General features: G+C 53.4%; 52 protein-coding genes and 2 pseudogenes (1 of these 54 running past the window's edge). 31 read left to right on the top strand and 23 right to left on the bottom strand.

The features are described from left to right. The 4 genes from AAIG39_RS10630 to AAIG39_RS10615 all read left to right on the top strand — a co-directional run. Positions 1 to 246, top strand: partial view of a helix-turn-helix domain-containing protein gene (locus tag AAIG39_RS10630; RefSeq protein WP_249572331.1) — the 3' portion only. 330 nt of this gene lie to the left of the window's left edge; only the last 246 of its 576 coding nucleotides appear in the window; its start codon lies beyond the left edge, outside the window; its stop codon occupies positions 244 to 246. A gap of 67 nt (positions 247 to 313) precedes the next feature. Then, positions 314 to 1,351, top strand: a complete 1,038-nt coding sequence (locus tag AAIG39_RS10625) for an NADP-dependent oxidoreductase (RefSeq protein WP_090084291.1) — start codon at positions 314 to 316, stop codon at positions 1,349 to 1,351. 259 nt (positions 1,352 to 1,610) lie between these two features. Further along, positions 1,611 to 2,267, top strand: coding sequence for a GntR family transcriptional regulator (locus AAIG39_RS10620; protein ID WP_343193811.1), 657 nt, complete (start codon positions 1,611 to 1,613; stop codon positions 2,265 to 2,267). Between the two features lie 201 nt (positions 2,268 to 2,468). Beyond that, complete coding sequence (locus AAIG39_RS10615; RefSeq protein WP_343193810.1) at positions 2,469 to 4,400, top strand: methyl-accepting chemotaxis protein; 1,932 nt, start codon at positions 2,469 to 2,471, stop codon at positions 4,398 to 4,400. A gap of 53 nt (positions 4,401 to 4,453) precedes the next feature. Here the strand turns inward: AAIG39_RS10615 and pqqU are convergent, their stop codons facing one another. Beyond that, positions 4,454 to 6,568 carry a TonB-dependent receptor PqqU gene (gene pqqU, locus AAIG39_RS10610; RefSeq protein ID WP_343193809.1) on the bottom strand — a complete coding sequence of 705 codons (2,115 nt, stop codon included), beginning with the start codon at positions 6,566 to 6,568 and terminating at the stop codon, positions 4,454 to 4,456. 258 nt (positions 6,569 to 6,826) lie between these two features. On the opposite strand from pqqU, the gene yncE reads away from it, so the two are divergent. Then, positions 6,827 to 7,888: a 7-bladed beta-propeller protein YncE gene (gene yncE, locus AAIG39_RS10605; RefSeq protein WP_343193808.1), complete on the top strand. Its 1,062-nt coding sequence runs from the start codon at positions 6,827 to 6,829 to the stop codon at positions 7,886 to 7,888. A gap of 63 nt (positions 7,889 to 7,951) precedes the next feature. Here yncE and ansP read toward each other — a convergent pair whose 3' ends face one another. Continuing rightward, positions 7,952 to 9,448, bottom strand: coding sequence for an L-asparagine permease (gene ansP / locus AAIG39_RS10600; protein ID WP_090084298.1), 1,497 nt, complete (start codon positions 9,446 to 9,448; stop codon positions 7,952 to 7,954). A 477-nt stretch (positions 9,449 to 9,925) separates the two neighbouring features. Between ansP and AAIG39_RS10595 the strand changes: the two genes are divergently transcribed. From AAIG39_RS10595 to AAIG39_RS10570, 6 genes and pseudogenes are all read left to right on the top strand, one after another. Beyond that, positions 9,926 to 10,942: an MsnO8 family LLM class oxidoreductase gene (locus AAIG39_RS10595; RefSeq protein ID WP_343193807.1), complete on the top strand. Its 1,017-nt coding sequence runs from the start codon at positions 9,926 to 9,928 to the stop codon at positions 10,940 to 10,942. Beyond that, positions 10,939 to 12,060: an amidohydrolase gene (locus tag AAIG39_RS10590; RefSeq protein WP_343193806.1), complete on the top strand. Its 1,122-nt coding sequence runs from the start codon at positions 10,939 to 10,941 to the stop codon at positions 12,058 to 12,060. The genes AAIG39_RS10595 and AAIG39_RS10590 overlap by 4 nt, the downstream gene beginning before the upstream one ends. Positions 12,061 to 12,124: 64 nt before the next feature. Then, positions 12,125 to 14,386 (top strand): annotated as a pseudogene (locus tag AAIG39_RS10585) (NtaA/DmoA family FMN-dependent monooxygenase). A gap of 10 nt (positions 14,387 to 14,396) precedes the next feature. Beyond that, the gene (locus AAIG39_RS10580) at positions 14,397 to 14,906 is read left to right on the top strand and encodes a GNAT family N-acetyltransferase (RefSeq protein ID WP_249572325.1); all 510 of its coding nucleotides are present in this window, start codon (positions 14,397 to 14,399) and stop codon (positions 14,904 to 14,906) included. Positions 14,907 to 14,915: 9 nt separating this feature from the next. Continuing rightward, the gene (locus AAIG39_RS10575) at positions 14,916 to 15,839 is read left to right on the top strand and encodes an amino acid ABC transporter permease (protein WP_343193805.1); all 924 of its coding nucleotides are present in this window, start codon (positions 14,916 to 14,918) and stop codon (positions 15,837 to 15,839) included. Further along, complete coding sequence (locus AAIG39_RS10570; RefSeq protein ID WP_090084311.1) at positions 15,823 to 16,596, top strand: amino acid ABC transporter ATP-binding protein; 774 nt, start codon at positions 15,823 to 15,825, stop codon at positions 16,594 to 16,596. Before AAIG39_RS10575 ends, AAIG39_RS10570 begins: the two co-directional genes overlap by 17 nt. A 102-nt stretch (positions 16,597 to 16,698) precedes the next feature. Here the strand turns inward: AAIG39_RS10570 and AAIG39_RS10565 are convergent, their stop codons facing one another. Beyond that, complete coding sequence (locus AAIG39_RS10565; RefSeq protein ID WP_090084313.1) at positions 16,699 to 17,895, bottom strand: L-talarate/galactarate dehydratase; 1,197 nt, start codon at positions 17,893 to 17,895, stop codon at positions 16,699 to 16,701. Between the two features lie 307 nt (positions 17,896 to 18,202). On the opposite strand from AAIG39_RS10565, the gene AAIG39_RS10560 reads away from it, so the two are divergent. From AAIG39_RS10560 to pptA, 4 genes are read left to right on the top strand one after another with little or no spacing between them, the layout of a single operon-like run. Then, a complete protein-coding gene (locus AAIG39_RS10560) occupies positions 18,203 to 19,216 on the top strand; it encodes a LacI family DNA-binding transcriptional regulator (RefSeq protein WP_090084314.1) in 1,014 nt (337 codons plus the stop codon). A 4-nt stretch (positions 19,217 to 19,220) separates the two neighbouring features. Beyond that, entirely contained in the window at positions 19,221 to 19,751 is a 531-nt protein-coding gene (locus tag AAIG39_RS10555) for an AAA family ATPase (protein WP_090084316.1), read from the top strand. 32 nt (positions 19,752 to 19,783) lie between these two features. After that, the gene (locus AAIG39_RS10550) at positions 19,784 to 20,401 is read left to right on the top strand and encodes a glutathione S-transferase family protein (protein WP_090084317.1); all 618 of its coding nucleotides are present in this window, start codon (positions 19,784 to 19,786) and stop codon (positions 20,399 to 20,401) included. A 55-nt stretch (positions 20,402 to 20,456) separates the two neighbouring features. Further along, positions 20,457 to 20,687 (top strand): tautomerase PptA, encoded by a 231-nt coding sequence (gene pptA, locus AAIG39_RS10545; protein ID WP_249572321.1) that lies wholly within the window; start codon positions 20,457 to 20,459, stop codon positions 20,685 to 20,687. A 115-nt stretch (positions 20,688 to 20,802) separates the two neighbouring features. Here pptA and AAIG39_RS10540 read toward each other — a convergent pair whose 3' ends face one another. Next, entirely contained in the window at positions 20,803 to 21,375 is a 573-nt protein-coding gene (locus AAIG39_RS10540; protein WP_343193804.1) for a flavin reductase family protein, read from the bottom strand. Positions 21,376 to 21,569: 194 nt separating this feature from the next. On the opposite strand from AAIG39_RS10540, the gene AAIG39_RS10535 reads away from it, so the two are divergent. Beyond that, a complete protein-coding gene (locus AAIG39_RS10535; protein WP_343193803.1) occupies positions 21,570 to 22,664 on the top strand; it encodes a malate/lactate/ureidoglycolate dehydrogenase in 1,095 nt (364 codons plus the stop codon). Between the two features lie 31 nt (positions 22,665 to 22,695). Here the strand turns inward: AAIG39_RS10535 and AAIG39_RS10530 are convergent, their stop codons facing one another. Beyond that, a complete protein-coding gene (locus AAIG39_RS10530; RefSeq protein WP_090084322.1) occupies positions 22,696 to 24,495 on the bottom strand; it encodes a sensor domain-containing diguanylate cyclase in 1,800 nt (599 codons plus the stop codon). Between the two features lie 244 nt (positions 24,496 to 24,739). Between AAIG39_RS10530 and AAIG39_RS10525 the strand changes: the two genes are divergently transcribed. From AAIG39_RS10525 to AAIG39_RS10510, 4 genes are all read left to right on the top strand, one after another. Next, complete coding sequence (locus AAIG39_RS10525; RefSeq protein ID WP_343193802.1) at positions 24,740 to 25,441, top strand: ABC transporter ATP-binding protein; 702 nt, start codon at positions 24,740 to 24,742, stop codon at positions 25,439 to 25,441. Then, on the top strand, positions 25,438 to 26,400 hold the full coding sequence (locus tag AAIG39_RS10520) for an ABC transporter substrate-binding protein (protein ID WP_343193801.1): 963 nt from the start codon (positions 25,438 to 25,440) through the stop codon (positions 26,398 to 26,400). Before AAIG39_RS10525 ends, AAIG39_RS10520 begins: the two co-directional genes overlap by 4 nt. A gap of 42 nt (positions 26,401 to 26,442) precedes the next feature. After that, on the top strand, positions 26,443 to 28,098 hold the full coding sequence (locus AAIG39_RS10515; RefSeq protein WP_343193800.1) for an ABC transporter permease: 1,656 nt from the start codon (positions 26,443 to 26,445) through the stop codon (positions 28,096 to 28,098). Between the two features lie 75 nt (positions 28,099 to 28,173). Next, complete coding sequence (locus tag AAIG39_RS10510; RefSeq protein WP_343193799.1) at positions 28,174 to 29,016, top strand: arylamine N-acetyltransferase; 843 nt, start codon at positions 28,174 to 28,176, stop codon at positions 29,014 to 29,016. Between the two features lie 134 nt (positions 29,017 to 29,150). Here AAIG39_RS10510 and AAIG39_RS10505 read toward each other — a convergent pair whose 3' ends face one another. The 4 genes from AAIG39_RS10505 to ppk2 form a co-directional block, all read right to left on the bottom strand. Then, positions 29,151 to 29,627, bottom strand: a complete 477-nt coding sequence (locus AAIG39_RS10505) for an RES family NAD+ phosphorylase (RefSeq protein WP_090084330.1) — start codon at positions 29,625 to 29,627, stop codon at positions 29,151 to 29,153. Continuing rightward, entirely contained in the window at positions 29,627 to 30,073 is a 447-nt protein-coding gene (parS, locus tag AAIG39_RS10500) for a type II RES/Xre toxin-antitoxin system antitoxin (protein WP_249572313.1), read from the bottom strand. Before parS ends, AAIG39_RS10505 begins: the two co-directional genes overlap by 1 nt. Positions 30,074 to 30,138: 65 nt before the next feature. Continuing rightward, positions 30,139 to 31,020, bottom strand: coding sequence for an aromatic amino acid DMT transporter YddG (gene yddG, locus AAIG39_RS10495; protein ID WP_343193798.1), 882 nt, complete (start codon positions 31,018 to 31,020; stop codon positions 30,139 to 30,141). A gap of 289 nt (positions 31,021 to 31,309) precedes the next feature. Then, on the bottom strand, positions 31,310 to 32,128 hold the full coding sequence (gene ppk2, locus AAIG39_RS10490) for a polyphosphate kinase 2 (protein ID WP_249572311.1): 819 nt from the start codon (positions 32,126 to 32,128) through the stop codon (positions 31,310 to 31,312). A 241-nt stretch (positions 32,129 to 32,369) separates the two neighbouring features. On the opposite strand from ppk2, the gene araJ reads away from it, so the two are divergent. Beyond that, entirely contained in the window at positions 32,370 to 33,545 is a 1,176-nt protein-coding gene (araJ, locus tag AAIG39_RS10485) for an MFS transporter AraJ (RefSeq protein ID WP_249572310.1), read from the top strand. A gap of 235 nt (positions 33,546 to 33,780) precedes the next feature. Here the strand turns inward: araJ and AAIG39_RS10480 are convergent, their stop codons facing one another. The 4 genes from AAIG39_RS10480 to AAIG39_RS10465 all read right to left on the bottom strand — a co-directional run bounded on the left by AAIG39_RS10480 (position 33,781) and on the right by AAIG39_RS10465 (position 37,222). Further along, the gene (locus AAIG39_RS10480) at positions 33,781 to 34,044 is read right to left on the bottom strand and encodes a hypothetical protein (protein WP_343193797.1); all 264 of its coding nucleotides are present in this window, start codon (positions 34,042 to 34,044) and stop codon (positions 33,781 to 33,783) included. 159 nt (positions 34,045 to 34,203) lie between these two features. Continuing rightward, a complete protein-coding gene (locus tag AAIG39_RS10475) occupies positions 34,204 to 34,572 on the bottom strand; it encodes an STY0301 family protein (RefSeq protein WP_090084339.1) in 369 nt (122 codons plus the stop codon). A 318-nt stretch (positions 34,573 to 34,890) separates the two neighbouring features. Continuing rightward, a complete protein-coding gene (locus tag AAIG39_RS10470; protein WP_343193796.1) occupies positions 34,891 to 35,328 on the bottom strand; it encodes a VOC family protein in 438 nt (145 codons plus the stop codon). A gap of 178 nt (positions 35,329 to 35,506) precedes the next feature. Beyond that, the gene (locus AAIG39_RS10465; protein ID WP_343193795.1) at positions 35,507 to 37,222 is read right to left on the bottom strand and encodes an ABC-F family ATP-binding cassette domain-containing protein; all 1,716 of its coding nucleotides are present in this window, start codon (positions 37,220 to 37,222) and stop codon (positions 35,507 to 35,509) included. A 376-nt stretch (positions 37,223 to 37,598) separates the two neighbouring features. Between AAIG39_RS10465 and AAIG39_RS10460 the strand changes: the two genes are divergently transcribed. Next, positions 37,599 to 39,014, top strand: coding sequence for a glutamine synthetase family protein (locus AAIG39_RS10460; RefSeq protein WP_343193794.1), 1,416 nt, complete (start codon positions 37,599 to 37,601; stop codon positions 39,012 to 39,014). A 98-nt stretch (positions 39,015 to 39,112) separates the two neighbouring features. On the opposite strand, the gene AAIG39_RS10455 is transcribed toward AAIG39_RS10460, so the two are convergent. The 4 genes from AAIG39_RS10455 to AAIG39_RS10440 form a co-directional block, all read right to left on the bottom strand. Beyond that, complete coding sequence (locus AAIG39_RS10455; RefSeq protein ID WP_090084345.1) at positions 39,113 to 40,810, bottom strand: NAD-dependent malic enzyme; 1,698 nt, start codon at positions 40,808 to 40,810, stop codon at positions 39,113 to 39,115. A gap of 175 nt (positions 40,811 to 40,985) precedes the next feature. Further along, the gene (gene sra, locus AAIG39_RS10450) at positions 40,986 to 41,120 is read right to left on the bottom strand and encodes a stationary-phase-induced ribosome-associated protein (RefSeq protein ID WP_047370343.1); all 135 of its coding nucleotides are present in this window, start codon (positions 41,118 to 41,120) and stop codon (positions 40,986 to 40,988) included. A 167-nt stretch (positions 41,121 to 41,287) separates the two neighbouring features. Continuing rightward, positions 41,288 to 42,337, bottom strand: coding sequence for a mannuronate-specific alginate lyase (locus AAIG39_RS10445; RefSeq protein WP_343193793.1), 1,050 nt, complete (start codon positions 42,335 to 42,337; stop codon positions 41,288 to 41,290). Positions 42,338 to 42,421: 84 nt separating this feature from the next. Then, positions 42,422 to 43,966 carry a methyl-accepting chemotaxis protein gene (locus tag AAIG39_RS10440; protein ID WP_343193792.1) on the bottom strand — a complete coding sequence of 515 codons (1,545 nt, stop codon included), beginning with the start codon at positions 43,964 to 43,966 and terminating at the stop codon, positions 42,422 to 42,424. A 603-nt stretch (positions 43,967 to 44,569) separates the two neighbouring features. Between AAIG39_RS10440 and AAIG39_RS10435 the strand changes: the two genes are divergently transcribed. Both AAIG39_RS10435 and AAIG39_RS10430 read left to right on the top strand, forming a co-directional pair. Continuing rightward, complete coding sequence (locus tag AAIG39_RS10435) at positions 44,570 to 45,787, top strand: diguanylate phosphodiesterase (RefSeq protein ID WP_090084348.1); 1,218 nt, start codon at positions 44,570 to 44,572, stop codon at positions 45,785 to 45,787. Positions 45,788 to 46,067: 280 nt separating this feature from the next. Continuing rightward, the gene (locus AAIG39_RS10430; protein WP_343193791.1) at positions 46,068 to 47,627 is read left to right on the top strand and encodes a sensor domain-containing diguanylate cyclase; all 1,560 of its coding nucleotides are present in this window, start codon (positions 46,068 to 46,070) and stop codon (positions 47,625 to 47,627) included. Between the two features lie 3 nt (positions 47,628 to 47,630). Here the strand turns inward: AAIG39_RS10430 and AAIG39_RS10425 are convergent. Both AAIG39_RS10425 and AAIG39_RS10420 read right to left on the bottom strand, forming a co-directional pair. Continuing rightward, positions 47,631 to 48,055 (bottom strand): annotated as a pseudogene (locus tag AAIG39_RS10425) (GNAT family N-acetyltransferase). 84 nt (positions 48,056 to 48,139) lie between these two features. Then, a complete protein-coding gene (locus AAIG39_RS10420; protein ID WP_343193790.1) occupies positions 48,140 to 49,387 on the bottom strand; it encodes an alpha/beta hydrolase in 1,248 nt (415 codons plus the stop codon). A gap of 154 nt (positions 49,388 to 49,541) precedes the next feature. On the opposite strand from AAIG39_RS10420, the gene AAIG39_RS10415 reads away from it, so the two are divergent. Together AAIG39_RS10415 and AAIG39_RS10410 are read left to right on the top strand one after the other, a co-directional pair. Continuing rightward, positions 49,542 to 50,252 (top strand): GNAT family N-acetyltransferase, encoded by a 711-nt coding sequence (locus AAIG39_RS10415; protein WP_343193789.1) that lies wholly within the window; start codon positions 49,542 to 49,544, stop codon positions 50,250 to 50,252. A gap of 98 nt (positions 50,253 to 50,350) precedes the next feature. Then, a complete protein-coding gene (locus AAIG39_RS10410) occupies positions 50,351 to 50,743 on the top strand; it encodes a cell envelope integrity TolA C-terminal domain-containing protein (protein ID WP_343193788.1) in 393 nt (130 codons plus the stop codon). 53 nt (positions 50,744 to 50,796) lie between these two features. Here AAIG39_RS10410 and AAIG39_RS10405 read toward each other — a convergent pair whose 3' ends face one another. After that, entirely contained in the window at positions 50,797 to 52,215 is a 1,419-nt protein-coding gene (locus AAIG39_RS10405; protein WP_343193787.1) for an MFS transporter, read from the bottom strand. A gap of 120 nt (positions 52,216 to 52,335) precedes the next feature. On the opposite strand from AAIG39_RS10405, the gene AAIG39_RS10400 reads away from it, so the two are divergent. Both AAIG39_RS10400 and AAIG39_RS10395 read left to right on the top strand, forming a co-directional pair. After that, positions 52,336 to 53,250 (top strand): LysR family transcriptional regulator, encoded by a 915-nt coding sequence (locus tag AAIG39_RS10400; protein ID WP_343193786.1) that lies wholly within the window; start codon positions 52,336 to 52,338, stop codon positions 53,248 to 53,250. Between the two features lie 64 nt (positions 53,251 to 53,314). After that, entirely contained in the window at positions 53,315 to 53,755 is a 441-nt protein-coding gene (locus AAIG39_RS10395; protein ID WP_090084362.1) for a GNAT family N-acetyltransferase, read from the top strand. Here the strand turns inward: AAIG39_RS10395 and AAIG39_RS10390 are convergent, their stop codons facing one another. Together AAIG39_RS10390 and AAIG39_RS10385 are read right to left on the bottom strand one after the other, a co-directional pair. Further along, a complete protein-coding gene (locus AAIG39_RS10390; RefSeq protein WP_343193785.1) occupies positions 53,756 to 54,079 on the bottom strand; it encodes an AzlD domain-containing protein in 324 nt (107 codons plus the stop codon). 1 nt (position 54,080) lies between these two features. After that, positions 54,081 to 54,824, bottom strand: a complete 744-nt coding sequence (locus AAIG39_RS10385; RefSeq protein ID WP_343193784.1) for an AzlC family ABC transporter permease — start codon at positions 54,822 to 54,824, stop codon at positions 54,081 to 54,083. Positions 54,825 to 54,940: 116 nt separating this feature from the next. Here AAIG39_RS10385 and AAIG39_RS10380 point away from each other — a divergent pair, with 116 nt between their 5' ends. Further along, positions 54,941 to 55,777, top strand: coding sequence for an AraC family transcriptional regulator (locus AAIG39_RS10380; protein ID WP_343193783.1), 837 nt, complete (start codon positions 54,941 to 54,943; stop codon positions 55,775 to 55,777). Between the two features lie 26 nt (positions 55,778 to 55,803). After that, complete coding sequence (locus tag AAIG39_RS10375) at positions 55,804 to 56,511, top strand: alpha/beta fold hydrolase (protein ID WP_343193782.1); 708 nt, start codon at positions 55,804 to 55,806, stop codon at positions 56,509 to 56,511. A 4-nt stretch (positions 56,512 to 56,515) separates the two neighbouring features. Here the strand turns inward: AAIG39_RS10375 and AAIG39_RS10370 are convergent, their stop codons facing one another. After that, positions 56,516 to 57,409 (bottom strand): DMT family transporter, encoded by an 894-nt coding sequence (locus tag AAIG39_RS10370; RefSeq protein WP_090084368.1) that lies wholly within the window; start codon positions 57,407 to 57,409, stop codon positions 56,516 to 56,518. A 118-nt stretch (positions 57,410 to 57,527) separates the two neighbouring features. Here AAIG39_RS10370 and AAIG39_RS10365 point away from each other — a divergent pair. Beyond that, on the top strand, positions 57,528 to 57,671 hold a 144-nt coding region (locus tag AAIG39_RS10365), incomplete at its 3' end, for a LysR family transcriptional regulator (protein ID WP_343193893.1).

Here is a 57,671-nt window from a genome sequence, read left to right as displayed (position 1 = left end):
GACCTGGTACAAATCGATTTACCCGCCGGCAGCAATATCCCGATGCCAGCTTCCTCTTACGCGCTTGCCCGGCAATTAATCTGGTTACAGGAAGGCGAACTGGTGTTTATGGAGGGTGACACGCGCCATGAAATGAAAGCAGGAGACTGCCTTGAACTCGGACCGCCGAACGACTGCCGCTTCATTAACGAAACCAATGCATCCTGTCGCTATCTGGTGGTTCGCCTCAATCCGGGCAGCTCATAATGGATGTGCATCTCCTGTTTTCCACGACTAGTATCAATAGAACATTTCATGGGAACAGGAGAGCAACATGAAACAACAACATGATCGCAACCGCCGTTGGGTCCTGGCCTCCAGGCCAAAAGGGGCGCCGACAGTCGACAATTTTCGACTAGAAGAAGACAGTATTGCTACCCCAGGCGAAGGCCAGGTTCTGCTCCGCACGGTTTACCTTTCGCTTGATCCCTATATGCGCGGCAGGATGAGCGATGCGCCATCCTACAGTCCTCCCGTGCCGATCGATGGCGTCATGTGCGGCGCTACCGTCAGCCGTGTCGTTCGTTCACAGCATAACGATTTCCACGAAGGTGAGTGGGTGCTGGGCTATAGCGGCTGGCAGGATTACGAGATTTCCGGCGGAGAAGGGCTCATAAAACTTGGCGAAAATCCGGAGCATCCGTCGTGGTCGCTGGGAGTACTCGGCATGCCGGGTTTTACTGCGTATATGGGGTTACTGGATATCGGGCAACCGAAAGCGGGAGAGACACTTGTCGTGGCTGCGGCTACGGGACCGGTTGGGGCGACAGTCGGTCAGACAGGCAAGCTCAAAGGCTGCCGGGTTGTGGGTGTTGCCGGGGGCAGTGAAAAATGTCGCCATGCGGTGGATACCCTCGGTTTTGATGCCTGTATTGATCATCATGCCAGTGATTTTGCCGAACAACTGGCGAAAGCGTGTCCGCAAGGCATCGATATTTATTTTGAAAATGTCGGCGGCAAAGTATTTGATGCAGTGTTGCCATTATTGAATACCTCTGCACGAATTCCGTTGTGCGGGCTGGTTAGTGGTTATAATGCGACCTCTTTGCCGGATGGTCCGGACCGTGTACCGTTATTAATGGGGACGCTCCTGAAAAAAAGAATTCGCTTGCAAGGGTTTATTATTAGCCAGGATTATGGTCACCGCATAAATGAATTTCAGCGTGATATGTCGCAGTGGGTTAAAGAGGGAAAAATCCATTATCGTGAGCAAATCACTGATGAACTTGAAAGTGCACCAGAGGCCTTTATCGGCTTACTTGCCGGAAAAAACTTTGGTAAAGTTGTGATTCGCGTAGGCGCGGATGACTAAAAATGGTGGTGACGGTGAAAACCGTCATCATAATACGTGCAAAATTTTTAAAAACGTCTTTAATTATACAAGCATAAGGAATCGACGACCTTATCGGTAACGGTTCCTGGTAGTTGTGCATAAATAATAACATTTTGTTCTAATTTTACGCGTTAATCCAATACCAGGCATGATTATACATAATATATTCTCTGAAATTATGTTCACCGACACGCTACCAGGCTGAAAATAAATAAGAATTTGGACGGGACACAATCACATGCTTGATTTGGAAAAAGCGCAGCGGACTAGCCTTACTATGCAGGTAGAAGCAAGTCTGAAAAGTGCGCTTATTCTTGGTGCGCTTAAACCTGGCGCCCGGCTCATCACGAAAGAAATTGCTGATCAATTAGGAACCAGTATTACGCCTGTAAGGGAAGCATTACTGCGACTTGTTTCCGCAGGTGCCCTTCATGCGACTCCTGCGCAAGCATTCCTTGTTCCGGACGTGGGAAAGGCACGATTCATAGAAATTAGTGATATTCGCAAAAAGCTGGAAGGTATGGCCGTTCGTGCCGCCTGTAAAAATATGACGGCAGGCAAAGTTCATGAATTGCGTATTCTTGCTGAGGCTTTTAGTGAGGCGGCGAAAACGGGTAATACTGAATTGACATTGCAGTCGAATCGCGTATTTCGTTTTGCGGTTTATCATTATGCGGAAATGCCAACGCTCGCCGCAATTATTGAACAATTATGGGTTCGTATTGGCCCATGCTTTAATTATCTTTATCCTTCATCGCCAGAGTTATCGCTTGGATATGATTATGGCGATTTATTATCCGCTTTCGAAAATGGGGACGAAAACGGTTGCGAAAAAGCCATATGCCGGACCATTGATGATGGCGCTGGCATACTGTTAAAACAGTTCATTAGCTGAATTTATAGTTTAGCATTGAAATCATTCAGTGCCGTTTGATGATTTTTTAAATGCTCCTCACCAAAAATTTGGCAAAGAGGAGCATCATCATCACGTTTTTCATCTCCGGCAATGTTTCCCCCTTAACTCCCTGTACAGCCTGCCGATAATCGATGAGTGCCAGGTTGGGCGCTAACATTGACGTGACGCAAGGAGTCCGGGATGTCTTTTAGCCAGGGGTTGAGAAATATTACTATCAGTAAAAAGCTGTCAGTCGGCTTTGGCATTGTCCTTTTTCTGGTTGCCATCGCTACCGTCTTGAGCGTATTGCGGTTCAAAGAGATCCGTGATGTCTACGCAAAAACCAATCTGATTTATAGCGTTAACATTGAGGTCTTCCAGGCGAAAATTAACCGTCTGAAGTATCTCTATGGCGATGACAAAGCCGGTCCGATCATGGCTGACTACGTAAAACACGCCTCGCAGCTCACCGCAAGCGCGAGTGAGTTGTCATGGAATGATGAAGAGAACGCGCTTTTACATGCGCTGACAGGCCATCTGGCGAACTTCGAGGCGGGGTCTGCTGAAATGCAGCAGGCTACAAATGCCATGAAATCAGTACGTGATTCACTGGACCAGATGGGGTCAGACGATCAGCGCGCACGCTTTACCACACTCATCTCCACGCCTGTGGCAGATAACGCTTTAACAGCCCAAATTTTTGATCAACTTATTGCCATAAGTGGTGTGCGCGATGCGGCGTTAATGGTGCGATTTAGCCCGACGAAAGCCACACGCGATATTCTCGACGATCGCTTCAACAAAGCGCAGACTGCGGTACAAGCGCTTTCAGGTCAGCTTCCGGCGGAGCTGGTTTCTCCGTTGCAGGCATTGTGGAGTGAAACCACCCGTTATCGCGACCTGAGCAGCAGCTACTTTACTGCGGTTCAGGCAATTAAAGCGGCTGAGGATAAAGTCAAAATTGCTGGCGATGACAGCAGCGCCGACATCAAGAAATTGATTGCGCGCGTCAAAACCTATAACGACGCACTGGCCGACAACTCCAGCACCACGGCGTCCATCATTGGTATTATCGCGATTCTGATTGGCGTTATTGTCTCGTGGTGGATTATTCGCCAGATTACCCGTCCTGTTGTCCATAACCTGGCGCTGGCTGAACGTATCGCCAGCGGCGATCTCAGCTCACAGATCACGGCGCAAAGCGACGACGAACTGGGCAAACTCACCGCCGCCATGGGACGGATGAACAACCATCTTCGCGAGATGATTTTTGATGTTCGTAACAGTGTGGCGCAGGTTTCCCGCGCGGCAACGGAGATTGCCGAAGGCAATACCGATCTCTCTTCCCGTACAGAGCAACAGGCCGCCGCAGTAGTGCAAACGGCAGCAAGTATGGAAGAGTTAACCGCGACGGTGAAAAACAATGCGGATAACGCGCGTAACGCCAGCAGACTTGCTGCTCAGGCATCGAATACGGCCAGCGAAGGTGGCAATGTGATGCGTGATGTGGTGAAAACGATGAATGATATCCACAACAGCTCCAATAAAATTGCGGACATTACCGCGGTTATTAACAGCATTGCCTTCCAGACCAATATCCTTGCACTCAACGCTGCGGTAGAGGCCGCCCGCGCGGGAGAGCAGGGGCGCGGTTTTGCGGTAGTCGCCAGTGAAGTGCGGAGCCTCTCCCAGCGCAGCTCTCAGGCGGCGAAAGATATCGAGCAACTGATTACAGAGTCGGTATCGCGGATTAATACCGGCAGTGAACTGGTGGCAAAAGCCGGGGAAACGATGGGGCAGGTCGTACAGTCAGTAACCCGGGTAAATGACATTATGGGTGAAATTTCGTCGGCATCTGAGGAGCAAAGTCGCGGGATCGAGCAAATTGCCCGCGCAGTGGGCGAACTGGACAGTACGACACAGCAAAATGCCGCACTGGTGAGCGAGTCGTCAACCGCAGCAGGTTCCCTTGAAGAGCAGGCATTGCGTCTTGAACAACTGGTCGCGACGTTCCGTCTCGGGTCGGGCGCTGTACCAGTAAAATCATCGGCACCTGCCAGACCGCAGTCTCCGGTCACTGCGCCGCGAAAACCGGCTGAGGAGACCAGCGACGACGGCTGGACGACGTTCTGATACTACAGACGCCCTCTGTCTACAGAAGAGGGCGTCTGGTTATTCAACCGCAATCACTCAAAACGATACGCAACCGACAAGCCGACGCCATAATTGCGCCCCGGTGCCGGTTCGTAATAACGGTCATTGGATTCGTTAACAATCACTGACCCTGCGTATTCGCGATCAAACAGATTATCCACGCGCCCGAACACATCCATCATCCAGTTACCGTAGTTAAATTTGTAGCCGGTGTTAAGACCAACCACCGTCCACGAGGGGGCGGATGCCGTGTTTTCGTCATTGGCGGCGATATCGCTCATGTAACGCACATCTGCGCCCGCGTACCAGCCCTGTTCAGGGACATAGCCCAGTGATGCAAACCCCATATTGCGCGCGATACCAGGAATACGGTTGCCGTTACACTGGCTGTCGCCGCAGACTTCACTGCGGTAGGTCGCATCCAGATATGTCCACGCCAGTTTTGCCCGCCAGTTTCCGGCAAATTGTTCATCAAATGCCAGCTCTGCGCCCTGACGCCGCGTTTTGCCCGCGTTTTTATAGGTGGTGCGCCCACCGCTGCTGGTATCAGTGACAATTTCGTTATCCGTATCGGTGCGAAACAGCGCGGCGCTGAGCAACCCATAGCCCACGCGTGCTTTACTGCCGATTTCCACGGTATCGTTTGTCGACGGCTTAAGGGCGAAATTAAGCCCGCTTTGTCCGTCAGAACGATAAGAGAGCTCGTTAATTGTCGGCGTTTCAAAACCACGGCCCGCCGCCGCATAGAGATTCCAGCTATCGGTAACCGCGTACCTCAGCGATCCGGCAGGCAACCATTTGTGATAGCTGGCCTCTCCGCTGTCATCACCGTTTCCTGCCGTTACGTAGTGGTCGTTTGAATCAAACCAGACCGAGCTATAACGCAGGCCCGCATCCAGTGACAGCTTATCAGTAAGCTTCCAGCTGGTTTGAACATAAGGGTCGACGTTCCACATCAGATTACGTTCGTTACGGCGCAAATCACCCTCGCGGCCATAATCCGGCGCGCCATTGACCATCACAAAGTTTTCATAACCTTTGCGCTGTTCGCTCATGGTTTCGTAATTCAGCCCACCGGTTACCGTCACCGGGATCAACAGTTCACCGCGATGAGTCCAGCGGGTATCGATCCCTTGATAATGGCGGGTCAGGTCAATCACCCCCCCGGCATGCTGCGGGTTCAACTGAGGGCCGCGGGGAATCGACTGGAACTGGGTGGTTTCACGTTCACCGGCGTACATCATGACACTCAAATCATCCTGCGTGCTGAGCTGGCGCTCATAGCGCAATCCGGCCTGCGTCTGTTTGACCGTTTTGCGCGTGTCATACTGTACAGCGCGCGGCGACTGGCGTGGGTTATCGTGCCATTCATCTTTCGTCAGGCCGCCTGGGTCGTTTGCTTTAATGTCCACACTATTGAAAATCAGCGTCAGCTTGCTGGCCTCGTCAATACGCACACCCAGCCTGGCGTTGGCCAGATTTTTACGCGCGCCGCTGCGGTCGCGATAACCATGGGTAACGAAGCGGGTCGAGGAGACCGTATAATCCACATCCCCTGGCTGTGTACCATCGCCCACCGCGCCGCTGGCTCTGGTGCCATAGCGCCAGCTTCCGTAACTGCCGTAATAACTACTGGCTTCAAGTTCCGTTGGCTGGCGGCCCTTCTGCGTGGTCACATTCACCACACCGCCCGAGGCATTGCCATAGAGAGCAGAGAAGGGGCCGCGCAGCACGTCGATACTCTCAACGCTGGTGAGATCGATATTAGAGGTTTGCCCCTGTCCGTCCGGCATGGTGGCGGGAATGCCGTCGACATACATGCGGATCCCTCGCACGCCGTAGGTAGAGCGGGAACCAAAACCGCGAATGGAGAGCTGTAAATCCTGCGCGTAGTTTTGCCGATTTTGTACCTGCAAGCCAGGCACGCCGCCAAGCGATTCTGAAAGATTGATTTGTGGGGTGGCCTGACGAATATCATCGCCGTTCACGACACTGATAGCCGCCGGGGTGTCGAGTTCAGAAACCGTGCGGGGCGCCGCGCTGACGATCATCGTTTGTTCATTATCCGCCGCCTGCACGGCAGGCGCATAGATGACCGGAAGTAACAGCGCGGGAAACGCCGTCCTTGTAAGGGCAAAAATATTCATAAATTGACCAGAATAAGAAACGAACCAAATGGGAACATGGCGTAATGTTAATATCTTTAACAATTCATGAAAACTTTAAGGGCACATTACGTTAACAAAAAGTGTAGTCGTAACCGCCAGTGAGCGTAAAAACAGTTTTAATGCTCCACATTGCGCATAATAATGATTACTATTCTCAATAAACAGATCGGGGCTACGACCCTGCCGTCATGGAAGTGTGTGAAGCAAAACTATTTTTGTTTATCAAAGGGAGTCGTCATGTCTTTACGTTATTTATCCGCGCCACGTCTGCGTCGTTCACTGTTGTTAGGTTCACTACTGCTTGCCGGGACATTTCATGTTCAGGCTGGCGAAGAGATGCTGCGTAAACCGGTTGGTAAAGGTGCCTATGAAATGGCCTGGAGCCAGCAGGAAAACGCGCTGTGGGTAGCGACCTCACAGAGCCGTAAAGCCGATAAAGGTGGGGTAGTCTACCGTCTGGATCCGGTCTCACTGGATGTGACGCTGGCTATTCATAATGATCTGAAGCCGTTTGGCGCGGCGATCAATACCAAAACGCAAACCCTGTGGTTTGGTAACACAACCAGCAGCGCGGTAACGGCAATTGACGCGAAAACGGGCGATGTGAAGGGGCGTCTGGTGCTTGATGACCGTCAGCGTAGCGAAACCGTACGTCCACTGCAGCCGCGTGAACTGGTGGTTGATGAAACGACCAATACCGTTTACATCAGCGGTATTGGCAAAGAGAGCGTGATTTGGGCGGTTGATGGCGACACGCTGAAACTGAAATCCACCCTTGCCGACACCGGTAAATTCAGCACTGGCCTTGCCATCGATGCAGCCGCGAAGCGTCTTTACGCCACCAATGGTGACGGCGAATTGCTGACTATCGACACCACGAGCAATAAAATTCTGTCGCGTAAAAAATTGCAGGATGACGGCAAAGAACACTTCTATCTGAACCTGAGCCTGGATACCGCAGGTCACCGCGCTTTTGTTACCGACTCTAAAGAGCCTGAGGTTCTGGTCGTTGATCTTCGTAATGGCAACGTACTGCAAAAAATCGCCGCGCCGGAATCCCTGGCCGTACTGTTTAACCCGACCCGTAACGAAGCCTATGTAACCCATCGTGAGGCCGGCAAAGTCAGCGTGATCGATGGCAAAAGCTACAAGGTGGTCAAAACCTTCGATACGCCAACGCACCCGAACAGCCTGGCGCTCTCCGCCGATGGCAAGACGCTGTACGTCAGCGTGAAACAGGCGTCAAGCAAAGAGAAAGAGGCCACAGAGCCGGACGACATCATCCGTATCGCGCTCTAATCGCCCATAAAAAAAGCCAGCCGGTGTAGTGCCTGGCTGGCTTTTTATTTTTCGGATGTCAGATTATTTTGCGGTTTCTTCTACAAACTCGGGGCTGTCAGCCGTATTGTCAGCTGCGACGGGCGCACCGCTGTGAATTTCCGCGACGCGTTTACGCACACCGAACCAGCCGATAATCAGCAGCACAATCAGCAGCGGGAGACAACCAATGGTCAGGGTGCCATTCGGGTAGTCAAACGCCATCAGAACCAGGACAGAGAAGAGGAACAGCAGTGTCAGCCAGGAGGTGACAGGCGCCCCCGGCATTTTAAAGCTCACTTCCGCCGCTTTGCCTTCTTTGATCGCTTTGCGAAGACGCATCTGGCAGAGCACGATAAAGCCCCAGGAAGCAATAATACCCACAGAGGCCTGGTTGAGGACGATTTCAAAAACCTGTGCCGGAACCAGATAGTTCAGGAACACGCCCACAACATATACGGCCAGCGTCGCAAGGATGCCTGCATAGGGTACGTGCTGTTTGCTCATTTTGGACATGAACTTAGGCGCGGAGCCGCCCATCGACATGGAGCGCAGGATACGGCCCGTGCAGTACAAGCCGGAGTTCAGGCTCGACAGTGCCGCAGTCAGAACCACGATATTCATCACGTCGCCCATGTACGGTACGCCCAGCTTAGAGAAGAAGGTCACAAACGGACTCTGACCAGGCTGGTATGCCATCCACGGCAGTAACAGAACCAGCAGCACCACGGAACCGACATAGAAAAGGCCGATACGCCAGACAACGCTGTTGATCGCTTTCGGTACAGTTTTTTCCGGGTCTTTACATTCACCGGCGGCAGTACCAACAAACTCGATAGACGCGAAGGCGAAAACCACGCCCTGGATCAGGACCAGAGCAGGAAGCAAACCGTGAGGGAAGAAGCCGCCGTTATCGGTAATCAGATGGAAACCCGTCTCGTTGCCGTCCAGCGGTTTGCCGGACCCCAGAACGATGGTCCCGACAACCAGGAAAGCAACAATAGCCAGCACTTTAACCAGCGCGAACCAGAATTCCATTTCGGCGAACCACTTCACGCCGATCATATTCATGGTCCCGACGATGGCGAGCGCGCCGAGAGCGAAGACCCACTGTGGTACATCACCAAAGGCACCCCAGTAATGCATATATAACGCAACGGCGGTGATATCCACGATACCGGTCATCGCCCAGTTCACGAAATACATCCAGCCGGCAACGTAGGCCGCTTTTTCACCCATAAACTCACGGGCATAGGAGACGAAACTGCCGCTGGACGGGCGGTGCAGTACCAGCTCACCCAGAGCACGTAAAATGAAGAAAGAGAAAAGACCACAAACCAGATAAACGATCGCCAGTGACGGCCCCGCCATCTGCAGACGCGCTCCCGCGCCCAGGAATAGCCCCGTACCGATTGCTCCGCCGATGGCGATCATCTGCACATGACGGTTGCCCATCGCTTTGTTATAACCCTCCTCGTGAGAGTTTAACCAGCGTCGTTTCGCGGCCTGATGCTCCGCCGCGTTGTTGTTGGTTGTTTTCATTGCGTTACCCGTTGACCTGTCTGAACCTTTTTAAACTTCCTCGACCCCGCAGAGCAGCGAGACAATCGTTTGCTCTTGCGGGAAAGCGTTCTGTCTTTTCAGTCTTTCTACGTATGAATAAGACATAACATGGCGCAGCATCCTACCTGCATTTTTTTGGCGACGCAAAACATACCAGATGAAAAAACGATGGGGATGAGTCGAATTTGTGACGCAAGTGTTGCCTTACAGTTGAACTGATTCAATATGGCGAAAAAGACAACAGAAATGACTAAACATGCAATAAGGAAAGATGATGTCAGCGAACTGACGTTGCACAGGGACATGCGGACATATTTATAAGTGTAAATAATGACCTTTGACCGTTAGCAGACCTACTTTGCAAATTTTTTGCTTATTTAATGTAAATTAATTGTTTCACAAGGTCGTAAAGCCATCCCAATAATGCAGACATGTTCCTCAATAAGAGCGTGCTGCATGTCTTATCGTCTGAGTTTGCTGGATAAAAGCCCGATTGCGGAAAACGAAACCGCAGAGAATGCACTGAACCGTACATTACAGCTGGCGCAGCTGGCTGAAAGAGGGGGTTTTCACCGCTTCTGGATTGCGGAACACCACAATAGTGCCCAACTGGCCAGCCCATCCCCCGAACTGCTTATCGCCTGGATTGCCGGGCAAACGCAGCGCATCCGCGTCGGGTCTGGTGGGGTCATGCTGCAACATTACAGCCCCTATAAGGTGGCGGAAAACTTCAACGTACTGGCCGCTCTGGCCCCCGGCCGCATCGATATCGGTATCGGCAAAGCCCCCGGCGGGCTGCCGCTCTCCACACGGGCGCTGCAGCGCGGGCTGAACCCACAAGAGAAGGGGGATTTTGCTGACCAGCTCACTGAACTGGATAGCTGGCTTAAGCCAGGAGAGGTTACCGCCGATGCGGAATCCCTGGCAGCTACGCCGCTTCCCGGTGTCCGTGCTGAGGGGTTTTTGCTCGGAACGAGCCTTGAAAGCGCACGGCTGGCAGCAAAACTCGACTGGAATTTCGTTTTTGCCGCCCATCTCAATGGTGATAAAGCCTTACTGCGTGACGTTGTCACTGAATGGCGAAGGGTGACGCAGCGCGATCTTATTGTCGCGGTACAGGTGATCATCGCCGCCACGCAAAGCGAAGCCGAACGGCTGGCGCAGCAGGTGGAGATTTGGGGTGTTGAACTGGAAAACGGGCAACGGGTTAGCGTTGCCAGCGAAGCTCAGGCGCAGGCTTTCGCTCGTCAGGCGGGAAGCCCCGCAGTGCGTATTTTCCGTCGGGAACCATCGCTTATTAAAGGCAGCGCAGAAAGCGTACTGGCCGGGCTGGATGCGCTGGCAGCGGAGTATGGTGTGGATGAGTTCATTCTTGATAACCCGCTGGCCGAGGCCAATGCACGTATTGCCTCATTGCATCTGCTCAGCGAAGCCTGGCAGCAGGCTACGCTTCTCCAGGAGGTGGCACAATGAGTTTCGCCCAACAGCTGATTGACTGGCGGCGTGAGTTGCATCAGTACCCGGAACTGTCATTACAGGAGTTTGAAACCAGCCGCCGGGTCAGTCACTGGCTCGAAAATGCGGGTCTGCGTCTGGTGCCGACCACACTGCCTACGGGCGTGGTCGCGGAGGTGGGCAGTGGCGACAAAGTGATTGCCCTGCGTGCGGACATCGATGCCTTGCCGATTGACGAAGCGGTCGACGTACCTTACGCCTCGCGCAATAAAGGGGTGATGCATGCCTGTGGTCACGACATTCATACCAGCGTCATGCTCGGCGCAGCGCTGCTGCTAAAAGAGAGAGAATCTGCCTTACCGGGACGCGTGCGCCTCATCTTCCAGCCTGCTGAGGAAAACTTTGGCGGAGCAAAGCGGCTCATTCAGGCAGGGGTGCTAAACGGTGTCAGCGCCATTTTTGGGATGCATAATGAGCCGGGCCTGCCGGTGGGGACTTTCGCCACGCGCGGCGGCCCGTTTTATGCCAATGTTGACCGCTTTGTATTACAGGTCGACGGTAAAGGGGCTCACGCCGCGCGCCCTCATGAAGGCAGTGACGCCATCCTGCTTGCCAGCCAGCTTGTGGTTGCGCTGCAAACCATCGCCAGCCGTAATGTAAATACGCTGGACTCGGTAGTGCTGAGTGTTACGCGTATACAGGGTGGGAATACCTGGAATGTGCTGCCGGAACAGGTTGAACTGGAAGGCACGCTGCGCACACACCGTACTGAGGTCCGTGAGCAGGTAAAAGCCCGCGTCAATGATATTGCCGCCGGACTGGCCCGCGCCTTTGATGCGCAAATTACCGTTCACTGGTACGAAGGCCCCTCGGCGCTGGTCAACGATGAACGCTGGGCAGCTTTTACCCGCGACGTTGCAGACTGGCATGGCTATGACACGCAAGTGGCACAGTTGCATATGGGTGGGGAAGATTTTGCGGTCTATCTCGAACATATTCCTGGCGCATTCGTGAGTATCGGCAGCGCCAGTGAATATGGCTTGCACCATCCGTCGTTTAATCCCGACGAAGCATTAATCGAAGACGCCGCTCGCTATTTCGCGTTGCTGGCGGAAAAAGCCTTACTCCAGCCATAACGGAAAAAAAAGAACCTGGGGCGAAAGCTCCGGGGAATCTGTTGCCTGAAAATGAGGATGGATTATGTCACAAGCTCGTCAATTGCGCCTGGGTACGATATTGCATGGCGCATCCGGAAATATGTCTGCCTGGCGACACCCGGCGGCTAAAGCTGATGCCAGTATTAATTTTAACTTTGTCCGGGAAACGGCGTTAAAAGCAGAAGAGGGGAAGCTTGATTTTTTATTTGTCGCCGACGGTTTATATATTAATGAAAAATCCATACCCCATTTTCTCAACCGTTTTGAACCCATCACCGTTTTATCGGCACTGGCGAGTGTCACCCGCCATTTAGGGTTGGTTGGCACGCTTTCCACGTCTTATAGCGAACCTTTCACCGTAGCCCGTCAGTTCGCCAGCCTCGACCATTTAAGCAATGGGCGCGCAGGCTGGAACGTCGTCACCTCGCCGCTGGAGGGCTCGGCAAAGAACTTCTCCCGCCAGCAGCATCCGGAACACGCATTGCGTTACCGTATTGCCGACGAGTACCTTGAGGTAGTGAAAGGGCTGTGGGACTCCTGGGAAGAGGATGCCTTTATTCGCGACAAAACCACCGGACAATTCTTTGATCCGAATAAACTGCATACGCTTAATCATCACGGTGATTTTTTCCAGGTCGCCGGGCCGTTGAATATTGGCCGCACGCCGCAGGGACGGCCCATTATATTTCAGGCGGGTGCGTCTGACGATGGGAAAAAATTAGCAGCCCGACACGCCGATGCTATTTTTACCCACCATGATACGCTTGATGAGGCCAAACATTTTTATCGCGATGTTAAAGCACAACTGATTAAAAATGGCCGTCGGGAAGATGAATTACATATTTTCCAGGGCGTCAGCGTGATTGTCGGTGATGACGCGCAGGACGCAGAGCAGCAATACCAGACCACGGCGGCGCTGGTCTCCATTCAGGATGCACTCAATTACCTCGGACGCTATTTCGAACATCACGATTTTAGCCAGTACCCGCTGGACGAACCTTTCCCGGATATTGGCACCCTGGGGCAAAACAGCTTTCGCAGTACCACCGATGAAATCAAACGCCATGCCCGCGAGCGCCACCTGACGCTGCGTCAGGTGGCGCTGGAAGCGGCCTCGCCGCGCCCGCGTTTTTCCGGTACGCCGCAACAGGTGGCAGATGGCCTGCAACAGTGGTTCGAAGAGCAGGCAGCCGACGGTTTTATTATCCAGGGCGGCACGCCGGACACCTTCCCGCGCTTTGTCGACACCGTGGTGCCGATTCTGCAGGCTCGTGGCCTGTTCCGTAAGGAATATCCCGGCACGACCCTGCGCGAAAGTCTTGGCTTGCAACAACCTGCGAATCAATTCACAAAACGATAAAGAGAATACGCTATGCAGAAATCATCGCTCCTCCTCGCTGTGACGCTGGCGTTCGCGCCGCTGGTTCAGGCCGGTGATGTCACGATTAATGGCACCGGCGTTAGCCTTGAAGCCAACAAAACACCTATTAATACGCCGCGCAATGCAGACGCAGTGGCGCAGTTGCCAAAAGATTATCATTTTGCGGTGCCAGGAAAATTTACGGTGGCGGTGGCCGCGCTTAATTCACCGCCGCTGACCGTATTTTCTGATGACAACAAAACCCTGCTCGGCAGCGAGGTGGATATCGCCCGTCTGGTTGCCGACAGCCTCGGTCTGGAACTGAACGTGGTGCCGACCTCCTGGGAGGACTGGCCGCTGGGGGTGACCTCCGGCAAATATGATGCAGCGATCAGCAATATTACCGTCACCAAAGCGCGCAAAGAGAAGTTTGATTTCGCCACATACCGCAAGGATTCCCTCGGCTTTTATGTGAAATCCAGTAGCCCAATCAAAGCCATTGAGAAGGCAGAGGACATCGCGGGGCTGCGTATCATCGTTGGCTCCGGTACCAATCAGGAGTCAATCCTGCTGGCATGGAATGCGGAAAACGAAAAGAAAGGGCTCAAACCGTTCACGCCGGTTTACACCAAAGATGATGCCGCACAGACGCTGGCACTCCAGTCCGGGCGCGCGGATGCTTTTTTTGGTCCGAATGTGATCGGCGCCTGGAAAGCCGCGCTGACCAACAAAACTCGCCTCGTGGGCAATGTGGATGGCGGCTGGCCGAAAGCTGCGCATATCGCAGTCACACTCAGGAAAGGCAGCGGCCTGGCGGAGCCAGTACAGATTGCGCTTAATGGCGTCATTAAAAATGGCGATTATGAAAAAGTACTCAACCGCTGGGGTGAGGGGGTGGAGAAAATCCCGGCTTCTGAAATCAACCCTGCAGGCCTCGGCGACTAAGGAGGCGCAAATGAACGAACGTTTCCGTGATATCTCCCCCGACGCACCGGAGTTACAGCCTGTGATTAACGGTCTGTTTGGCGAATATGCCGCCCGTTATGGCGACTACTTTTCCAAAGACGCCGAGGTGGAATTAACCGAGTGGTATCTGCCGCCGCAGGGGCTCTTTATTGTGCTGGAGCGTGACGGAGAAATTATCGCCACCGGCGCGTACAAACCGAAAGACGCCCACACTGCGGAAATCAAACGGATCTGGACGCAGCGCGCCCTGCGCAAGCAGGGGCTTGCCAGGAGAGTGTTAACCGAGCTGGAGCGTCGCGCGGTCCTTGCGGGATACAGCCGCATTTTTTTGACCACCGGATTTCGCCAGCCGGAAGCCGTGCAGCTCTATCTCCGTCAGGGGTATGAAGCGCAGTTCGATCTCACGCGGGATCCGGAGGAATACAGCCAGCCGCCGTTCGATGGCCGCCTGCGGTTTACCAGGACCTTAGCGGTCGACACACTCAGTAAAACTGCCTGAGGGATAATCATGAAAACGACAGAGTCTGTCAAAGTCGTCCCGGCACGCTACCCAATGCGTATCGTCGGGGCCGTTATCGCGTTGCTGGTTCTGGCGATAGTGGTTCAGTCCGTCGCCTTTAACCCACGCTGGGAGTGGCGCGTCTTTGCCCGCTGGTTCTTCGATCCCGTTATCCTGGAGGGGCTTGGCCAGACGCTGTTACTCACACTACTCGGTACGACATTAAGTATTGTCTTTGGCGGCGTACTGGCGCTGGCGCGGTTGTCAGGCTCCTGGCTATTGAGCAGCCTGGCGTGGAGCTATATCTGGCTGTTTCGCTCGTTGCCGCTGATAGTGGTGCTTATTATTCTCTACAACTTCTCTTATCTCTACGACACGCTGACGATTGGCATTCCGTTTACGCATCTGAGCTGGGCGCATTACGAAACGGTCAATGTTCTGGGGCAATTTTCCACAGCGGTGGTTGGTCTGACGCTGGTGCAGAGCGCTTATACAGCGGAAATTATTCGCGGCGGCTTTTTAGGGGTCGACCACGGACAGTATGAGGCCGCTGCCGCATTAGGGTTATCGGCCTGGCGACGCACCCTGCGCATTATTCTGCCGCAGGCGCTGCGGACCATTTTGCCGTCCGGATTTAATGAAATTATCAGTCTCGCCAAGGGAACGGCGATGGTTTATGTGCTGGCGATGCCGGAACTGTTTTATACCATTCAGATGATCTACAACCGCACCCAGGAGGTAATCCCGCTACTGATGGTAGGCGCCGTGTGGTATCTGGTGATTACCAGTGTTCTGTCGGTTATTCAATACATGGTGGAGCGCTGGCTTGCCCGAAGCGAACGTCGATCCGCCGTCAATTCTGCCCGGGGGCGAGTCACAACACCTGCCCGTGTAGTGCAACCACAGGAGCCTGTTCATGCCAGCCTCTCTTAATGGTCATATTTCGATTACCGGCGTCAGTAAATACTTTGGTCGCCATAAGGCGCTGGACAATGTGTCGCTTGAGATCCCTCCAGGCAGCGTTACCGTGATTCTCGGCCCTTCCGGTTCCGGGAAGTCGACACTTCTGCGCGCAATCAATCATCTCGAGCGCGTCGATGAGGGGTTTATCCAGATTGATGGCGACTACATCGGCTATCGCCGCAAAGGGGATAAGCTTTATGAGCTCAAAGAGCGGGAGATCCTGCGCCAGCGGGTGAACGTGGGCTATGTATTCCAGAACTTCAATCTCTTCCCGCACCTCACGGTACTGGAAAATCTGACAGAAGCACCTGTGGCGCATCGACAGCTCAGCCGTAAGGAGGCCATCGCGCAGGCGTATCAGTTGCTGGATGTGGTGGGACTTCGCAATAAAGCGGATGCCTGGTCGCGCCATCTTTCCGGCGGGCAGCAGCAGCGTATTGCCATTGCCCGCGCGCTGGCGCTGCGCCCGCGGGTAATGTTATTCGATGAACCCACCTCTGCACTCGACCCGGAACTGGTTGGCGAAGTGCTGGATGTCATCAAAAAACTGGCCCGTTCCGGTACAACCCTGGTGGTGGTTACGCACGAGATCGGTTTTGCCCGGGAAGTGGCAGATCAGGTGGTGTTTATGGTGGAGGGTAAAATTGTGGAGCAGGGCGACAGCGACAGCGTGCTCAATCATCCGCAGCACCCAAGAACGAGACAGTTTTTAGCGAAAGTTTTGTAAGATAAAACGCTGCTTCGAAACTGGCGAAACGGCGTGGTGTTAAGAGCGCCGTCTTCGTACTGCTTTACAAAAAGGCGGGAAGATCCCCGCCTTTATTATCTGTTAAGGGCGTTTGCCAAATTCACAGCTTAGCTGAGTCCAGGCGCGCGCCTGTTCGCTCAGGGTGAAGCCCAGACCATGGCGGTCGGAGACGTACATGCGGCCATCGCGCAGTTCAAGCTGTTCGTTAAACAGCGGGTTTAACCATTCGAAGTGCTCCAGCCATGGTTCAAGCGGGTAAGCGGCAGAGAGATGCAGGTGCACTTCCATGGCAAAATGCGGTGCCAGTTTGCGTCCATGCTTCGCCGCCAGATCCATGATTTTCAGAAACGGAGAGATACCGCCAACGCGCGGCGCATCCGGCTGAACGAAGTCGCTGGCGTTACCCAGAATGAGCTGTTCGTGTTCGCGGAAACTGGTCAGCATTTCACCGGTCGCGATGGGGGTGTCCAGCGCGGCCGCCAGTTGGGCGTGACCTTCCACATCGTAGGCGTCCAGCGGCTCTTCAATCCAGATCAGATTGAACTGCTCCATTTTACGGCCCATGCGAATGGCGGTTTCGCGATCCCATTGCTGGTTCGCGTCAACCATCAGCGGGAAATCATCCCCCAGCGCTTCACGCACGGCGGTCAAACGACGGATATCTTCTCTGGTGTCCGGCTGACCGACTTTCAGTTTGATACCCCCGATACCGTTTTCACGGGAGATCACCACGTTTTTCAGGACCTGATCCAGCGGGGTGTGCAGGAAACCGCCGGAAGTGTTATAGCACTGCACGGAGTCACGGTGCGCGCCGAGCAGTTTTGCCAGCGGCAGGCCTGCACGTTTTGCTTTCATATCCCAAAGCGCGATATCGATAGGGGAGATGGCCTGTACGGCCATGCCGCTGCGGCCTACGGATGCGCCTGCCCACAGCAGTTTGCTGTAAATTTTGTCGATATCGTTCGGGTCTTCGCCCAGCAGGTTGTCGGCAATTTCTTTAGCGTGAGCATAAATGCCCTGGCCGCCTGCGCGTTTGGAGTAACTGAAACCGACACCTTCGAAACCGTCACGGCTACGAATTTCCGCAATGATAATGGCAACTTCGGTCAGCGGCTTCTGACGACCGGTCAGCACTTTCGCATCACTTACGGGGGTTGCCAGCGGCAGGATCGCCAGGGAGAGTTTTACCCACTCGATACGGTCGCCGGTTTCGGCAGCAGTTTTTACACCCTGCGCTTTGGCATAAGTTACAGCAGCAGAATTGGCACTTACGGTCATGATTGACTCCTGTGAACAGTATAAATGTTTGCGCTAACATTATTGGTTTATTCAGGGCGAGACTGCCAGTGATTTACTGTCAATATGTAAAATTGATCACAATAATAGACTCAGAAGGTGGCTTTACCGGCCCCGGACTCACGCTTTCTGACACTGTCGAGTTTAATATGATATCGCTAACACCGTGTCCGGATTCTATTTTTAACTTGCTGATTTTAAAGCTTCTGTAAAATTACGACAGAGATGCAAATTCAGCTAACAAATCGCTTATAATCTCTGACACAAAAATAAGCCGTTGTGAGTTCACATGTCGAAAACCTCTCGTCCAGCGCCGCCTCGCGCACCCACATTAGAAGATGTCGCCCGCGCGGCAGGATTGTCATCCATGACCGTCAGCCGGGCGCTGAACACGCCGCAACTGGTGCGCCCTAAAACCGTGGAAAAAGTACTGGCGGCGGTCAAGGCCACCGGGTATATCCCCAATGCGCTGGCCGGTGGCCTGGCGTCCCGGCGCAGCAAGCTGATTGCTGTGGTGGTACCGCAAATCAATAACAGTATGTTCGTCGATACCATTCAGTCGATAAGCGATGAGCTGGCGGTACGCGGTTATCAGATGCTGCTGTGTGTGGCGGGTTATGCCCAGCAAACTGAGGCGGAGCTGGTCGCCACAGTTTTGTCGCGTCGTCCGGACGGCATTGTCCTGACGGGGATTCACCACTCGACGGAATTAAAGCGTGTGATCCTCAATGCCAGCGTACCGGTGGTGGAAATCTGGGATCTCACCCCCACGCCGCTGGATATGCTGGTGGGCTTTTCCCATGAAAAAGTGGGGGAGGCGACGGCAGATTATTTGCTGCGTAAAGGTTATAAACGGCCTGGCTTGCTCTGGACGGTGGATAATCGCGCAGCGCTGCGTAAAAACGGCCTGTGCGAGGCGCTGGCGCGTAATGACATTCACAAGCCTGCCCATGTGGATGTCTCACTTCCGGCGCGTTTCGCCTCGGGACGGCAGGGGCTGCGCGACCTGCTGAAAAAGGGCAGTTTCGATGTGATTGTCTGCAGTTCGGATACTCTTGCGCAAGGGGCGATTGTCGAAGCACAGGCCAGCGGGTTGCGGGTACCGCAGGATCTGGCGGTAATCGGTTTTGGCGATCTGGATTTTGCCGCCGATACCTGTCCCTCCATCACGACGGTCAGCGTCGATCGGCAGATCATCGGTCAGCGTGCCGCCACGCTGCTGGCGGACCGCATTGAAGGGCTGCCCCAGGAAGAAACTATTGTGGATATTGGTTTTCATTTTGTAGAAAGGGAATCGGCGTAATCATATGAAAATTAATGTGATCGGCACAAGCGGCAGCGGTAAAAGCACGCTTTCGCGGCGGCTGGCCGCGCAGCTTAATGTGCCCTATATCGAAATGGACAGGCTTTACTGGCTGCCCGAGTGGCAAGGGCGCAGTGATGAGGATTTCTACGCATTGCTGGAAGAGGCGCTGAATGCCACCCCCGGCTGGGTACTGGATGGCAATTACAACCGATCCCGCCCAATCAAATGGCGGGATGTTGATCTGGTTGTCTGGGTGGATTACGGCTTCTGGCGCACCCTGCGCCAGGCGGTTATTCGGGTTGTTCGCCGGGCCTGGCAGGGAAAAGAGCTTTGGCCGGGCACAGGTAATAGGGAAAGCTTCCGCCGCGCATTCTTTAGCCGCGAGTCAATCCTCATCTGGACATTAAAAACCTGGCGCAATAACCGGGTGCGTTACGCTGCCGATATGGCGAATCCGCAGTATCAGCACATCCGCTTTGTCCGTCTTACCCATCCGGATCAGGTCGATACCTTTCTTGCCAGTTTGACGTAGACTTACTGTTCACTCGCAAGAAAGGAGGTCGTATGATCACCGTTTATGGCGCACCCGGCTGGGGTTCAGCCATCAGTGAGCTGATGTTGACGCTGGCGGATATTCCTTATCAGTTTGAGAATGTTGAGGGATTCGATTCGCCGGGGCACAGTCAGGAAAAATTACTGAAACTCAACCCGCTTTGCCAGGTGCCTACATTGCAACTTGACGATGGCAGCATCATGACGGAATCGGCTGCCATTGCGCTAATGATCCTTGATGAACGCCCGGATCTGGCACCGCCCTCCGGCACACCTGAACGTAATCAGTTCTGGCGGCTGTTGGTCTGGCTGGTGGCAAATGTTTACCCGACATTCACCTATGCCGACTATCCCGAACGGTTTGTTCCCGATGCAGCGGATCAACTGCGCGAGCGCTGTATAACGTATCGTAAATCACTCTATCTCTGGCTTGAACAGCAGTTACAAGCTACGCCGTACGCGTTTGGCGAACAGCTGACTTTGTTAGATATCTATATCTGTGTGATACGAACCTGGGGACCACGGCACGACTGGTTTAAGGAGAATACGCCCAAAATCGCCGCCATTGCCGATGCGGTTTGCGCCGTGGAGAAGCTGCAGCCTGTTTTGCGCCGTAACGACATTATTTGATAACCGGCGCTTTTTCAGTGTGGTAGGTTGATAGGCCCATAACAAGGAGCACACCATGCCACACATTGATATCAAATGTTTCCCACGTGACCTGAACGATGAGCAAAAAACCGCGCTGGCTGCCGATATCGCCGATGTCATTATTCGCCATCTGGGCAGTAAAGACAGTTCAGTCAGCGTCGCATTAACACAGATAGACCCGGACGCATGGAAAAGCGAAGTATGGGATACGCAAATCGCACCGCAGATGGAACGGCTTATTAAAAAGCCCGGTTATCAGATGTGAAAGGCTGAAAGGGAAAAGCAAACCGCAGTGAATCATGCGTTGCCCGGAGAAGGCGTTGACGCCGCATCCGGGAATAATGACCTGCTGTGCTGTTCTTACCGGGGCGATTTTCGGATCACCCCGGCACTTTTATCGACTTGCCGCTGGTGACGAAATTGCCGCCGCCCAGATGGTGGATGGTATTCAACTGGTCATCATCAAACTGCCAGTGACCGTTACTAAAGGCGCGCTCATCCGCTGCCGCAGAGACGACCTCGCCAAACAGGGTGTCATACTTATCCTGTGCAGCTGTCGGCGGCAACAGGCGACACTCCATCCACGCCAGACATTTTTCCTCCACAACCGGCAAACCCAGTACCGGGCCCGCAAACGCCGGAATCCCGTAACAGTTGAATTTGTCCTCGTCACGACCGCTAATACTGCCCACCGCCCATGTCCAGCGGGTAGCCGCAACGCCCGGCACCACAATGCCGAACATCCCGCTGCGCTCTATCAGCTCCCGCGACCAGGTGCTTTTATCCACCACGATGGCGATACGGGCGGGAGAAAACTCAACGGGCATCGACCAGGCCGCCGCCATGACATTGCGATGGTCGATACTCTCATCACGACTGGTAATGAGTACGGTAGGGCCGTGATTCAGTAAGCGGCTGGCGTGATCCAGCGCCACCGGGCGGAAAAAACTCATAAGCCACTCCTTCGTTCTGTCATGCAGGAATTAAAGCACAGATGCCCGGCACTGACACCGTGGATTGCATGTTTATCCCGCTCAGAAACAATCTCCAGGTCATTATTCTCTGTGTCAGTACAGTTATTGACCTCAGGCAAGCTCAGATGCAGCATGGAAATGCAGACAACAACATAATAAATGGAGAATTTTCAATGAATACAGGGCTTCGTCTTCATCCCCGCCGCTTGCACCATTTTATCGAGAAAATCCTGCACTATGCGGGCAGCGAGCCACAGGAAGCTCGCCTGGTCGCGGAGCATCTGCTCGCGGCGAACCTTGCTGGACACGATTCTCATGGCGTAGGGATGATCCCGAGCTACGTTCGCTCCCTTGAGCAGGGCTACCTGCAACTTAACCGCCATGCCAGCGTGGTGAAAGATATGGGCGCAGTGGTTACCCTGAACGGGAATCGGGCTTTTGGCCAGGTCGCTGCGCATGAAGCGATGACACTGGGCATTGAAAAGGCCAGACAACACGGCCTCGCCGCCGTTGGACTTCATAACGCCCATCATATCGGGCGTATTGGCTACTGGGCCGAACAGTGTGCCGCGGCCGGTTTTGTCTCTATCCATTTTGTCAGCGTAGTGGGCGATCCGATGGTGGCCCCCTTTGGCGGTAAAGACAGCCGGTTCGGAACCAATCCTTTTTGCGTGGTTTTCCCACGGGAAGGACAACCGCCACTGCTGCTGGACTACGCCACCAGCGCCATTGCATTTGGCAAAACGAGAGTGGCTTACCATAAAGGCGAGCCGGTGCCCGATGGCTGTCTTATCGACGCGCAGGGACGTCCCACTAATGACCCGGCGGTCATGCACCGTTCACCGCTGGGTTCACTGGTGACGTTTGCGCAACATAAAGGATATGCGCTGGCGGCGCTGTGCGAAATTATGGGGGGCGCGCTTTCCGGAGGACTAACCACCCATGAGAAGACGCTGCAGGCCAGCGTCGATGCTATTTTTAACTGTATGACCACGATTATTTTGAACCCGGAAATGTTTGCTGCACCGGATATGCAGCAACAGACACAGGCCTTTGTTGATTGGGTGAAACAGTCGCCGCATAGCAATGACGAGCCGATTCTGGTGCCTGGAGAGTGGGAAGAAAATAACCGCCGCCTGCGTAAAACACAGGGGATTCCGTTAGATCCGGGGAGCTGGCAGGGGATTTGCGCGGCGGCAGTGCGCGCCGGTATGCCGCAGGAGGAGGCCGATCGCTTGCGGGTAGATTGTGAACAAGTGACACTGTAACGAAATGGCTGCGCGCCGCGCAGCCGTTATCTCAGGAGGAAAGGAGCTTTTGTGGCGCGTTTGCGTTGCGGGCAACCACAATCTGGCCGCGCCCCTGTTCTTTAGCCATGTAGAGTGCAAGGTCCGCCGCACGGATCAGATTCGCTGCCCGCGCATGCTGCGGCCATGTAGCCAGACCGATTGAGATCGAAACCTGCCCGATATCATGGGATTCATAGAAAATGCGCTGGTTCAGTACATTTTGCAGCAACAGTTCAGCCAGTTTTCTGGCATCCGCCTCGCTGGTATCAGGCAAAATAATCAGAAACTCCTCGCCGCCATAGCGGAAGGCAACACCGTTATCTCCCACTGTTTCCTGCAATAAACGCGCAATTTCGCGCAGCACTTTGTCGCCCGCTTCATGCCCGTGGCTGTCATTAAGTTTTTTAAAGTAGTCGATATCGATCATCAGGCAACTCAGACAGGTTCCGTTTGCCATGGATTGATCAACCAGGGTGCGAAGGGTCTCCTCCAGATTATGGCGGTTACGCAACCCCGTCAGCGAGTCATGGGTTGCTTTTTCCGTCAGGGTATCGCGCAATATCTGGTTTGCCAGCGCCAGTGCGATGGTCTCTGCCATCAGCTCCAGATAGGCGTAGGTGGGCTCTTTCAGTTGTTCATTGTCGAAGGTCAGTAAGCCGATAATCTTGTTTTGCGCAATTAACGGCACACAGATGGCCCTTGCGGCAACCTCCGGCATAAGGTGTTCGCAGGGCATATCTACCGAATCATGCGACGGGCAGTGCAGTTGCCCGCGTTTTAACGCCCAACAGGCATCGGGGGTAAATGGCGCATCCTCGCCAGGCGGCAACAGCCAGCGGACCGCACATTTCATGCGGTTTGTCCGCGAATCCAGAATATAGAGTCGTCCCCCCATGTCAGGGATTATCTTCGGCGCGAAACGGCCAACGACCCTGACAATGCCTGCATGGGAATCGCAGCCCTGCAGGCGTTGCGTCATCCTCGCCAGCAGGGTGCGCGAAGCCCACTCGGCATCGCGCTCTTGTTCCAGCCGCTGGCGGGCAAGGCCATTTTCGCGAAAAATATGGATTGCCTGGGCCATATCGCCAATTTCATCGACCTGCGCCAGTACCGGTGTTTCTACCGCGTAATCCTGTGTTGCCAGCCGGTTCACCACGTCGCTCAGGGTAACCACCGGGCGCAAAATGCGGCGTTTGATAATAAAACCAAGCACAAACAAGAAAAGCAGGGCGGTAACGCCCACCATCACTTCGGAGACGGTGCGTAGCCGCTGCGATAGCGCCGTCGCCTCGGCAATCACGCTCGCCGTGCGTTGGTCTGACAAACTACGAAAATGGGCAAAGCGGTATTCGGCCTGAGCAAGCTGGTCTTCGTACTGCTGCCCAAAGATGATATTCATAGCCTCATTAATATTGCCCGCTTCCACTGCAGATATTGCGGCACGCTGCTCATCTTCAAGTTGATCAAAGACTTTAAGGCCATCTCTGAGGATCAGAATTTCTTCTGACGTGGCGCCGTTATCATGCATACCCAGCAAATGGTTTTCGAACTGGATATCTTTCTCCAGCATTTGTCGCCAGGCCTTGATGTTTTCCGGCTGCCGTTTCACCACCGCCTCACGGGCAAAATCAGTCAACGCGTAGGCTTCTCTTTCCAGTTCATCGGTCAGCGTATCGAAAAGGCGGCTCTGGGCGACGGCTTCGCGTTCAGCCCGGTCCGCACTGGATGCGCTGAACAACGCAACGCCTGAGGAGAGCGTCAGAACAACGGTTGCGATATAAGCAAAATTTGTGATCGTTGCGATACGCACGTAATCACCTTTTTGTATTAGGGAAAAATCAGGAGAGATGTTCTAAGGGTTTACTATTCTTCTATATAAATCAAGACGCAACATTATCGTAATTTTTACGTCACATTACCTGCCTATAGTCAGCGGCATCAAATCCCAAAGAGGATAACAACATGTTTGCCCCCCTGACGTTCGTGCAGGTGGACGCCGCCCGTTGGATGAAGACCACGGGTATCAGGCGCGTTCTCATTGTGGGAGTGCGCTAATGGATGCGTTCACCGAAATCCGCCTGGAAGGTGTGTCGTATGCCTTTGGCAGCAACACCGTTCTCAATCAGATCGATCTCCTTATTCCCGCAGGTACTATCGTGGCATTGCTCGGCCCCTCAGGCTGCGGCAAAAGTACGTTGTTGCGTTTACTGGCCGGATTAACACAACCTGCTGACGGCACGATTACCTTCGGTTCGCGTCTGGTGGCGAAGGCCGGATGGGCGTTGCCGCCGGAGTCCCGTGATATTGGCATGGTTTTTCAGGACTATGCGCTTTGGCCACATATGACGGTGGAAGAGAATGTCGCTTTCCCCTTAAAGATGCGCAATGTCCCGCGTGCTGAGCGTGAAAACCGCGTCCTGCAAGCGCTGGCACGCGTTGGTCTGGGCGAGTTTGCTAAACGCAAGCCCTCAGGGCTTTCTGGCGGTCAGCAGCAGCGAGTGGCGCTGGCACGAGCCATTATCGCCGAGCCGCGTGTGCTGTTATTTGATGAACCCCTTTCCAATCTCGACAGCGAGTTACGCGAATCCTTATGCCGCGAGATGGCATCACTGCTTCGCCAGCTCGGCATTACCGCTGTTTATGTCACCCATGATCGTCGGGAAGCCGAGATCCTCGCTGACCGTATTGTTCATTTGTCTGCCGGACGTGTAGACGCGATTCGTTCTGTTACAACATCCTCAGGGGAACTTGCATGAAAATATCAGTGAAACAAGGAGTTGCTTTGGCCATGGTATTATCGTCCGTTATGATCTCCAGCGCGCATGCGCTTACCGTTTACACCGCCGGGCCAGGTTCACTGGCGAAAGGCCTGGCCAGTGGATTTGAGAAGAAAACCGGGGTGAAAGTGGATATTTTCCAGGCTACAACCGGCAAAGTCATGGCGCGCCTTGAAGCTGAGCAGGCCAACCCGCAGGCGGATATCCTGATCTCTGCCTCCTGGGATACGGCAGAAGATCTGCATAACCGCGGCTGGTTGCTGCCTTATCAGAGCGCTAACGCCGATAAAGTACCTGAGATGCTCAAAAGCACGGATTTTGTCGCGCAGGGCGTTTCTGCGCTGGGTATCGTCTGGAATACCAAAAGTGGCACTTCGGAACCGAAAGAGTGGAAAGATCTGACCGCGCCCGCGTTTAAAGACAAAGTCACCACCCCCGATCCGGCCCTCTCTGGCGCATCACTGGATCTGCTGATTGGCCTGCAAAACGGCATGGGCGACAGCGCCTGGACGCTGTTTGATGAACTCAAGAAAAATGGCATGGTGGTCAGCGGCCCGAACGCACAGGCGGTCACGCCGGTCATGCAGGGGGCAAAAGCGGCGGTGTTCGGTGCGGTCGATTATGTCACTTATGGCAACATTGAGCAGGGCGAATCATTGAAAGTGATCTTCCCGGCCAGCGGAACCGTGATTGCGCCTCGCCCGATGATGATCCTCAAATCCACTCAGCACGAAGCCGATGCCAAAGCGTTTGTGGATTACGTGCTGTCGCCGGAAGGGCAGAAACTGGTGGCCGATGCCTGGCTGATGCCTGCGCGTACCGATGTGCAGGCAAAACGCCCGCTCTTTAACGAGCTGAAGATTCTGCCGACTAAAAACGACGGCACCAGCGAGCGCGGTGCTGTGCTCAAGCGCTTTAACAGACTCTTTGCTCAGTAACCATTGCCCGACGGGGGCAACCCCGTCTTCTGGATACTCATCGTGAACCAACGATTAATCTCGCTTGTGACCGTGGCCGTTCTGATGGTTCTGGTCGCGCTGCCATTGCTGTTTATCGTTTTGCAGGCTGTTTTCCCGCAATTTAGCGCAGGCTCTCTTAAGGGCGCATTTTCCGGGGTACGCCCGCTGTTTTGCGACCCACAACTCCCGGCGATGTTTGCCGGAACGCTGCAAATAGCCGCAGGCGTTGCGCTTCTTAGCGCCTGCATTGGCCTGCCGTTGGGTATTGCGCGTGGACTGTTCGATTTACCCTGTCCACGGATGTGGGATTTGCTGTTCCTCATCCCGTTTCTGACACCACCTTATATTGCGGCACTCTCCTGGATGCTGGTTTTGCAAACTAATGGGTATCTTGCTCAGTTGCTGGGGTTCGATCTCAATACATTGCTGTTTAGCAAAAGCGGGATCGTGCTGGTCATGACGCTCAATATTTTTCCGGTCGTTTACTTCGCCGTATCCCGAAGTCTGTTGGCCAGCGGGCAGCGTCTGGCGCTGGTTGCCCGTGTCCATGGCGCAACGGCCTGGCGCGCCTTTTGGCATATCACGCTGCCGATGTTATCGCCTTCGCTGGCGGCAGGCATGCTGCTGGCCTTTACCCTGGCGATTGAAGAGTATGGTGTCCCCGCCGCGCTGGGTACCCGCTCCGGCGTGGTGATGCTGACCGTAGGTATCGAGAAAAAACTGGCCGACTGGCCTATCGACCTGCCGGGCGCATCAATGCTGTCGCTGATGCTGATCGTGATTGCGCTTAGCGCCTGGTGGCTACAGGGCAAGCTGACGGGGGGCAAAGACGTCACCAGTGTGACCGGAAAACCTGCGGAGAATACCGGCGCGAAGCTCGGTATTGCGGGTGTGCCGGTAGTGCTGGCAATGGCATTTATCGGCTTTCTGGCGGTGGTGGTGCCTGGGTTTTCTATGGCGATAACCGGGGTGATGTCGACCCTGTCAGGCGGCTTATCGCTGGCAAACGCCACCACCGCTCATTATGCCGCGCTGTTTGCTCAACAGGGTGACGCCCTGTCAGCGCTGGGGACCAGCTTGTCACTGGCCTTTGCGTCGGCATTGATCACCGGCGTTGTCGGGCTACTTGCCGCCTGGCTTGTGGTGGTGCAACGCATCAAGGGGCGAAGTGTCATTGACGCGCTGTCGCTGATGCCGGCGGCACTGCCGGGTATTGTGGTGGGGGTGGGACTGATTCTGTTGTGGAACCGCACGTTCTGGCCCGTCTCGCCGTATAACACCTGGGCTATTTTACTGCTCTCGTACTGTTGTCTGCTGCTGCCCTGGCCGGTTCGCTATGTCGGAAGTGCGCTGCGTCAGCTGGGCGGGAATCTGGAGCCAGCCGCCCGTGTTCATGGTGCCAGTGCCTTACAGGCATTGCGTTTTATTGTTCTGCCACTGGTCTTTCCGGCCATGCTGGCGGCGATGCTGATGGTCTTTGCTATCGCCTCGCGTGAACTGGTGACATCGCTGCTGCTGGCCCCGGCGGGGACCCAAACGGTGGCGGTCTTTATCTGGCGGCAGTTTGAACAAGGGTCGGTTGGACAAGGAATGGCGATGGCGACACTAACGCTCATTACCGGACTCGCACTGATGCTGACCGCGCTGGCGATGATGCAGCGCAGCACGCAACGATAAATGCAGGGCACAAAATCTCCTGTGCGCTAAAAAAAATGAGATATAACAGAAGGACATCTATTGCAGGAGCTTCTTATGACCTCGTTTCTGGACGACTATTTCGCCCGTATTCGCTATACCGCTGTCCCCGCTGTGGATCTGGAAACATTACGTACGCTGCATCTGCAGCATAACAGCAGCATTCCGTTTGAAAATATTGAGGTCGTGCTTCCTCGTGAAATCGAACTGAGCGAGGAGGCTATCTTTAATAAACTGGTGACTGCCCGCCGTGGCGGTTACTGTTTTGAGCAAAATGGCCTGTTTGAACGCGTATTACGCGAAATCGGCTTTGAAGTTCGCAGCCTGTTAGGGCGTGTGGTTTTGGCAAATCCGCCACATATGCCGCCGCGCACGCACCGCGTGGTGCTGGTGACGTTAGGAGAGGAGCAGTGGATTGCTGATGTCGGCTTTGGCGGGTTAACGCTCACCGCGCCTGTTCGCCTCAAGGCAGAGATTGAGCAGGAGACGCCGCATGGTCTGTACCGTCTGCAACAGGCCGGGCCGGACTGGATTTTGCAATTTCGTCACCACGATCGCTGGCAGTCTCTCTATCAGTTTGAGATGGGACAGCAATACCAGGCCGACTTTGTAATGGGAAATTTCCACTCAGCTCACTGGCCGCAATCGCACTTTCGCCACCATTTGCTGATGTGTCTGCATCAGCCTGACGGCGGAAAATTGACGCTGACAAACTACCACTTTACTCACTGGCAGAACGGGCATGTGGTGGAGGAGAAGACCTTAGCGGATACACAGGCATTGTACGACGTAATGCAGCAACGATTCGGTCTGGGTACGGATGATCCGCGCTATGGTTTCAGCGTTGAGGCGCTCGACACCGTAATGTCGCGTTTCGACCTTCACGGTGAAGGGGCGTAGATAAATGATGGCATCCAGATGTCGGTCAAACGCCGTATCGTCGACATCTGGCAGCCACGTCTCCATCCTCAGCACCTATGCGCCTTTTAGCTCGCGCGGGCGGTCGACTGGGTTTTAACAGTGTCGATAATCAGCTAGCAGGCACGGCTAAGACGCGGGTCCAGCATAAAGGGTTCGGACTTTACGCTCTTAAGGACTTTCGCCGCCTGTGGGTGTTCGGGGTTAAACAGCGCGTTCCATTCACCGGTGATGGTGCTGGGGACACGCAGTATCAGTCCGTTTTGCGTTGAGGCAAGCCAGTCATCACCGATTTGTTGCGTTGAAACAGGCGGCGGGTCGGCTTTCCAGTCGGCGGGCAGGGCGGTCAGATCCAGCGTTGCGATAAGGTTACGCGGCACATCGAGGGTTAAAAAACAGTAACCCAGAGCGATATCTTCAATCTCAAGGTGTACCAGCGTTTCCAGCACACAGAGGGCTTTTGATTCGCCCAGATAGACGCATTCATGCCCGGGTGAATTCCAGCGCCCGCCAAAGGTACGTGCGCCGTAGCCATCGAAGGCGGTCAGCGCATAGCGCTCTTTGACCAGACGCCAGAAAGTCACATTTTCCATTAGCCGATAACGCCATGCTCAAGGCGACCAATTAATGTCAGTACCGCCTCCGCTCCGGCGGGAGTGGAGAGCAGCTCTGCTGGTTTTTTACCACCCAGACCTTTAGCGGGTTTATTAAGCCAGTTGGCCATGCGTTGGCTGTCACCTTCAAATAACTCCCGGGCAGCGCTGATCACCCGCGCAAGCGTATAGACACGTGCGCTCTGTTCTGGCGAAAAGCGTTTTTCCGTGCTGTTAAGCCGACGGCTGTAGGTATTGCGGTCAATGCCGGCCATTCGGCACAGCGTGACTTCATCAAGGGAGACGGCGCCAGCGATATCACGCAACACACCTGCGCTCAGACCGGCGTTTATGCTGTCATGAGCGGCAATCGCCGTGGCGGGCAGCCCCAGGATGCTGAGCAGGTCGTGCGGTATCGCGCGTACGCCCGGTGTATAGAGTTGCATTATTCTGCTCCGTCTGTTCATTTGATATGAATTTTAGTTCAATTGAACAGGCGGCGCAATGACCACTATTGATGACGCGTCGCCCACCAGCAAAGCAGAGACCCGCCGCACACCATAAACGCGCCCTGCCAAAAGGAAAACGAGAGCGGGGTGCTCAGCACTGCGGCCGCCAGTGCCGAGGAGAGCACCGGCGTGAAATAGGATGCTGCTGCCAGCACGGCAACATGCCCGTGTAAAATCCCCGTATTCCAGGCGGCATAACCGAAGCCCAGCGCAATGGCGGTCATCACCAGTTTAATCACCACAGGAAGTGTAAAATGCATGGGCGGTTGACTGGTCAGAGCAAACTTTACCCATAAGGTCGCCGCCGTCAGTAGAATAAAGAGCGTAATGCCATTGGAACCTTTGGCATATTTACTGGTAACAGTACAGTAAATCGCCCAGATAAAAGCACCGGCAAATGCAAGAGAATAACTTAACGGGCTGGAGAGAATATTTTGTGTAATGTCATGGATATTTAATCCCTGTTCGCCACCCAATACCCAGCTTACCCCCATTATTGCCAGAATAAGTCCCGGAATTACCCACAGCGTGGCTTTTTGACCATTAAACAGGATTGCAAATAAGATGGTTAAGCCTGGCCATAAATAGTTAACCATACCGACTTCAATCGCCTGCTGGCGGGTTCCGGCAAACCCCAGTGACAGGGCAAGGCAGAGTTCATAGCTGACAAATAAAACGCTGGCTGTCAGTAAATAGCCGCGAGGGAAACGGCGGATATCGGGAAAACCGACGGTGAGAATAAGCAACATGCCGCTCAATGTATAAATCATCGCCGCGCCGCCAACCGGACCCAGGCCTTCGCTGACCGCGCGGATCAGACCCACCATCGTGCTCCACAACAGGATAGCTAACAGCCCGAGCAACGTGGCTTTCTTCTTATTCATACAGCTCTATTCTCTTAAAAAACGGCAAAGAGGGAATTTATAGCACTATACGCACCATGACTACTAATAAATTACGCGGGTAGAAAAATCATCATAACAATCGCTCTGAACAATCATAGAATATGGCAATACGTTATTTTTTTGCGAGGAGAAGTTTTGAGGCGCATTAAATTGTCTCACCAATAAATTACCCTAATTCGCCTTCTGCGAGCGGAGTTAGAGAAAAAAGCAACGCATGAAATAAACATAACTGCATCGGCAGCGATAACCGATGCAGCAACAAAAGAGTTCAGAACGGTTCAGGAATAATACGAAACGGATAATGGGTGGGTTTGACTTTACCGATCTTGCGCTTTGGAAACTCAACCGGATCGTCCGGGAGATCCTCGTAAGGGATCTGCGTTAACAGATGGGTAATGATATTGAGCCGTACGCGTTTTTTGTCTTCTGAGCGGGCGACAAACCAGGGGGCCCATGAGGTATCAGAGGCTTCGAACATCGCGTCTCGCGCAACGGTGTAATCATCCCATCGGTCAAATGATTTGATATCCATGGGAGACAGTTTCCAGGTCTTGCGGCCGTCGTTTACGCGGTCGCGCAAGCGGCGCTCTTGTTCTTCCGGCGTCACCTCAAGCCAGTATTTCAACAAGATAATGCCGGACTCTACTATGGCGCGCTCCATCATCGGGACACTTTCCAGAAATTTATCCACTTGTTCCATGGTGCAAAAACCCATCACGCGCTCAACCCCGGCGCGGTTGTACCAGCTACGGTCAAAGATAACAATTTCGCCTGCGGCGGGCAGGTGTGGAAGGTAGCGCTGGAGATAAAGCTGGCTTTTTTCGCGCTCAGTCGGTGCAGGCAGGGCGACAACGCGGAAGATTCGCGGACTGACGCGCTCAGTAATCGCTTTGATGGTGCCTCCTTTACCTGCGCCATCACGTCCTTCAAATACGATACAGACTTTGAGCCCTTTGCTGACGACCCAACGCTGAAGTTTCACCAGTTCAACGTGAAGGCGACGTAACTCTTTTTCATATTCTTTGTTTTTAAGCGGCGCCGCATGAGGCGCCTGCGCGACAGGGCTGGTGTTCTTCTTTTTTCCCATGACTCTCTTCCTCTATTAAAAATGACGAGACGCATAAGAAGTGTAATGTCCGCGACGTGCCTGAGCGAAAAATAGTCGTGTCATTGTATTTCATCGACTTCCTGTGTTGCAGAAGGTCCGAAAGCATTCACAGCCTGAACTGAATCTATGGATGAATATGCCAGCGAGAGAGTTTGAACTGGTTCACACTTAACGAATGGTCAATAATGCTTGTTGCATTCTATTAACATGTGGTTGTGGTATGAAAAAAACGATTTTTTCGTTAGCGCTGGGCACGTTTGGCCTCGGCATGGCGGAATTTGGCATTATGGGTGTGTTGACCGAACTGGCGCAGGATGTTGGGATCTCCATTCCGTCGGCCGGCAATATGATCTCCTTTTATGCTTTCGGTGTGGTGATCGGCGCACCCATTATCGCCGTGTTCTCCAGCCGTTTTTCTTTAAAAACGATTCTGGTGTTGCTGGTCGCCATGTGCGCGGTCGGGAATACCATTTTTACCTTTTCATCGTCATATACCATGCTGGCTATCGGCAGGCTGGTGTCGGGGTTCCCTCACGGCGCCTTCTTCGGCGTTGGGGCGATTATCCTGTCTAAAATCGCACCGCCAGGGAAAGTGACGCTGGCCGTAGCGGGTATGGTCGCCGGGATGACGGTCGCTAATCTTGCGGGCGTACCGCTGGGAACCTGGCTTGGTCACGCTTTTAGCTGGCGCTACACTTTTATGCTGATTGCGCTGTTTAATTTGCTGGTGCTCGTTTCAATTCTCGTCTGGGTACCACAACTCTTTGATAAATCTGATACCCGTTTCACCGAGCAATTTCGCTTTCTGAAAAAGCCGGAGCCATGGTTTATCTTCGCCGCGACCATGTTTGGCAACGCGGGCGTCTTCGCCTGGTTCAGCTTTGTGAAGCCATTTATGCTGAACGTTTCCGGCTTCTCTGAGATGTTCATGACGATCATCATGATGCTGATGGGGCTGGGTATGGTGTTAGGCAATCTGCTGAGCGGCAGATTGTCCGGGCGTTATAGCCCACTGCGTATTGCGGCCACCACCGATCTGGTCATTGTGCTGTCTCTGCTTTTACTTTTTGCCTTCGGCGAAAACAAAATCGCCTCTTTAACGATGGGCTTTATCTGCTGCGCGGGCCTGTTCGCTCTGGCGGCGCCGCTGCAAATCCTCCTTTTACAGAATGCTAAAGGCGGTGAATTACTGGGCGCGGCGGGCGGGCAAATTGCCTTTAACCTCGGCAGCGCCATCGGCGCTTATTTTGGCGGGCTGATGATTACGCTCGGTCTGAGCTGGGATTACGTTACGCTGCCCGCAGCGATCCTTTCTTTCTCGGCCATGTCGGCGCTGCTGATGTACGGACACGTAAAGGCAAAGCGGAGACGCGCTGAGGTTAGCGCGCTGGCCTGAAAAAAACGCTCCCAGGGGAGCGTTTTTCGTAATGTGATCCCTTATCCATCACACTACCTCATGGGTACGCATGGAGAACCAGATTCATTCATTAACTTTTTGTTAATTATGAAGAAGAAAGATATGTTGTTTGCATTGCTTTTCTACTGTTTTTCGGCGTTGCAGCTAAATGTGTATTGCAGAATGAGGTTTTATGGCTGGCGAGAACAAGTAAAGCAACAAGGCGTTGAAAGCCTTACATGATAACCTCAAACAGTACGAACCTGGTAAAGCCCTGCGTGTACTCATCAATGCTAAAGGCTGTGGCTATGGTACTTGAGACACTACCGGATATTCTGGAGCGTGACAGTGGGCTGAAGTTAACCACGTACGCGTACAAGGGATAATTGACGATCTGCGCGATGAAATGGCCCGTCAGCAGGACCATGAGCAGGATGCCTCCGATAAGCTGGAGATACGTTGCCGTGTGGCCGGAACGCTCGCCGCAAATAAGCGTCACTGCAAGTGCTCCGGAATATAGATGGCGCAAGCCGCGTCCCGGAGATAATCCTTCTTTATGGAGGGGGGCTGGTGGCCCTGTAATTTACCTATTTCTCGTTCTTGTGGGAAAAGAATTGCCAGAAACACCGGCAGGGCGATATCTGGCAATAAGATGGGTTTATTCGCAGGAGGCGTAAAACTCTTCTTTACTGTATCCATACCACGCAGAACATTTTTTTGCTGTTTCCGGCACCTTTAGAACGATGGTCTTTTTACTTCCGGTGTAGTGGCATACAAGATATAGCGGCATATTATTTTCCCGGGCATAGTCCTGGTAATCTTTTAGCGTCCACTCTGTTTTATCCTGCGTATCCGGCATTAACTCGCCCAGATTTTTTGGCAACCCCTGAAAAAGGCTTACATCGTTAAGCCTGTGCGGCTTGCTATCAACCTGGAGTGAGTCCGGACAGGTGATTCCTTTTGCGTTTGCTACGCCAGAAAACAACATAATCGCAGCACTTAGCAACGCTGCTTTACTCCACGACATAGTAATTTACTCCATTGTTTTCAGCGCGAGGGGATGACCGAAAGTATATAGTCCTGGGTGAAACTGTGTGTGGAACAGTAATTGGCCTGCCAAAAATGACAGCAACGGCCAGAGGGCTAGTATACATAGTTAACCGCGTTGCTAATTTGCAACTCACAGCGCCGTTGGCGCCCCCCTGTGCAGCACGTCGATATCTAACGTTATCGTTCGGTGTGGTTCGCGCTGCTGTGTATTGCAATGGGTTTTGGCAACGTCCACCAATAAGAAAATCTATTTTTAAATCAATAACCTCTTTTCAATCCATTGCATGATGATCCATTAATCACATAGCCACGGCGTAATACTTAAGCCAACCAGCATGCCTTCAGGGCTGAGGAAACGGGTAATACTCTGCCCCCAGGGCTCCAGCCGATTTTCCACGAGCAGGGCGTAACCTTTTTCGCGCAGGTGACGGGTTGCGCTCTCGAGATCGGCAACTTCAAACTCAATCCAGCTTTGCGGAGCGGGAATATCTGCAGGCCATACTTCGCTGCCAAAGCAGGAGTGTGCCGCCTGGTGCAGGGGCCAGAGCGCAAAATGCTTTGCGCCGTCAAGTGCCCCGTGTTCGGTTAACAGATAATCTTCATTGCCCTCCATGGGCTTAACGGGAAGGCCTAACGTCTCCTGATAGAGCGCTTTACTCTCACCCACATTGCGTGGGACAGGGCCAAAACCTGCAATAAACAACACATCCAGGCCATGGTTCGAAATATCCATATCTGTTTCACCTCAGTCGGTATGCGAAAAAATGATGAAGCGCATTCGTGGCGGCATGGAAACGTATTTTGCCGTTATGCGCGGTCATTCTTAACGCTTACGTTATCATTTACAACTGATAACGTATTGGCAGCCACAAGAAAAAACAGGCGCCTAAAGCGCCTGTTTTACTTATATCTTACATCAGTAACCGGTTGATTCTTTCTATCTCCTCTCGCCACTGCGCCTGTAATAACGGTTTTTGATGCGCCGGTTTACGCGCCAGATCCTGCGCAAGACGGGTTTCCAGCGCAATCAGCTGCTCCAGTAACGCATCGCTTTCATCAACACGTACCGGTGATGCCGCTTTTGCCGTAACCGCAGGCTCATGCTCCTGTTGCTCCTGACGCAGACGTTCGTAGACCATTTCAACGTCATGCCATTCGCTAAACTGCCCCTGTTCAACCAGCCAGAAGCGGTTACAACTCTGACTAATCAGCTCACGGTCGTGGCTGACAAGCAGCACGCCGCCCGAGAATGCCTGCAGCGTCTGCATCAGTGCCTCTTTACCGCTCATATCCAGATGGTTCGTCGGTTCATCAAGCATCAGCAGGTTGTAGCGCGCCAGCGACAGGCCGACAAACAGCAGTCGTGAGCGCTCCCCACCGCTGAGTGTGGCCACTTTTTGTCCGTGACGAACCCAGGCAAACCCGGCGCTGATTAATGTCATTTTGCGCAATTCCGCCGATGGCGCGAACGGTTCCAGCGCCTCCAGAAGCGTCGCGTCATCAGGCAGTTGCTCCAGCGTCTGGTCATAGTACCCGGCGTGCAGGCGTGGATGAATCGCCATCCCTGGCGCCGCGATATCACTGGACAGTTGGCGCCAGATAAGTCGAAGCAGGGAGGACTTCCCGCAGCCGTTTTGCCCGATAATGGCAATCCGATCACCGGTTTTTACCCGTGCCAGTGGCACGGAAAAGAGCGGTGGTAAACCCGGTGCGGCGCTGACGGGAAGATTCTCCATCTCCAGCAAACGGTCGGCAATTAACGGTTCGCCCTGAAGCGTTAAACGCCACAGACTTCCTGCCGTCAGTTGCGTCTGACTCTCTTTGAGGCGTTCCACCTGCTTTTCCATTTGCTTTGCTTTGCGTGACAGATCTTCATTGTCATAGACCCGTCCCCAGGTCGCCAGCCGTTTAGCGCTGCTGGTGACCCGGTCTATCTCTTTTTGCTCGGCTTTGTGGCGCAATGCATCGCTGGCATCCCGCTCCTCCAGCGCCTGACGCGCGGCAGAGCAGGGTAGTGCGAAGTAATGCAGCCGATTATCGCGGAGGATCCAGGTGCCATTGGTCACCGCATCAAGCAACGCCCGGTCGTGAGAAACCAGCACAAAGCTGCCAGACCAGCGTTGCAGGAATCGCTCCAGCCAGAGCATGGTCGGCAGATCGAGGTGGTTACTGGGCTCATCCAGAAGTAATAAATCAGGATCAGTTATCAACGCACGGGCCAACAAGAGTCGGGTGTGTTGCCCACCACTGAGGGTTGCCGCAGGTAAGGCTATCTCATGTTCACTCAGGCCCATCCCGGCTAACAGCGCTTGCGCACGCCAGCATTGTGTATCACGTTCGCCAGGCTCGAGTCGGGCAAGCACCGCGTCAAGCAGGGTGAGGTCCAGTAGCGTGTCAGGCAGGTGTTGCTCAACCCGCGCCATCAGACAGTGATTGGCCACAGAAACGCTGCCCGCAGAAGGCAAAACGGTGCCATCAAGGACTTTCAGTAGCGTACTTTTGCCACAGCCGTTGTCGCCAATGAGACCCAGACGGTCGCCTTGTTTCAGGGTAAAGGAGATATCAGAAAATAACGGACCAAACGCCGTTTCAACACGTAATGATTGTGCAGACAGTAATGTGCTCATTGCTTACTCAAGAGTTACAGGCATAGAAATGCCTCGTCAAACATCGCTGACGATAACCCGGTAAGCCCGAGGAAGGGTGTTAGTTAGCTTCGCTCAAGCCGAAGTTATCGCAGCACGATACCGATAACGCTTGAGCTGGTGCGATCACCAAATACATGTGAAACGAGAAAACGTTCACAGTACGACATAATTATCCTCCTTTTATTTATCAGATTTATGGGTGAAAGCAGTGTAGCGAGGTTTTACACAGGATGCCAGCATCGCCACCAGGGAGATTTACACTTTTTTTATGCCGGTTAATTTCCTTTTTACAGGCTCTTTATACCGCTTATTTTATGCTGAGTTTATCGCCGCGAGGCCTGAATGAATGAAACCCATGAACTCACTGATGAACTTTACCTCACTGAAAAATATGCGCGCCCTTTTCCCGTTTACGGCATCATCCTCTGCGGTTGTTGCCCTTATGGATATATCAAAGAAGAGGATCGAAAGTGATTTTGCGAAAGAAGTTCACCATTATCTGGCACGCTACCCGGATACCCGACACGTTGATATTTATCTGACCGATACCAGCGGTATATTTCGCGGAAAACGCATTGCCGTCGCTGCATTAAACACACTGGCACGCGGATGTTATTTCCCGCAGTCGGTTTATACCATGGATAAAAAAGGCAAGGTCATCAGTCGGTGTGAGAATGACAATGCAGAAGATGAGCCGGATAATCTCTGTGTGCCCGTGCCCGGAACATTGCGTCCCAGCGCTCAGGATCCCCGGCATCATGCACAATTATTACTGATGATGCGCAATGATGAAGGCGACGGTTTTGAGTACGATCCGCGCTATATTCTCGAAAAAGTCCTGGCGAAATTTCATTATCACGGTTTATATCCCGTTATCGCGCCGGAAATCGAATTTTATCTTATCGATCCGCAACAACAACATCAGCAAGAACAGCAAGAAGCCGGGTGTTTTCATTTGTCGCTCTCGGCCGCAAAGACAGCCTTTGTTGAAGAGCTGGAAACCATGGCCGCCGCACAAAACTTACCGTTGTCTGGCGTGGTCTGTGAGGCAGAGCCTGGGCAGTTTGAACTGAATTTGCACCATTCCAGCGATGTGGTCGCGCTGTGCGAAAACGTTCTGGCATTACGCAAATTAACCTGTGCCGTCGCGGAGAAACAGGGCTTGCAGGCGAATTTCATGGCGAAGCCCTTTTCTGCGCTCGCGGGCAATGGTTTACATTTTCATATCAGCCTTAACAATATCCATGGCGAAAATATCTTTGCCGCCGATGAGGGCGAGCTCAACGAGATGACCCGTCTGTGTCTGGCAGGTTTGCTTCGGCTTATGCCCGCGTCGTTAGCCATCATGGCACCGGGAGTCAATGGATTCAGGCGATTGCGCAAGCGTATCGATACGCCGATATTCAATGCATGGGGTTTTAATAAGCGCTCGGCCGCGTTGCGCATCCCGTGTTCAGATAAAGCGGATCGCCGTATTGAATACCGTCTGGCCGGTGCCGATGCCAATCCCTATCTGGCCATGGCGACAATACTGACCGGTATGTTGTACGGACTGGAGCAGGTTAGCGACGCCGATCTGCCGGATATCCTCACTACCGCGCCAGTGCTACCGCTTTTCCAGCAGGATGCCCTCACTGTCTTCGGCGAATGCGATTATCTCAAAGCGGCGCTGGGGGCTGAATTTTCCCGTTACTGGATCCATAGCCGGTTGATGGAATTAAGCGCATTCGAAGGTATTGTGACAGCCGAAGAGACGCACTATCCAGGATGAACCGCTCCTGTGCGGGAAGTTATCTGGCCGGGAAAGGCGCAAACAGAGACGGGTAAGAGAGAAGAAAGCCCGGCAACATCGCGTTGCCGGGCTGGCCATCAGATAGAGGTCCGACGATAGTTGCGATACTCCGGCAACCAGAAGTTATCGTCAATCGCCTGCAATAGCGCCTCTTCGGAGGTTTTCACGGCAACACCTTGTTGTTGGGCGACTTTTGCCACCGCGAAGGCAATCGCGCGTGAGACGGTATGAATATCTTTCAGCTCCGGTAGTACCAACCCTTCGCCGTTAATGACCAGCGGAGAGTACTTCGCCAGCGTTTCACTGGCCGACATCAGCATATCGTCGGTAATACGCGATGCGCCGGACGCAATCACCCCCAGACCAATGCCGGGGAAGATATAGGAGTTATTGCACTGCGCAATGGGCCAGGTTTTCTCATTCCAGGTCACCGGAGTGAATGGGCTACCTGTAGCGACCAGCGCCATACCGTTCGTCCAGCTGATAATATCCTGCGGCGTTGCTTCAACGCGTGAGGTCGGGTTTGACAACGGCATGACGATCGGGCGTGGGCAATGCTTGTGCATTTCACGGATGATCTCCTCCGTAAACAGCCCCGGCTGACCAGAAACGCCAATCAGAATGTCCGGTTTTACGTTGCGCACAACGTCAAGCAGAGACAGTGCCTCGGTCTGCGCGTCCCAGTTCTGCAGATTTTCGCGCTTTTGTACCAGCCTGGTCTGGAACGGCAGCAGGTTCGGCATCTGATCGGTGAGCAGACCAAAGCGGTCCACCATATAGACTTTCTGCCGGGCATCAGCTTCGCTTAATCCTTCCCGCTGAGTCTGGGCAATAATCTGCTCCGCAATCCCGCATCCGGCAGAGCCTGCTCCGAGGAAGACAATCTTCTGATTGCTGAGCTGGCTACCTGCAGCGCGGCTGGCGGCAATCAGCGTACCTACGGTCACGGCGGCCGTTCCCTGAATGTCATCATTGAAGCAGCAGATTTCGTCGCGGTAGCGATTAAGCAGCGGCATTGCGTTCTTCTGGGCAAAATCTTCGAATTGCAGCAGCACATTCGGCCAACGATGTTTCACCGCCTGAATAAATTCATCGACAAACGCGGTGTAGTCGTCGCCGGTAATACGCGGGTGGCGCGATCCCATATAGAGCGGATCGTTGAGCAACTGCTGATTGTTAGTACCGACATCCAGGACCACCGGCAGGGTATAGGCCGGACTGATACCACCACACGAGGTGTAGAGGGAGAGTTTACCAATAGGAATCCCCATCCCACCGATGCCCTGGTCACCGAGACCGAGAATACGCTCACCGTCAGTGACGACAATCACTTTGATGTTATGGTTCGGAACGTTTTGCAGTATGTCATCCATACTGCCTCGGTCTTGCCAGGAGATAAACACACCGCGCGCGCGACGGTAGATTTCGGAGAAACGCTCGCACGCCCAGCCCACAGTAGGGGTATAAATGACCGGCATCATCTCATCGAGATGGTTCTCGACCAGACGATAAAAGAGGGTTTCATTGGTATCCTGGATATTACGCAGGTAAATATGTTTATCGATATCCGTCTTAAAGCCCTGGTACTGTAACCAGGCGCGCTCAGCCTGTTCTTCTATGGTCTCCACCACGGCTGGCAGCAGCCCCAGAAGGTTGAAGTGACTTCTCTCTTCTGTGCTAAATGCGCTGCCTTTATTGAGAAGTGGAAACTCAAGTAATACAGGCCCGGCATAGGGAATATACAGCGAACGGTTTTTATTATGCTTCGTATGCATTTTACAGCTCCTAAGTCGACGATTCCGTCGCGAATGCCTGATCGCGGCGGGTACAGCGGCGCGCGCCAGTATAAAGCATAGATATGGTAAATACTTCTTGTTCGCGTGATTTGGGAGATGAATTTTGCGAGGCGCAATGCCACCCCGAACGGGGCGGCATGAAAGGGGACGTACGTTATTCTTCGCGACGATGACGACCAGAACGGTGCGTCACGGTAACTTCATGATCGTCCTTATTCACCACTTTCCTGATATTAGAGACTTTGTAGTCCAGCCCCATAATATGACGTGCCTGACGGTTCGATTTCATGCTTACTCCTTAATCCAGTTGATGTTTCAAGGACAAGCCCGGCGCGTTGACCAGGCGAAATATAACCTTTTGCAGTGCGACTAAACTGTAGTCGCAAAAGTGATGGTCCGCTAATCCGCCACCAGGTGCAATGACCGATGTCCGTTTTCGGAACAGTCCGGCTGCGGTTAATGGGGTGCAAAAAGCCAGCTCAGATCGCCACCGAGACGGGTGCTGTGCAGCGGGCGCAGGGCGGCAATACGCTGTTTTACCTCCGGGCCACACTCTTCCAGCGCACACCAGCCCTCAAGCCAGGCAAGGCTGGAAGCCTGCCGGGTAAAAGCGATGTCCTGGGGGATACCGGTTTTCCGGGTGAACACATCCGGATTGTCGAACCCGGAGAGAACGCGATTGGCCAGCCGCTGTAGGGCCTTGTTATTTTCGCTGGTCACCTCAACACCATTGCTGCGGGCGAAAAGGGCTATCATGACCAGCGGCTGAATGGCATAGTTGTGATACGAAAAGGTGCGTTGCTCGCGGCGAAGCTCATTCGGTAAAAAACCTGCGTTATCCACCTGGTTCGCGGCGGTGCGGTACATCGCCAGCGACTGGTCAAAGAGATCACGGCGGTCGGTAACAACAGCCGTCGCCATAATCGCCCAGGCCGCCCAGTAGCTGTGGTTGTTAACGCGTTTAAGCGGCAGGTCACGCCAGTCTGCCACCGTCAAATCGGCCAGGTGACTAAGCCAGTGTTCAATGTCGGCTACTTTTTCCTGCTGCCCCTCTAACGGATGTGCAGGAGAGAATTTCAGCTGCAGCCAGGACGATGCGAGCGTCGCCAGCGCCCATTTTCGCATCGATTTCCCGGTGTGATTTTTAGCTACTGTGGTCAGTGCGCCGGCGCGTGCCCATAAATCCAGACCATTGACCACGCATTCCGCCCGCGCCGGATTGCCATCATGGGCGAATCCCGCCACCACCTGACTGACCACTTTTTCAAGGCCGGTAATAGACTTTGTTTGTTGATGGAATGCCCGGTCGGCTTGCGGATTCAGCGTGGCGCGAGCGCTGTCCGAACCCTCATATTTACTGGTGAAATCGAGTGCGCCGGTAAAGGGAGCCGGAAAGGCGGGGCAGGTAAAGCGGGAAGCGGCGTGGTGCTGCGGCGCTTGCTGATAACCTGCCGGGGGGTGCAGAGTTGCCCCGGCAGATGCTGCCATTACGACAGCAATAATCAAACATATCCTCTTGACCAAAGCGAACATGGGTAACCCTGCACGTCAGCATAACGAGACACTGACTATAGCATGGGTCATCAATAATTAGCCTTCGCTGCCACCGAACACATGCACTGCGCGATGCAGACGGGCTGCACGCTCAGAGAGGTTTTCTGCCGCACTGGTCACGTTTTCCACCATGCCGGTGTTGTTATGCGTCATCACACCGACGCGAGAAACGGATTCATTGATCAGTTCCAGCGCCTGTGTCTGTTCATGTGTTGCTGTGCCAATCTCTTTGATCATCGTCGACATAGTGATGACGTTATCAATCATCGCTGTGAGGTGCGTTTCTGTGTTTTCCACCATCTCAACGCCATTTTTGACATTCGCCACGTTCTGTTCGATAAGTGCCTGAATCTCACGTGCTGCGGATGCTGAGTGCTGCGCAAGGTTACGAACTTCCGCCGCAACAACCGCGAAACCGCGCCCGGACTCGCCTGCACGCGCCGCTTCAACTGCGGCGTTCAGTGCCAGGATATTGGTCTGGAAGGCGATACTGTCAATCACGCCGATGATATCAACGATTTTGCTGTTGTCCTGGGAAACGGCCTGCATCATCGAGATTGTTTTCTTCATAATATCGCCGCTGCTTTTCGCACTGGCGCTGGTTTCATCCGCGCGGGTCATCGCCTCTGCGGCGGTTTCAGCGGTCTGCCTTACGGCGCTGGCAATCTCCTCAACCGCCGCGGCGGTCTGATGCAGATCCGCCGACGTTTCTTCCGTACGTTTCTGCAGAGATTCGCCTTCGTCGGTAATGCGCTGGCTGATGTCACGAATGCCATTGATTTGCGCGGAAACATCGCCGACCAGCGAATTGAGGTTGAGGCCTGACTGATTTACCAGACGCATCAGTAAGCCAATTTCATCCACGCGATTAAAATGGCGGTAATCGGCTTTTCGCCCGGAGACCACTTTTTGCATCTGGCTGAGGATAACTTTCAACGGACGACTGATTTGCGCCTGCAAATATACAGACAGCAGGGCCAGGATTCCGATTGTCGTACCGACTTTTTCTACCAGATTAAAAGGGGAAAATTGCATCGCCACTAATAAAGCAGCGGTGATAAAAAGGCCAAAGTTAGTCCGGCGCGTGACGCTCATGCGCTGAAAAATGGATAAAAAAGAGAGCAGGCCACGGCGAACTACCAGACCTTTATAAAAACGATGCCCACGTAATTTATTGTCATTGACTAACTGGTAAAGTTTTTCACTGGCGTTAATTTCCTCACGTTGTGGAATATTACGCACTGAAATATAACCGGTAAGTTGCCCCTGCTGATAAACAGGCGTGACATTAGCCCGCACCCAATAATGGTCGCCATTCTGGCGGCGGTTTTTCACCATGCCGGTCCAGCTGTCGCCTTGCTGAATGGTATACCACAGGTCGCCAAAAGCGGCGGGCGGCATATCCGGGTGACGAATGAGGTTGTGAGGTTCACCGACAAGCTGGTCCTCAGTAAATCCGCTGGCGTCTATAAATGCTGTGTTTGCATAAGTTATATGGCTATGTGTATTCGTCGTCGAAAGCAACGTCGTGCCTTCGTTAAGCAAATACTCTCTCTGTGTAACAGGAGTGTTACGCTTCATAAATAACCCCACAATAAACTGCGTACAATAAACAGGACTTTTTCTGCCAGTGATGGTGTTTTTTTTATTAACCCGGCAGAGAATTTTTTGTTATTACCTGAGCATTTTCCACGAACTGCCATACAACTGAAAGTAGCTGCGTTAAATATTTTTTTAGCCGCGCTTATGGTGACTTATTTAAATATTGTTATGATTTTGCAAAAGAAAAATGGCAGATAATTTTAAGCGAGGAAGAAAAGCGAGACTTAATGCAAATTAAAGGCGGTAAATACATAAAAGGACAGAAAATAAGCGATGAAAAATAGAAACATTAACATAGCAGACTAATATATTCGCAAAACTGTAATAATTTTGTCATTATCAGATCGAAATCTTCTGATGGATATATGGTACATAATAAAGCGTAGCTAAAAGTGGACCGCTGAGTGGTTAAAATGTTTATCTGCGGGTAAGTCAACCTCTTCTGGCGACCGGGCTAGTCCGCGATAACAGGCAGAGAACAGGCCTTAATCAGTGAACGGAATTTGAGCTTACTTGTTACACTATTACCATTGCGTCTATTCATGCAGTATTTGTGTGGATATTTTTTGAGGGAAGTACTCAGTGTTAGCGACTTTGATCTATCGTAGCCGGCTCAACCATGCGTTGGATCCCTCGCAACTGGCTGAACTGGTAAAGCAGGCAAGCTTACGGAATACGGCGTTACAGGTTACCGGTGTGTTGTTGTTTGATGGCAGGCAATTTTTGCAGGTACTGGAAGGTCCGATCTCTGCTGTAAATGCAGTTTTTGAACGTATCAACAAAGATGTCCGCCATGCGAATATCGTGGAACTGATGCGTGATTTTGCGCCGCATCGCCGCTTCCTTGACAAGGGGCTGGTATTGTTTGATTTGAGAAACACCAGACCCAGCGCTGTGCTACGTATGGTCATTAAATTTGGCAGATTAAAATACCATCTTGCCTGTAATGACCGCGTCTATAAATTCATTCGAAATTTTGTCTCGTCACCATTATCGTCAAAACAGGTTTTACATCTCCCCGCGGACCACTGGCAGTTGAATACCCGACTTCCGCCGTTTGAATTGGCTAACGTTTCTGTTTTACAAAACCAGCCCTGCCAGTTTGCTTTTCAACCTATTGTTGACCCCGCGCGCGGTAATATATCCTCACTCGAGGCGTTAATCCGTGGGCCAGACGGTGGCAGCCCGCAGGATTATTTTTCAACCATTCCTGAACATAAATTACATGAAGCAGACCTGGCATCAAAAGGCTGGGCTCTGGCGATGGCAAGGCGTCTGGGGATAGGGAATCACAAGGTGGCTATCAATTTGCTGCCGATGTCGCTGGTGAAGATCCCGGGCGCGGTGAATATTTTGCTGGATCACATTAAACGCAATCAACTTGATCCTGAGCAGGTCATTGTTGAGGTGACCGAAGATGAGGTCATTTCCGGCTATGACGAATTTACGTCTGCCATTCGCCAGTTACGCGCAGCGGGAATTGGTCTGGCGATCGATGATTTTGGTTCCGGATTCGCCGGTTTGTCATTACTTGCCAAGTTTCAGCCGGACAAACTGAAGATTGACCGGAGTATCGTCACCGATATCCATATGCACGGGCCGAAGCAGGCTATCGTCAAAGCTATTATCGATTGCTGCGCTGAGATGCAAATTACCGTCGTGGCGGAAGGCGTCGAGAAAGTTGAAGAGTGGTGCTGGCTTGATGCTGCCGGGATTGAGCGATTTCAGGGTTTCCTTTTTGCACGCCCGATACTCAATGGTGTCTCATCCATTAACTGGCCGCAGCGCATAAAACGTTAATCAGCAATTAACATAATAACAAGGGAGAATAACATTATAAAATCTCCCTTTTATATGGCCGGTCTGGTCTTAAAGATTTATTAGTGAATACAAAGCGTCGCAGGATATATCCTTTGAATAAGGCTATGTAACAGCTTTTATTTCATTAAAAGAAAATCATCCAGATGCTGAAAATAACGCCAGTCATCTCAGTTCATCCTTACCGGAACAAGATCTTGCTTATAAAACATCGTACTTTCATGCTTAACTTAAAGGACGGGATGTGAAGCAAGAGGAAAAAATGAATATCAATAAACATATTTCAGGCGCGCTGGCTCTGAATTCCTCACTTGGACGTAGCATCACTTTTTTCATGACCGCGCTCTTACTGGCGGGCGTGGCGGCCAGTAGCTGGACCCTGACCCGCTCGTGGGACCGTGCCGTTGAGGATATGGAACGTAATGCCATCAACCTGTCCGTTTCCCAGGCGCGTCAGGCGGAAGATACCTTTTTGCAGGCCGAACTGGCACTGCGCGATATACGCCGTACCATACCGTCAGATAGCATCTCAACACTGAATGCCGGCAGCTTCCATATGCTGTTGGCCGACCTGAAAGAGCGTCTGCCGCAACTGCATGGCCTGTTTATCTATGATGCGCAGGGAAATATGAAAGCCACGGCGCTGGATAAGTTCCCGATGGTCAGTAACAACAGCGATCGCGAATATTTTATCTACCATCAGCGTAACAGACACAGCAATATTCATATCGGGCGGGTGATTACGAGCCGTTCAACAGGCGATCTGGTGATTCCCGTCTCGATGCGTATCAGTGATTCGGCAGGAGGCTTTGCCGGGGTGGTGCTCGCGACCATTCGGGTAGATTACTTCCGCCACTTCTACAGCTATTTCGAACTGGAAAACCGGGATCTGCTGGCTTTATTGATTACTGACGGCACGGCGTTATACGTGCGTCCTTTCCCGGATGATGTCATCAACCGCAACCTGTCGGCGAGCCCGCTTTTTACCCGTGAACTGGCGAAAAAAGATCGCGGCAATGCCACCTGGATTTCGGCGCTGGACCATGTGGAACGTATCTTTGGGTTTGCGCGCGTTGAACGTTATCCGCTGGTCGTGGCTGCCGGTTATGACAAACCGGCACTCTGGTCACGCTGGCTAAAAGACAGCTTGCCGGATTTGGTACTCAACGCCATGTTGCTGCTTGGTACCTTACTTATGGGAACTATCGTTTTTCGCCAGGTGCGGATGAATGTGCGTAACCAGACCGAACTGGCGGAACTGCGTGATGAGTTGACCAGTATCAACCACACTTTGCAGCTGATGGCGCTGGCAGACGGGTTAACCGGGCTTGCTAACCGTCGTCAGTTCGATCTGTTTTTAAACCAAAGCCTGAAAGCCTCTTCACTGAGTAAAAAGCCGCTTTCGCTGGTGATGCTCGATATCGATTTTTTTAAACGCTATAACGACTTTTACGGACATGTGGCGGGAGATACCTGTCTGCGCACGGTCGGCGAAATCATCCAGAAACTCAAACTGCGTAATACCGATTTGATTGCCCGCTACGGGGGCGAGGAGTTCGCGATTATTCTGCCGGATACCGGGCCAGAGGCCGCGCTGTTTGTTGCCCGTCAGGCGGTGGCAGCCGTTCGCAGCGCGAAAATACCGCATGGAGAATCGGGGTCGGCAAGCAAAGTAGTGACCATCAGCGCCGGCTGTTTTTCCCTGATCGGCAGTGGAAGTGAAGATGATGTGATTCGCCTGAAAGAGGGGGCGGATAAGGCGCTGTATATGGCAAAAATTCAGGGCAGAGACCGGGCGCTTTCTAACCCGGACTCCCTTTAAGCGTTAGAGGCTAACCAGCGTTTTGGTGAGATAATGACGCTGGATGCCTTTTTCGGGAAAGTCATCGAGCGTCATCTGCAGCACATAACCCTGCTTTTGGTAAAACGGTAGAGCCTGAAAACTGAACGTATCCACCAGTGATTGTAGGCAACCCTGTTTTACCGCTTCTTTCTCCGCCGCCTTAATCAATTCTGTACCCAGTCCGCTACCACGCATGGCTTCGCTAACCCATAAATAGCTGATAGAGAGCCATTCGCTTTTACGCGTGCCAATCAATCCACCGGTCATTTACCGTTTACATCACGACAAAAGACGCCAATAGGTCCCCATTCACGATTGCGGAGAAAAGGGCGGTTAAATTCCCGTAAACCATCCAGCAACTCGTTTTGTTCCTGCTCAGTTATTTCTGTCGTTACGCGTAAAAACATAAGGCATCCTTTTTAGGGTGGGTCCATATTATTGAGCAAACTATTCTCGCAGAAACGGCGCTTAAAGAAACAGCGCTTAAGAAGTTAGTTGTTATACAAAATGCCTTTTGTTGCTGGCTGCGCCTTTCCCGGTATAACCAGTGACCCGCAGCTGTCTGGTCGCGGCTTGCCTGCCAGCACCGCCTGAACAAAGGTGAGCTCATCTGCAAATGCGGTATTCACAGTGCCGTTATGGGTAATGCCCTGATAGGTTTTCCATTCGAGGGGATTGCCTGCGACGCACAGTGCGGCCACGGCGGCATACTGGTGATAGGGCGATAGCGTGCGGTCTGCCAGACCGGTCGCCAGAAACAGCGGGGCGGGAAAACGGGCTAATGGCATATCCGTGACGGGTTTTAACACCGCCGTTATCTGTTTACTCCCCCCCACAAACGCATTATCAGCATTCAAATGCAGGCTGCGCTGATAGTGCGTGAGTTCCGGCATGCAGGCAACCTTAACCATAGCCAGCAACTTCGCCCCTTTTGCAGTCACCAGCTTTTCAGGCGCGGGCGCATCATCTGCCAGCGAACCACCTGGCAGGCGTAGCATCTCCAGCCGTGGCGGTGTGCCATGAATTCGCCCGTCTCCTGCCGCAACAGGGCCGTCAGGGAATGTCGCCACCAGACCCGTGGCAATGGTCGCCTGTAATTTCAGCTCCGGCGCGTAGGAGGGGGCAATGTAGCTTGCCCCCAGCGACGCCCCCGAGCCTTGCGACTGCCCGGTTATCACAAGGCGATTGGCGAGCTGCTGCGGGTAGGCCTGCAGCGCCGCGCGAACGCTATCCAGTACAGAGCGTCCTTCTGACTGCCAAATCAGATAGGGATGCGGCCCCGGCCCGCCAAGACCCTGATAATCCGTTGCGACAACGGCAAAACCCTGTTGCAACCATTTATTGATATAGCTCGCATCGCGTGGTGTATGGCCCGTCCAGGAGGGGGCGCAGGAGTCAGCAATCCCCAGCGTGCCGTGAGCCCAGGCAACCAGCGGCCAGCCGCCGGGGGGCGGTTTGCCTTGCGGAAAATAGAGCGCCCCGCTCACGGGGACAATACCCGCATCCCAGCGCACATCGCGGGAGGAGTAAAGAATACGCCGCGATTGCCCCGCCACAATCTCCGGCTGGCGCTTCATTGGCTCTTCACGCAGCATTATGCCGGGCTTGTCGGGCAGCGCGGCATCCCAGCGGTAAAAGGGGGATAAATCCTGATCGCCCACCTCCGGTCCGACCGGTAAAGCGGCAAGGCTAACACCAGGCAACAGTATGCTAATCACAAGCGCAAGGTGAAATCTCACGTGTTGTTCTCCAGGCATGGCATCACATGGGGGATAAATAAGGATGGAACACTATTGCACCATCCTTAACAGTATGCAGTAATCAGTGATTCATGCTGCTATAAAAAGATGAAACATAAGGTAAAATGCCTCTTGTTAATCAAGGATGTCACCGATGACGAACCTTACCCAAATCAACCAGTACGGCCAGCAGGTCGGTTTTGCGTTACCGGACTGGCAACCTGTCACGAGACCTGCGCGTTGTACACTGTCCGGCCAGTACTGCCTGTTAGCCCCCCTCAGCCCCGATCATAGCGATGCGCTCTACCATGCCTTTTCGCTGGCGGCGGATGACCGGGACTGGACATGGCTGGGAGCAAACAGGCCAGAAAGTGCGGAAGAGATGGCCACATGGGTCGCACAAAAAATCGCGGATGGCAGTCTGGTGCCGTATGCCGTTATCAACCGTGCCGATAATCGTGCCTGCGGCGTGGTGTGCTGGAGTGCGATTGATACAGTTAACGGGGCCATTGAGATCGGCCATGTGACCTGGTCCCCGTTAATGCAGCGCAACGTGATGGGTACAGAGGCGCTCTATTTATTACTGAGTCAGGCCTTCTCCCTGGGGTATCGCCGGGTGGCATGGCGCTGTGATGCAACGAATGTGGCCTCACGGCGCGCCGCTGAACGAATCGGTTTTACCTTCGAAGGGCGTTTTCGCCAGGTGATGACCCGCAAGCAGCGCAATCGCGATACCGACTGGTTGTCAATTATCGATTGTGAATGGCCTCATTTGCGTTCAGCGCTTGAAAACTGGCTGGACGGCGAGAATTTCGACAGTAAAGGGAAACAAAAGCGCACGCTGGAGAGTTTTAAAGAGACCTAAGCCTCTGTAGCGCTGCCACAAAACGTTCTGCATTTTCGCCAGCCAAATAAAATAACTTACTGATAATTAATTTAATTCATAATTTAAGTGGTAATGGAATGAATAAATTTTTAATGCTGATGGTCCTGGCGGGCGCCGTTTCTGGCTGCACACCGTTTCATCCGGATAACTGCCATAAAACGATGGCACTCAGCGACTGCAATTCCGGACGCTTTACCGATCAGGATGAATACGGAAGGCAGGCGCTTGCTATAAAGCAGGCCATCGAATCGCAGCTAGCCGATCAGTACGCCTGGAAGGATAAAAAATGCCGGTTGCATCTGGATTTCGCTTACGATGGCACGCTTAAGAATGTCGCGTCGCGTGACGGGAACAGAGCCTACTGCGCGGCGCTGGTCAGTGCGGCACAGAAGGCAACTTTCCCGCCATTCCCCAGTCAACATGTGTATGAGGCTTTTGCCAGTTCGCGGTTTGTCATTACAGGGAAGTAGGCCAGCAAATGCCGCTTGCACCTTCTGCGAACGGCATTTCTGATACAGCATCATTAATGCGTTACGGGCCGCGCTCTTAAACGACTGAGACTCACAACGATAGCCAGCACTGTTGCGCAAAGCGCCAGCCATAATCCCAGCCGTACTGCGAAGGCCTCCTGCACCAGGGTGCCGGAAGGGGCGCAGACAGACAAAATCACCCCAATCACTGCCGCTCCCAGACACTGGCCAAATGTGCGCATGATGGCAAGAATGCCCGACGCATAGCTGCTGTGTTCCCGGGACGCGCTGGCGAGCATCTCCCGGTTATTGGGACTTTGAAAACAACCAAATCCCATCCCACACACCAGACCACGCAGACTAATGTCCCACACAGGCGCGTTATCCGGTAATAGCGCTAATAACAGAAGCCCCAGAGCAAAAAAGCATAATCCGACAGTGGAAATAACGGCGGGGGCATAGCGATCAGCCAGTCGTCCGGCGTGGGGAGCAACTAACACGATCCCAACAGGCCAGGCGGTGAAAAGTAGCGCGGAGGTTAACGCGCTATAGCCATAAACACTCTGAAAGAGAAACGGCAGCGCCACGAAAGTCATCCCCTGGCTGACGAACGAAGAGAGCGAGGTTAAAGCGGCCAGTGAAAAACGGGCAGAAGAAAAAAGCGCAAGTGGCACCAGGGGCTGGGTCGCCCGGCGCTGACGGTAAACAAAAGCGATGCCCGAGAAAACAGCCGCAAGCCCGTAGAGCGCCGGTGTCAGCAGTGTGCCTCCGGTTTCACCCGGTCGCGAGAAGGCGGTTGAGGCCATGATCACCGCACCGAGCATCATGGTTGAAAGAAGGGCGCCGGCAACATCAAAGCGTCCGTTTATCCTGCTGCGATGGACAGGCACAACGCGTAAGGTCAGTAACAGGGCAACAATGCCGAAAGGAAGGTTTATTGCGAACAACCATTGCCAGCCAAAAGAAGAGAGTAATGCGCCGCCGACAACCGGCGCGATTGCCGTGTTGGCGGCAATGAGCAGGGCGTTGATCCCCAGGATCCGCCCCAGCAGACGACCCGGGAAAATGGAGCGTAAAATGGCAGGCGCAATACTTAATGTCGCGGCCCCGCCAATCCCCTGCAACAAACGCATCACCACCAGCATCTCCAGTGAGGTCGACAGTGCGCAGCCCAGCGATGCCAGCGTAAACAGGCTGATTCCGGCAGCAAAAAGGGCACGATATCCCATCCGGGGGGCCAGTGCGGCGAAAATGGCCAGCGTCATGGCGGCAGATAACAGATAACCATTAGCAACCCATACCGCATCGCCCGGGGAAACCTCAAGCGCGCGGGCAATTTGTGGCAAGGCGATATTGACCATCGAACCGTCAAAAACGGCCATTGTGGTACTGGTCATTACGGCCACCATTGCCAGACGACGTTCGTGCCCCGGCAGTCCTTCATCACCGGGCTGGTCTGTGAACAAATGCATAAAAAACCTCTGCGAAATAGATGCGAGAGACAACTATAATGAGCCGGTATACAGGGCGGAAGACGCAGCATTTGCACTTATAACCTGCACCAGACGCCTTATCTTAATAAAGGACCTGTGATGACCGAACCCGATCTGAATCTGCTGTTTGCGCTGGATGTCCTGCTTGCTGAACGCAGCGTTGCGCAGGCGGCGCGCCGTCTTGGCCTGAGTGCGTCAGCGATGAGCCGCACGCTCGGTCGGCTACGGGAGACCACCGGCGATCCTTTACTGGTGCGGGCGGGGCGCCACATGGTGCTAACGCCCTATGCCGAAGGGATCCGCGAGCGTACGCAAAAGGCGGTTTTCGAAGCCCGCACGGTACTGCGCCCGGCGCAAACGGAGCTGAACATCAGCACCCACGAACAGCTTTTTACCCTGCGTGCCAATGACGGTTTCGTGGAAGTGTTTGGTCCGGCACTGATTGCCGAAGCAGCGGTCATTGCGCCGGGGATCACCCTGCGTTTTGTCGCAAAACCGGAGAAAACGCCGTACCCCTTACGTGAAGGGCTGGTGGATCTTGAGATTGGGGTGCTCAGTGAGATGGGGCCGGAGATCCGCGTCCAGGCGCTGTTTCGTGACAGATTTGTCGGCGTGGTGCGTAAAGGGCATCCGCTGTCACAGATTAAAGCTGTGACAACGTCACATTACAGTGAGTGGAAACATGTCGTAGCCTCGCGTCGGGGAGCACTTTCCGGCCCGGTTGATGACGCGCTGGCAGAAGCCGGTCTTACACGCAAGATAGCGGCCATCGTTCCTGGTTTTCCTGCTGCGCTGGCCGTTGCCCGGGCAACAGATCTGGTGGCGCTGGTTCCGGCTTCGTTTCTCATTAATCAGTCGGCGGCAGCCGATCTCTCGGTATTCGAACTGCCGGTGAAAACACGCGGGATAACCGTATCGCAACTGTGGCACCCTCGTTCAGAAGTCGACCCGGCGCACCGTTGGTTACGGGCGTTTGTGCGTAACGTCTGCCAGCGCTTGCTACCGGAAAACTGAACTGTCTTACAGAGGAAAAGAGGCGTACTATCTCTCTTCGCGTGATTTTTCAAAAGGATAAAAAATGGACGTGGAAGTACGCGAGGCCAGACCCGACGATTATGCTGCGTGGTTAGCGCTGTGGCAGGGCTATCTTGATTTTGCGGGCAGCACGCTGAGTGATGCCGTTACGCGCGCGACCTGGGCGCGCATTCATTCCCCCGAATCCACCCTGTTATGCCGCGTCGCCGTCGTCGATGGGCAACTGGCGGGTTTTGCCCTGTGCGTCATGCATGAAGGCACCTGGGTAACGCAACCTATCTGTTATCTGGAAGACCTGTATGTTGCTATACCACTGCGTGGTCACGGCGTGGGACGTGCGCTCATTGCGGCGATTCGTCAGGAGGGTGAGAAAAGCGGCTGGGCAAAACTCTACTGGGTGACGCGAACGAACAACCCAGCCCGAAAACTGTATGATCAGGTTGCGGAACTGGGTGATGTCGTGCGTTATACCATCAGTTTGTGACTACAGGCCGAAAAAATACCGCAGACCCGAGTAGGCGACCATCCCGGCGATAACGGTGGCAAAAAGCCCACGGGTGATGATGCCGGTAATGGCGGCGATGGCAGCCGCCAGTAGCGATATGCTTATACCGTTGCTCGTCAGGGCCGGTTTTTCGATAAGTTCCGCCGCAATAATGGCAGCCATAATGGCGGCGGGAATAAATCCCAGCCACTGCTGAACGATCGGAGCCAGGCGAAAGCGGGAAAGCAGTAAAACAGGCACCGTGCGCATCAGCGCCGTCACCAGAGCCGCGATCGCAATCGTCAGTAAAATATTTCTCTCCATCTTATTTCCCTCCTTTTTGTTGCGTCGCGCGTAACAATACCGTTGCCAGCGTTGCCGACAGTGAAGCGGCGACAATCACAATGACACTCAGCTCCATATGACCGGCGGCAAAGAGCGTGACGAGCACAGCAATTGCCACGCTGAACGTTTCAATTTTTTTCTGCCGACTGGCAAACCAAATCATCAGCACCAGACCGATAAACATCGAGACCAGGCTAAAACTTAATCCTTCCATCAATGCGGGCGGCAGCGCAGAGGCCAGACATCCCCCCACCACACAGGCCAGGATCCAGTTCAGCCACGCAGCCAGATTGAGCCCAAACATCCAGGCAAACGGCACCGTACCCTGATGGCCGCCACGCTGAACCGCCACGCCGAAGGTTTCATCGGTCAACAGTAAGCCGCTGACGATTTTTTGCAGTGTCGTCTGCTCGCGGAAGAAAACGCTCATTGCGGAGCTCATCAACAGGTAGCGTAAATTCACCAGAAACACGCTCAGTACCACCGATGCCATTTCTGCCCCCGCAGACCAGAGCGAATAAAACAAAAACTGCGCCGAACCCGTATAGAGCGCGGTCGCCAGAAACGCCGTTTGCCAGACGGTAAACCCCGACAGGGTCCCGATAGCCCCCGCAGCAAAACCGATACTCCAGTAGCCGGGGATGGTTGGCAGGCAAGCGGCAATACCGCCACGAAACAGGGTTGTGGGATCGTCCTTGCGCATGGCGTCACTCTTCATCAACATCACTTTTCCCTTTCTTTCTCGTCGGAATATGCAATCTTAAGTATCCTGAAAAATCGCGATAGTAAAATCCTGCGCATTTGTAAAAATGGCAGGGGTGAGGGCTGGAGAACGAAGACGTGGCGCAAAACAGACGGGATGACATCAGGCTCTGGCGTGATAATGAACTGCATGGAGGAATGGAAATCCTGCGGGCCTCATGTTATGAGCACAGTTATCCGCCGCATTTCCATGACGAGTTTGTGATTGCGGCATTTGCCCGTGGCGCCCAGCGTAACCGAATCTGCCGACAGAAAGGGATCGCGGCGGCGGGGACGGTAATGGTTATCATGCCAGGGGAAGTCCATACAGGGGAGGCGGTAGAGCGCGATGAAGGCTGGGACTATTGCGCGTTCTATCCGTCGCAAAGCCTGATCAATGATGTCGCAGAAACCGTACTGAAAGGACGAGGTGACGTCAATTTTGGTACCGAGGGCATGCGCCACGATCCGCGAATTGCCCGACGTATGCTTCATGCCGCCCGGATACTCAATACCAGCGACGACCTGCTGGAAAAAACATGCGTGATGTACCAGATACTCAACATTCTCATCGGCAATTATGGTGAACGAGCAGTCAAAGGCGCGCGCCGGGATTTTATGCGCGCAGATATTCGCAAAGCCATTGAGTTCCTGCATTGCAGTTACGCGCAACCCCTGACGGTCAAAGAAATTGCGGCCGTCGCCGGGTTAAGCGAGTTCTATTTTATGCGTACTTTCCAGGCCATGACCGGTCTGTCAGTGCATCAGTATCTGACGCAGATTCGCCTGGTCAGGGCGAAAGGGCTGCTTTCCCGTGGTATGCACGCATCACAGGTAGCCAGCGATGTCGGGTTCTTTGATCAAAGCCATCTGATAAAACACTTCCGCGCACACTTTGGCACCACGCCAGGCTTATTCGCCGCCGCCTCAGCCTGATGTGCTTTCGATACAGGCACTAACAGATGATAAACAGACACTATTTTGACGTTCCCTTTGACGGGCAAACACTGCATGGCGATTCCACATATGGCAGCAATGGTCACGTATTAATGATCCACGGCGGTTCGAAAGACAGGGAGGTTTTCATTCATTATCGCGAGCTACTCAATAGTATGGGCTACGGAACGACCGCCTTTGACTGCATCGGTCATGGCGCATCGACGGGCAAGATGAGTGACTCCTCCCTGGACAGCCGTACCCGGCAGGCGCTGGCCGTTATCGCGCATCTTAATGTGCCGGTTACCGGCTGTCTTGGCACCAGTATGGGTGCATACAACGCCGTACAACTCAGTACCCGTGCAGATTTGCGTTCGCTTATTCTTCTCGTTCCTGGTGTCTACACGCCTGAGGCGGACAAGGTAAACTTCGGCCCGGCCTTTTCACAGATAATCCGCCAGGAAAAGAGCTGGCTCAATTCGGATGCCTGGTCGCAGATTTCCGCTTTCAGGGGAAAAGTATTGATTGTTGCCGCAGAGCGCGATGAAGTCATACCACAAGCTATTCCTGAGAAACTGCATAACGCCGCAACGCATACTTCCTGGAAAGCGCTCTTCGTTGTCCCCGGTGCTGACCACAACAGCGTGTGGAAAAATATTACCCACTCGGCGCCTCTGACAGAAAAGGCATATGCGCTTTTTCGTACCTGTCTGGCCCCCATCGATATGGCCTGAACCTTCACTGCGCGCTGTTTTTGCCAGGGCTTACGATCATCCAGACCGCAAGACAGACGATTAGCGCGCCCATGCCGAAACCTTCACTCAGGGTTTCCCCGAGTACAAGGTAGCCCCACAACACGGCAAAGGGAGGGATTAAAAAGGTGACGGTTAATGAACGTAACGGACCAATATCGGCAATCAGCCGGAAATAGAGAATGTAGGCCAGAGCGGTGCAAATCAGCCCAAGCGCGATAACACTCGCCCAGACCCTGCCCTGTAGCCAGGAAATGGCAGGCCCGTCACTGACCGACCAGGCAAAGAAAGGCAGGAGAAACAGCGTGGCGCCGAGCTGGCTGGCGAATGCGACCATTTTCGGTTCCAGTCCGCCGCGCTGACTAATCCAGCGGCGCGTCAGAAAACCGGCCAGCCCGTAACAGGCTGTGGCGATAAGACAGGCCATAACCCCAATAACCACACTGCCTGTCACGTCTGTTTTCCCTGTTGTTGTGATGATCATGATGCCAACGATACCGGAAAGCACACCACTCCATTTGCGTAACGTCAGCGTCTCGCCAAAAAAGAGGCAGCCGATTAATGCCCCCATTAAAGGTGTGGTGGCATTGAGGATCGCCGAATACCCCGCCGGTAAGCGTGTTGCCGCCAGGCAATACATCAAAAAAGGCAAGCCGGAGTTAATTACCCCGAGCATCAGTGCTACAGCGAATTTTCCTTCAAAGCGAAAGGCGGACTTCATTATGGCAAGCATGGCGGCCAGCCCGATAACGCCAAACAGTACACGCAGAAATGCGGTGGTGACAGCACCGAATTCGGGTGCGGCAATGCGCATAAAGAGGAAACTGGCACCCCAGATGGCGGCCAGCAGAAAGAGTCTTGCGTAATCAGAAGTGCGCATATCATACCCGTTTGTTCCGTCAGAAGATGGCAGAAAAACTAAAACGTCAGCCAGAGACATGACAAGCAAGGATTTCTTCTATAATTAAGTTTTCCTAAATCATGGAATTCACGTGACGATGAAATTGCCACCTTTACATGCACTTATGTGCTTTGAATCTGCGGCAAGACACATGAGTGTTAAACGTGCCGCCGAAGAGTTATGCGTTACCCCCAGTGCCGTGAGCCAGCAAGTGTCCAAACTTGAAGAGATGCTGCATACA

The organism is Phytobacter palmae, from assembly GCF_039409775.1.
Lineage (GTDB): Bacteria > Pseudomonadota > Gammaproteobacteria > Enterobacterales > Enterobacteriaceae > Phytobacter > Phytobacter palmae.
Note: the sequence above shows the minus strand (reverse complement) of the source record. Positions and strands in the feature narration are given on the sequence as shown.

Coding starts and splice junctions, on each gene's coding strand:
- AAIG39_RS10625 (WP_090084291.1), top strand. CDS start 314: ATGAAACAACAACATGATCGCAACCGCCGTTGGGTCCTGGCCTCCAGG.
- AAIG39_RS10620 (WP_343193811.1), top strand. CDS start 1,611: ATGCTTGATTTGGAAAAAGCGCAGCGGACTAGCCTTACTATGCAGGTA.
- AAIG39_RS10615 (WP_343193810.1), top strand. CDS start 2,469: ATGTCTTTTAGCCAGGGGTTGAGAAATATTACTATCAGTAAAAAGCTG.
- pqqU (WP_343193809.1), bottom strand. CDS start 6,568: ATGAATATTTTTGCCCTTACAAGGACGGCGTTTCCCGCGCTGTTACTT.
- yncE (WP_343193808.1), top strand. CDS start 6,827: ATGTCTTTACGTTATTTATCCGCGCCACGTCTGCGTCGTTCACTGTTG.
- ansP (WP_090084298.1), bottom strand. CDS start 9,448: ATGAAAACAACCAACAACAACGCGGCGGAGCATCAGGCCGCGAAACGA.
- AAIG39_RS10595 (WP_343193807.1), top strand. CDS start 9,926: ATGTCTTATCGTCTGAGTTTGCTGGATAAAAGCCCGATTGCGGAAAAC.
- AAIG39_RS10590 (WP_343193806.1), top strand. CDS start 10,939: ATGAGTTTCGCCCAACAGCTGATTGACTGGCGGCGTGAGTTGCATCAG.
- AAIG39_RS10580 (WP_249572325.1), top strand. CDS start 14,397: ATGAACGAACGTTTCCGTGATATCTCCCCCGACGCACCGGAGTTACAG.
- AAIG39_RS10575 (WP_343193805.1), top strand. CDS start 14,916: ATGAAAACGACAGAGTCTGTCAAAGTCGTCCCGGCACGCTACCCAATG.
- AAIG39_RS10570 (WP_090084311.1), top strand. CDS start 15,823: ATGCCAGCCTCTCTTAATGGTCATATTTCGATTACCGGCGTCAGTAAA.
- AAIG39_RS10565 (WP_090084313.1), bottom strand. CDS start 17,895: ATGACCGTAAGTGCCAATTCTGCTGCTGTAACTTATGCCAAAGCGCAG.
- AAIG39_RS10560 (WP_090084314.1), top strand. CDS start 18,203: ATGTCGAAAACCTCTCGTCCAGCGCCGCCTCGCGCACCCACATTAGAA.
- AAIG39_RS10555 (WP_090084316.1), top strand. CDS start 19,221: ATGAAAATTAATGTGATCGGCACAAGCGGCAGCGGTAAAAGCACGCTT.
- AAIG39_RS10550 (WP_090084317.1), top strand. CDS start 19,784: ATGATCACCGTTTATGGCGCACCCGGCTGGGGTTCAGCCATCAGTGAG.
- pptA (WP_249572321.1), top strand. CDS start 20,457: ATGCCACACATTGATATCAAATGTTTCCCACGTGACCTGAACGATGAG.
- AAIG39_RS10540 (WP_343193804.1), bottom strand. CDS start 21,375: ATGAGTTTTTTCCGCCCGGTGGCGCTGGATCACGCCAGCCGCTTACTG.
- AAIG39_RS10535 (WP_343193803.1), top strand. CDS start 21,570: ATGAATACAGGGCTTCGTCTTCATCCCCGCCGCTTGCACCATTTTATC.
- AAIG39_RS10525 (WP_343193802.1), top strand. CDS start 24,740: ATGGATGCGTTCACCGAAATCCGCCTGGAAGGTGTGTCGTATGCCTTT.
- AAIG39_RS10520 (WP_343193801.1), top strand. CDS start 25,438: ATGAAAATATCAGTGAAACAAGGAGTTGCTTTGGCCATGGTATTATCG.
- AAIG39_RS10510 (WP_343193799.1), top strand. CDS start 28,174: ATGACCTCGTTTCTGGACGACTATTTCGCCCGTATTCGCTATACCGCT.
- AAIG39_RS10505 (WP_090084330.1), bottom strand. CDS start 29,627: ATGGAAAATGTGACTTTCTGGCGTCTGGTCAAAGAGCGCTATGCGCTG.
- parS (WP_249572313.1), bottom strand. CDS start 30,073: ATGCAACTCTATACACCGGGCGTACGCGCGATACCGCACGACCTGCTC.
- yddG (WP_343193798.1), bottom strand. CDS start 31,020: ATGAATAAGAAGAAAGCCACGTTGCTCGGGCTGTTAGCTATCCTGTTG.
- ppk2 (WP_249572311.1), bottom strand. CDS start 32,128: ATGGGAAAAAAGAAGAACACCAGCCCTGTCGCGCAGGCGCCTCATGCG.
- araJ (WP_249572310.1), top strand. CDS start 32,370: ATGAAAAAAACGATTTTTTCGTTAGCGCTGGGCACGTTTGGCCTCGGC.
- AAIG39_RS10475 (WP_090084339.1), bottom strand. CDS start 34,572: ATGTCGTGGAGTAAAGCAGCGTTGCTAAGTGCTGCGATTATGTTGTTT.
- AAIG39_RS10470 (WP_343193796.1), bottom strand. CDS start 35,328: ATGGATATTTCGAACCATGGCCTGGATGTGTTGTTTATTGCAGGTTTT.
- AAIG39_RS10465 (WP_343193795.1), bottom strand. CDS start 37,222: ATGAGCACATTACTGTCTGCACAATCATTACGTGTTGAAACGGCGTTT.
- AAIG39_RS10460 (WP_343193794.1), top strand. CDS start 37,599: ATGAACTCACTGATGAACTTTACCTCACTGAAAAATATGCGCGCCCTT.
- AAIG39_RS10455 (WP_090084345.1), bottom strand. CDS start 40,810: ATGCATACGAAGCATAATAAAAACCGTTCGCTGTATATTCCCTATGCC.
- sra (WP_047370343.1), bottom strand. CDS start 41,120: ATGAAATCGAACCGTCAGGCACGTCATATTATGGGGCTGGACTACAAA.
- AAIG39_RS10440 (WP_343193792.1), bottom strand. CDS start 43,966: ATGAAGCGTAACACTCCTGTTACACAGAGAGAGTATTTGCTTAACGAA.
- AAIG39_RS10430 (WP_343193791.1), top strand. CDS start 46,068: ATGAATATCAATAAACATATTTCAGGCGCGCTGGCTCTGAATTCCTCA.
- AAIG39_RS10415 (WP_343193789.1), top strand. CDS start 49,542: ATGACGAACCTTACCCAAATCAACCAGTACGGCCAGCAGGTCGGTTTT.
- AAIG39_RS10410 (WP_343193788.1), top strand. CDS start 50,351: ATGAATAAATTTTTAATGCTGATGGTCCTGGCGGGCGCCGTTTCTGGC.
- AAIG39_RS10405 (WP_343193787.1), bottom strand. CDS start 52,215: ATGCATTTGTTCACAGACCAGCCCGGTGATGAAGGACTGCCGGGGCAC.
- AAIG39_RS10400 (WP_343193786.1), top strand. CDS start 52,336: ATGACCGAACCCGATCTGAATCTGCTGTTTGCGCTGGATGTCCTGCTT.
- AAIG39_RS10395 (WP_090084362.1), top strand. CDS start 53,315: ATGGACGTGGAAGTACGCGAGGCCAGACCCGACGATTATGCTGCGTGG.
- AAIG39_RS10390 (WP_343193785.1), bottom strand. CDS start 54,079: ATGGAGAGAAATATTTTACTGACGATTGCGATCGCGGCTCTGGTGACG.
- AAIG39_RS10385 (WP_343193784.1), bottom strand. CDS start 54,824: ATGTTGATGAAGAGTGACGCCATGCGCAAGGACGATCCCACAACCCTG.
- AAIG39_RS10375 (WP_343193782.1), top strand. CDS start 55,804: ATGATAAACAGACACTATTTTGACGTTCCCTTTGACGGGCAAACACTG.
- AAIG39_RS10370 (WP_090084368.1), bottom strand. CDS start 57,409: ATGCGCACTTCTGATTACGCAAGACTCTTTCTGCTGGCCGCCATCTGG.